Here is a 56,355-nt window from a genome sequence, read left to right as displayed (position 1 = left end):
GATTCCTCTTCAGATGATTTCAGTGTTGCGTTAAGTATTAATGCCTTAATCTTCTCCATCGTATCCCTCCAAAATTTAACTGTCTTATGTAACTACCCCATACAGAATAGTTAAACCTCAGAAGTGCATACTAGCATGTGACTGATTCAGTCAATTTCGCAAAAGGGGGAGCATCATGGGAATCTTAAGTGGAGCACCAAAAAATGAACCATTACATTATGGAGAAATTTATGGGGTATGGTCTGCGCTCTTAAAAGCGAAATCATCAATTGCCGCTAACCAGACGCTTTTAAACCATGCCGGAGACCGAGAACTGAGAGAACTGATTGAGGAAGCGATCAAGATGGGGCAGGATGAGAGCCGTCAGCTTGAAGAGCTGCTTATCGAACATCAGATTCAGGTCCCTCCATCACCGCCGGCCCGCGCGAAGGCAGGCATTGATCAGATTCCGGACGGTGCACGCTTTCAGGACCCTGAAATTGCCGCTTCAATCGCAGCAAGTACAGGGACAGCTATGACAGCTGACAGTCAGATGATTGCTCAATGTGTCCGCGAAGACGTGGGACTCATGTTTGCGCAATTCCACACTCAAAAAGTGGCGTTCGCAGCAAAAACGCTTCGTCTCAGCAAGGAAAAAGGATGGCTGATCCCGCCTCCTCTTTATCAGATCAAAGAAATGGCACATCAGGGATAACAGACGCTTCCGGAAATGATTGCTTTGCCATCATTTCCGGATTTTTTTATATTCCGGTTTAGGCTGTTAACCTAAAGGGAACTGAGTACTTTAAGCCTCAGACTTTTTACAATAAGAAAGGATCTTTATATGAATAAAGTAAACACTGTCAAATTCAAAAATTTTGATGAAGCGGCAGATTCGACTTTAAAAATGATGGCCGGCATACTTGATATTAATACACTGTTTATCGCAAAAAATGACCAGCAGGTTAACGAGATTGTCAAAGTGATTAATAAGGACGAGCAGCTACTACGGACCGGGGAAAAGCTTCCTTTTAAGGATACATATTGCAAAGTGAGTGTAGATCACGGAAATGAATTACTCCTGATTCCTGATATTACTGAAGATGAAAATACAAAGGGGCTTGCTGTTACACAGAACCTTGGCAGCGGGAGCTTTGTCGGTATTCCGATTTATTTTGAAGATGGGAAAAATTACGGAACGATCTGCGGTCTTGATACAAAACCTTTTGATCTGACTGAAGAGCAGATGGGGATACTTGAAACGATGAGTTCCCTTCTTTCCTACGTGCTTGAACTCGACGGTGCACAAAAGCAGATTGACACACTTTCTGTTCCAATTGTGCCGATTACAGCAGGCGTTGCAATCCTTCCTGTTATCGGCAGTATTAATGAGATCAGGGTGCAGCGGATTATTGAATTGACACTTACAAGAAGTCAAGAGCTTGAGCTTGATCATTTAATTATCGATCTGTCAGGTATCATTGAGGTGGACGATTTAGTGATCGGATCATTGCTGAAAATCGTCAAGCTGCTGAATCTGATTGGTGTTCATGCTGTTTTGACCGGCATCCGCCCGGAGACAGCACTGCAGGCGAACCAGTCACAGGTTGATTTTACAAAGTTTGATGTTGAAACAAATCTTGAGCGTGCCTTAACCAAACTTGGGTTTCATCTTGAGAAAAAATAAAAAAGTTCTCACCTTAGCCGGGTGAGAACTTTTTTAATAAATGCTATGTTAAAGCCAAATATTGTTTTAGCACAGCTGGTGATTGCAGCTGCAATCACCAGCCCACTTTAACAGTGCTTTATTAAAAATTAACTGATCATGGCTCAGCCGGCAGCAGCATCAGCTTTCTTCATTTTCTTAAATGAAAAATACATATAGATTCCAATAATCAGATACATCGCCACAAGATTGATGATTAAGCTTATCGTCACATCAAGCGTAGTCAGCTTTAACAGCAATTCAGGGACATGGATGGCTGATAACATGACCAGTAGAACGGCTGTTTTGGCCCAGATTGATACCCACATTAAAATGGCAACCGTGACTGCACCTACAATCATGCTTGGCATTACACCCAATTCAAAACCCGGAAGATCCGTAGTCATATCCCAAAAGACCAGTGCGCCAAATAATGTCATCATGATAAAGACAGGTGGCAAAATAATTAGAAATTCTTTTACACGCGACATTTGACGGGCAGCCATATATTTAAATGCACCAAAAATCATGATGACAAACAAAATACTGACTAAAGCTGATCCGCCTAATATTGCATAACTGTAACTGAGCCTCATATCTTCAACCAGCTGACCAATGATGGTAAAGGAAATGGCACCGAATATAATTACTGGGATATACTTCATCCACGCCTTCTTATCAAACTCCATCTCATTTGAAATCATCTCCATATATTCCTTAGGAGACGCTCCAACCACCTGTTCAATCGGCTTCCCGTTTCTCTCCGCTTCTTCTAAGTGAGCCTCAAGCTCTTCAGCAATTTCTCTGATCTCTTCTTCCTTCTTTCCAGATGAGAACAGGTACAATCTAAGGTCATCAATAAACCTGCGGCTTTCCTTCGATAATTCAGGCACTGCCTTCACTCCCCTCATTGGTTTCCTGCCTGATTGCTTCATTCACACTTCTCTCTAATCTTTTCCATCTCTCAAGAAACGCTTCAAGCTCCTGGCGGCCTTTATCTGTAAGGGAATAGTACTTCCGTTTCGGGCCCGCGGTTGATGCCTTTTTTACAGACGTCACAAGGCCTTCACGCTGCATTCTCATGAGAAGCGGATAAATGGTTCCCTCACTCACTTCACCAAATCCGTACTCACTGAGCCGCTCTGCCATCTCATATCCGTACACTTCTTTACCACGGATAATAGCCAGCAGGCAGCCGTCAAGTATGCCTTTCATCATTTGTGTCTGAGACATCAGCATCCCGCCATTTCTTTATCTTGTATTACAAGGTATATGATTACTATACTTTTTAGTATCTTGTAATGCAAGGTATTTATCAATCATTTTTTTCCAATCCTTTTTTCTTTCATCCAAAACTTATAAATTTACATCTATAGAAACCCCGTGCTAAATTAATCCTTATCAAACAAATAGGAATTGGAGGTTTTCACTTTGGCACAACAGGTTCAGGAAACACTAAAAGGGTGGAAACGCGGGCGTACAACGGTCGTTACAGATCTCGCTCCTATGCAAAAACCGTTTGTCTTACTCGGTATTGCAGCTGCTCTTGCATTATTTGCACTCATCGTTTTTACAACTGATGCGGTTCAGGGCATATTATTCATTGTGGGCCTTGCACTTGGACTTACTTTATTATATGCACGCTTTGGCTTCACATCAGCTTTCAGAAGATTAATGGCTGTTGGAAATGCACAGGGTATACAGGCACATATGGTTATGCTTGCTGTGGCTTCGACTCTCTTTGCCATTATTCTGAGTACCGGCTTCAGCTTTACGGGCGTGACACCTGCCGGCTACGTGTCTCCAGTCGGGGTCAGCGTATTATTCGGGGCATTCATTTTTGGTATCGGGATGCAGCTTGGTAGCGGCTGTGCATCAGGTACGCTGTATTCTGTTGGCGGCGGATCTTCATCAATGATTCTGACACTGCTTGGATTTATCGCAGGGTCTGTGATTGGTGCCTATCACTTCACATTCTGGATGGAAGAAACGTGGGCACTTGAACCGTTTTCTTTAGCTGAATCTACTAATCTTGGATTCTTTGGCGCATGGCTTGTTCAGATGGCGCTGTTTGCAGCCATTTATTATGGACTGAAGTTCATTGCAGTTAAGAAGAATGCACCTGCAATGAAGCCATTGCCAACAACAACCGGATTCAAAAAAGTATTCCGCGGAGCATGGCCTCTATTTACAGCTGCGATTATTTTAGCGCTGCTGAATGCTTTAACGCTGACACTCAGAGGAAATCCATGGGGAATTACTTCTGCATTTGCGCTGTGGGGATCAAAGTTCCTTGAGCTGTTTGGTGTAGATGTCGCTTCATGGGGTTACTGGCAGGGAAATGCTGAACAGCTGCAAAATTCCATTCTTGCTGATTCAACGAGTGTCATGAATTTTGGTATTATCATCGGCGCATTTATTGCAGCCGCTGCGACAGGTGCGTTCAAACCTAAAAAAATCAAGCCTGGTATTGCTGCCGGCTCGATCATCGGCGGACTGCTGATGGGTTATGGTGCCAGACTTGCTTTTGGCTGTAACATCGGCGCATACTTCGGCGGAATCGCATCCTTCAGTCTTCACGGCTGGGTATGGGCTGTTATGGCAATGCTTGGAACAGGACTTGCCCTATTCATCAGACCGATCTTCGGATTAAAGAACCCGAAACCAAAAGATACATTATGTTAAGCAAAATGCTCCCGGCGATCAATGATCACCGGGAGCATTTTCAATATTTCAGGTGCTGCTTAGCTTCAGCATGATTCTGGATACAAGTGCCAGAACCGGCAGTTCAATCAGCGGTCCTATCACCAGTATTAATGGAATCAGTGGTTCATTTGGAAAGGCCGCTACAGCAATTGCAAGTGCAAGCGGTGAATTTCTTGCGAGTGTTGTCATTGTCAGACTGACACGGTCTTCTGCCGGCAGCCTGCAAAACTGTCCCGTCTTTTGGCTGATCAAAAAATTCACAATAAAAAAGACAGCGAGCGGCCAGAGGATCTGCAGGAAGATCCCGGTGTTTGCAAAAAGCATATTCCCCTGTGCCGCAAACATTGCGATGATTGCAAATACCAGAAAAGCAGTCGGCAGATTTTGCAGCAGATCTGATTCGCCCAACGGCTTATCTTTTAACAGTTTTTTTGTCAGCATCGCGAACACGAGCGGAACCAGTAACACCCACACAATCCCTTCAACCAGATACGCAGCTTCTACTGTCTCACCCGATCCAAAAAAGATAAACAAATAGACCGGAAGCAGGACAATCTGCAAAATCAGATTGAGTGGCAGAATTGCTGCTGACAGTGCTGTATTTCCTTTGGCGACGCCAGTAAATATTAAATACCAGTCAGTACATGGTGTCACAAGCAGCATAATCAGTCCGATCGCAAGCGCTGGCTGATCCGGAAGAAAAATAATCGTCAGCAGCCATGCAAAAAATGGTGTCCATACGAAATTGATCAATAGAGAACTGATACTGAATGTTTTATTTTGAAACGATGCCTTTACATCTTTAAACGGAATCTGTAAGAACGTCAGATAAATCATCAAAGCAAGCAGCGGCAGAATCAGATTCTCGGCAAAAGGACCGGCTCTATCCAACTGACTTAAGATAAGTCCTGCCCCGACAGCACCTAAAATGAAAAATTTATACAGTCTTTCAAACCATTGCACAATTGATTACACCTGCCTATTAAATCGAATCAAACCCATCTTTGAACACTCGCCCGAATAGTCTGAACAGCAAGTATATCAGACGGAATGGCAGGATCACTAACTCAGGAACCCAGATCAGAACGTCTGTCAAAACGTCCAAAAAGTTATATCTTCCTTCATCTTTACGTTTCTGCGATCGTGCAGCTTTCTTCTCACGCCATCTTTTCATCAGCTCCACCTCTCCAAGCCTTTTTTCTTTTTACGTTCAGATAACCTGAATCGTTTCAAAAATAATCGGATTTGAGAAAAATTTCTATTTGATAGACTCCGTTAAATCTGGCTGTTGATTTCCGCTGCAGGGGGAACGCTTTCCGCATGAGCCGTCATTTTGGCTCCGGTTCAATCGAGCCTCCTCAGCGCGGGGCGCTTGCGGGGTCTCACCTGTCACGCTTCTCCTGCTGGAGTCGTCCCCCTTCCGCTGCAATCACCAGCTGTGCTAAAACAACATTGGTCTTTAACAAAGCTATTTAATAAAATATGATGGCTTCCACTATGATGAACGGTTGTGACCGGTAAATCACCAATGATGACCCGTATCCCGAGGAATATGACCTGAAAACCTCCTCTCGCCTCTATACAAACAAAAAAACACTGCCCCATCAATTTACTGGACAGTGTTTCAACGGTTTATCTCATGATTGACTTCTTTATTAAACCGCTCAACAAGCTCACTCTGATCGCTTGTCTCATATGCTTTTTCCAGCTCCGGCTTCAGCTTTTCCCACATCAGATTTTTCTCATATACATCCTCATCAAATTCATGGTTCAGCTGCTCGACCGTTAACCCAAGAATATCAGCATAAGCCAGTTGGAGAGGTGATTCATACAGGTTGGTAATATTATTAATGTATTCATCGAGTTCATCCCGGCTGATAATGATCCCATACTTTGTTGAGGCAATGTTTTTCCATGCCAGGTCTTCAGCAAGCCGCTCCCTGGAGATTTCAAGTACTTCTTCCTCTGACAGATCTTCTTCATAATACAGTGCTTCTTCAGCAAGCGTCCTGATAATCCACTTTTCAAGCACAACGCCTGCTTCAAAACTTTTAGCTTCCTGCGTAATATGACTCATAACCTGACGATAATCTTCACGGGCATAAGAGTCCGTCATATTAGATAGTTCTTCCTGACTTTTCATCTCTATATCCGCTACAGCACTTTCTTCCGGGGCACATGCAGTTAGGAAAAATACGAGTCCGATAAATAAAATAATGATCGATTCTTTCATGAATACAATGCACCTCCATTTTAAATTTATTCGACAAATAGAGACTTAAGTCCTTCATAGATTATTAAAAAACATGAAAATATATTCACTTTTCAAAATTTTATTACAGTTTAATTATTGGCTTTGGAATAAGAGATCAGGTATAACGAAAAGAAAGATCATTTTTTAAATGAAAGCTCTGTTGAATTTGGCTGTTGATTTCCGCTCCAGGGGAACGCTTTCCGCATGAGCCGGTTTTTGGCTCCGGTTCAATCGAGCCTCCTCAGCTTCGCCTGCGGGGTCTCACCTGTCACGCTTCTGCTGCTTGAGTCGTCCCCTGCAGCGAGGATCAACAGCTGTGCTAAAACAATAAGCAAATTTAATAAAGCGTAATTGAAAGGGGTATTGGATGAATATACTTTGGGATTATGATGGAACACTTTTTGATACCTACCCTGCCTACGCAAAAAGGATGAGCCTAGTGCTGAATGGCGTATCAGAGGAAGACTGCTACACACAGTTAAAAGTATCTGCAACGCATGCAATCAATCATTTTCGAATGACTGAGGCGCAGATCAATGAATACAACCTGCTCATCAGCAGGATCAGCCCCGAGGAGATGCCGCCGTTTGATCATGTGGAGGATGTACTGAAGCAGGCAGACTATAATGTGATTATGACCCATAAGGATCAGGAAGGTGCACATAAGGTGCTTGATTACTACGGCTTCACAACCTATTTCCGTGAGATTGTGACTGCAGATCATGGCTTCCCGCGTAAACCTGACCCTGCTGCATATGAATATCTTCACAACAAGTACCGGATCGATCTTGCAGTCGGTGACCGAGAGCTTGATATCATTCCGGCAAAACAGCTCGGCATGTATACCTGCTTATTTCAAAATGATAAACCGGCCGATTTTCATCTTAAAAGCTACAGAAATTTCTTTGACGTCGTTATTTTTTAGCGATTAATTGTGAAAATCCATCACTTACCTATTTACAAAACAGAACAAACGTTCCTATAATGATTGAAAAGGGGCGTGACAGACATGAATAAAGACCGCGGCACAATTAAGTGGACTTCGATGATGCTGCCTGAACATGTGAAGATGCTGAAGGATTTCTATGAAGAGATGGAGCATGAGACTAAGCCTGAACTTGATGAGCAGATGTTTGATATGATTTTTCTCGGGATCCAGGAAGCACTTGAATTCAAACAGCAGGTTGACCTCAAAATCTTTGAACACAACAGACGTGATAGTGTGAAGGGCATCATTACTTTGGTTAACTACCAGCAGCGTTACTTATTAATGACAACGAGCGGGCATATGAAAAAGACCATTCCTTTTGATCAGGTAATCGGTCTGGAGGTCTGCTGAAAAAAACCGGTCCGCTTTGGCGGGCCGGTTTTTGATATAAAAAACACTCTTTTAAAAAGTATATTCACTCAGCAAAGACTCAAGCTTCAAAGCATACCCCATCTTACCATCTACTTTCAGCTTTCCAAACATGAAAGCACCTGAAGCGCTCAGGTCCCCTTCTATCATCTTTACGAGATCTTTTTCACTCAGCTTCAGCGTACAACTCGGCTGCGCAGTGCCTGCTTCTTCAATATAAGCTTCCCCATGCTTCAGGACCAGCTGCTTCGCCTCCCCATCTTTCAGCTGAAACTCATAGCGGACGTTTTCATCCTGAATCGGCTCCGGATTTGCATTCATTGCCGTCGTAATTCTTGACCATATCTCTGACATCTTTCCATCCCCTTTTGTGAATTGAATGACTATTCACTCATTTTATCATAAAGTTCCTTTTTAAAAATACTAAACGTCAAAAAGTGTTGATGAATGCGGGGTCGACATACGCGGAAAGCGGCTTCCCGCCTAAAGGCATAAAAAAACCGGGACATATATCCCGGTCTACGCTTCCTACTCTTTCACCCAGTCAAAAAACTCTTCTTCATCCGCTGCGCCAACATAATCCATCGGTGTCTCACCGTATGGATCCGCCATAGCCGGGTCTGCCCCGTAGGTTGTCAGCAATGCTGCTAATTCACGGTCATCATAACTGACAGCAGCCATAAGCGGCGTTGAGTAATCATCACTGTGGTTTGGATCTGCTCCTGCTTCAAGTAAAAGTGAGAGCATCTGAGCATCCCCGTTATAAGCTGCATACAGCAGTGCAGTTGTCCCTTCATCATCTGTTTCTTCAAGGTCAGCACCTGCATTGATCAGTGATGCTGCCTCATCAATATCACCAATTGCTGCAGCATTCATTAAAGGAGTTGCACCAATATCTGTGTCCTCGAACTCCTCATACATTGTATTCTCTGCAGACGTCACATCGTCCGGCAGCAATGAAGCAAACACAACGCCGGCAAGCGTCAGGGTCACAATCACCGCGATATAAGCCCCTGCAAGTCCACCAAATAACAACCCGGCTCCAAGAACGATCCTCCCAGGCTGCTGACTGTACGTATAGCCAGTATCAGGGTTCATAAAACGCTCGACTGATAAGATTCTTTTTGGCAGCAGCGGATGAGTCGACAGGATTTCACTCAGCCAGACTGCACCATTGGATTCCGAATGGATCTGCTCCAGGTAAGCATCCTCATTCACTTCGCGGTACATGACCTTCCCAACGCCTAAAAGCGTCAGTGCTCTCTTTGCCGCTTCAGCATCCCTGATCTGATAAGCTGCCTCTCTATCACACGTATACTCGCATGAACGGCTATAAGCCTGCGATAGAAACGGAATAAACTGAGCAGGTAATGTCAGGATATTTTTCCATACGTGATTGCGTTTGATATGTGCAAGTTCATGGGCAATAATAAAGTCCAGCTCTTCCTGACCGTTTTGTCTTGCCAGTTCAAACACTTCCGAATATACCACAATCATATTACGGCCGAAAAACCTTGTTGCAAAAGCATTCAATGCACCCTCAGACTGAATCACAAAGAAGTCAGGCACTTTCTTCAGCCCCATCTCCCTTGATAAAACAGCCGCGCGCTCATATACGTCTGCAAACTGCCTTTCACTAACTCTTACACCGTTGCCCCGGATTGACCCAAGCATCAGCGCGTTCATAAACAGCACCACCGCAAGTACAGCAAGCGCAATCCCTATTCCTACAATGGAGACTGCTGCTGCAATGTATACCATGACACTGAAAATAATAGACAAGATAAAATAGACAGTCTCTCTTTCTGATTTAATCCTTTGTTGATTCAATGTTCTTCCTCCCGTATATGTATGATATTGACAAGCATTTCTAAATATTAGCTGATCCCCTTTAAAAATACAATACAAAAATAGGGTAACAGGCTGAATCACCCGTCCGGATTCAAATCAATCTTCTATATGTGATAGGATATACTCATCAGGTTTGAAAAGAGGATCGGTATGGAACATATCAGAACAAGAACAAAACGAGTGACTAAAAAAGGGGTTGTCGGGATTCAGAAATACGACATCCGCAAAGAGAATGAAACATATTATGTATTTTTCAGTTCAAAATCCCAAAACAGCCATCATTACAGTGATGAAGAAATCGTGGGGGAATATGATTCGCTTGATGGGGCACAAAGTTATTTGAAGGAGCATATGGGTGCTTTCGATTCAAAGCCGCTCTCATATAAAGTGGGATTCAGTGTAATCAATCTGATTATCTCTTTAATGGCCGGATTTTTCTTATACCGGTTCAGTGAAGATCTGCTCAGCAATATGGGTATAGCTGCCGATACTGCTCAACTCGCCGGCATAATAACAGGTGTTGTCGCGACCTTTATCAGCCTGCTCATTATTAACCGGATTATAAGCCGTCTGAGCTAATGAAATCAGTCCTTCCACTGCTTTTCGTGGTATAATAAAAACAGATCAATGAACTCATTTAAAGGTGGGAACCGCTGAATGAAAGACGTGAAAATCGAATCACCGGAGTTTAAACGGATTATGAAAAATCTGCATTTGGAAAACCTGTCTTTAAATGAAGGACTGCAGGAGAAAGTGCTTGAAACAGTGAACGCAGATAAGCCGATTACACCGGCTGTGATCAAGGATTTGCTGTCGCGTGGATAAGTACATCAGCAGTGAAAATGATGATTTTCTGCTGAAGCATAACCTCCTTGGCGTCACGGATGAAGAATCTCTCATGGAAGCTGAAGCACTTACATTTTCTCTGCGCGCAGCAGAATTTGTGAGAAAGCAATATGAGGTTTCTTCCTTTGATGTACAGAGCTTTAAAGATTTGCACAGGCACTTTTTTCAGGATATTTACCCGTTTGCGGGAAAGTTCCGAACCGTGCAGCTGATGAAAGGCAATACACGTTTTTGTCAGGCACAATACTTAGACAGTTATGCCGACCGGATATTTAAAGCTCTTGCAGCTGAGAAGGAGTGGCATACGCTTGAAGAAGCAGCTGAAAGACTCGCATATTTTAAGTCAGAGCTGAATATGCTTCACCCTTTCCGTGAAGGCAACGGCAGGACAATCCGCTCCTTTCTGCATGAATATGCCCGCTCAAAAAGCATTGAATGGCAGTATGACCAGCTTGACAGAACTGAATATATTCAGGCAATGATACGCGCAGTTACGGATCCTGCCGATCTGCAGAAGCTCTTTATAGAGACCATCAGCTTTATCAGACAATCCTGAAAAAACGTTCAGCCTCATGACTGAACGTTTTTTTAATATGGCAAAACCAGTTCCACTGTTGTACCTGCTCCGAGCACACTTGAGATCTTCATCTCGCCATGATGAAGCTTCATAATATTATGGCACATCGGAATACCGAGTCCGTTGCCTGTTTGCTTAGTTGTAAAGAATGGTGTATCAATTTTTTTCAGTACCTCTTCACTCATGCCTGGCCCATCATCTTTCACAATAATCGCCATCTTCTTTTCTTCATAAAGATATGATATATGAATCCGGCCACCGCGATCCATCGCTTCAACTGCATTCTTTAACACATTCATAACGACCTGTTTGATCTGATTTCCCTCACATAACACTTCTGCAGAAGGATGATGACTATTGCAGCTCAACTCGACATTTTTCATTGTAAATTCCGGCTTGAGGAATTCACATACACTGTGCACGAGTTCCTCAATTTTATAAGGCATCATTTCAGCTTTTTTTGGCTTTGCGAGCATCATTAATTCATTGACAGTATATTCGATCCGGTCAATTTCTGATTTGATAACAGAAATATATGTTTTCTTATTCGGCTCAGTTTCCCCTTCTTCAAGCAGGGCAGTGAAACCTTTCAGAGAAGTAAGCGGGTTACGGATCTCATGGGCAATCCCTGCAGCAAGCTCTCCTAAAACAGATAACTTCTCTGACCTGAGAACGAGTTGTTCAGCTTCTTTCGCCTGCGTAATATCATGACTGACAAAAATGAATGTCGATTGTCCTGCATCATTAACAAATGGGAAAACTTGCGCGTTCACCCATTTGATTTCTCCATCTATGTTTTTTAGCTGCACCTCTCCGGACCAGACCTCACCCTTATACACTGTCTCCCACATCGCATCATAAAATGAATCCGGATGGCACCTGGCATTCAGGACATCCAGACTTTTACCGATTACATCACTTGGCTTATGCTTCATCAGCTTCCCAAACTGTTCGTTTGCATATAGAATATTTCGATCGCGGTCAATGAGCGTGACAATTGAAGACTGATCAAGTACGTGCTTCAGGTAATTCAGTTCGCTGACAGAAAGTTTAAGCTTCTTTTCAGTTTCTTTCAGCTTTTCTTCGACTTCCACACGCTCTGTTACATCCACTTTGTAAGTGAAATATCGATATGGCTTCCCCTCTTTATCCAGAACCGGAACAATCGTTGAGTTTATCCAGTAAGGTGAACCGTCTTTCTTACGGTTCAGGAGTTCTACCTGAAAGATATTCCCCTGCCTGACCTGATTCATCGCTTCTGCTAATTTCTGTGCATCATGGGACTCATGGAGCAGCTTTGAAAAATGAGCGTTAATGATTTCATCAGAAGTATACTGAGTCACACGGCAGAAATTTTTATTTACATATTCAAAATGTCCACTAAGATCTATGAAAGCAACAATCAAATGATGGTCGACAGCAGTTATAATATTTTCGATCGATAAAGAATCTGAGTAGGGCATTAGCTCGTTCCTTTTTTACTAATAATAATACGATCAATGGGTATATTTGAAAAGGGTAAATTGACAATATTTTATAAAAAAATGTTACCATACTCTCTCTATCCCAGTCATACCAACGGAAAACATACATCTATTATATTTCTTTAAATTTGAATAGGATTCCCTACTCTTTTTAACCGCTCAGATAAAATAAAACCAATCGTTGCACCACTGATACTCGACACCAGAAACGCCGGCATAAAAAAGAACGCACCCGCTTCTGTTCCCATTAAAACAGCTGCATATGGAACAGCAATCAATGACGCGAGAATACCGGTTCCGATCATTTCACCGACTGCTGCTGCCCACACCCGGCCGCTCCACATATAGAACAGTCCCGCAAGTGCTGCCCCAATCATACCTCCCGGGAACGCAAGCAGTGAGCCTGTACCTGTCAATATCCGAACCAGACCCGTCACAAAAGCAATCACAATTGCAGGGCCCGGACCAAATAAAACTGCTGCGATGACATTCACGGCGTGCTGAACCGGATAAGCTCTTGCTACACCGGCCGGAAATGACACAAACGCTGATCCGGCAACTGCAATGGCGACTAACATCGCCATGATGGTCAATTTTTTTGTGCTCATAAGCGCTCTCCTTTGTATGAATTCATGATCCGCTTCACTTCCATTTGTACATCGTTTGCTCCAGCAATTGCTGAGATCACTGCGACTCCTTTTGCACCTGCATCCCAGACAGGTCCTGCATTCAGCGCAGTAATTCCGCCGATTCCCACCACCGGCATTTCAGGAAAGCGTTCTCTGACTTTGAGAATTTTTGTGACACCTGAAGGTTCTTTAGCATCCGGTTTACTTTTCGTGCCATAGACCGGCCCCATTCCGAGATAATCAGCACCGCTTCTGATTGCTTTTTCAGCTTCTTCAATTGAATGCACAGACACACCAAGGATCATCCCTTTTCCCATTCTCTCTTTAACAGTTAATGCATCAGCATCCTCCTGACCCACATGAATACCATCAGCGCTGATGGCACAGGCAAGTTCTACATCATCATTCACAATGAATGGAACCTTCCATGTCCCGCATAGTTTCTGACACTGGATGGCAAATTCTGTTAGTGACTGTCCTGTAAGTGCACCCGGGCCTTTTTCTCTTAATTGAAAATGAGTGATCCCCCCTTCAAGCGCCTTTTCAAGTATGTGCAGCGGGTCCTTGCGTCCTGCATCTGCGGTACCAAGAATGAAATAAACGGATGGCTTACTGAACATAGCGGATCGCCTCCTTTTGCGTATGATGTCTGTAAGCGCCGTGATTAGTCGGTCCATGACCGGCACCAATATTTAAAGCGTGTTCAATTGCACTTTGAATGAACTGCTTTGCTGTCAGGAAGGCATCCGGAAATGAACGTCCTTTTGCCAATTCAGCAGTGAGTGCAGCTGAGAATGTACATCCTGTGCCATGTGTATGCTTCGTCTGAATCCGCGGTGACTTTAATACAAGGGTGCCACCGAACTGATCCAGATAAAAGTCTTCTGTAAAGTCAGGGTTTTTTCCATGTCCCCCTTTGATTAATACACCCTTCGCACCGCTTTGAAGAATTTTCTCAGCAGCATTACGCCTTGTGCGGGCATCGTGGATACGAATACCGCTTAATGATTCAGCTTCAGGAATATTTGGTGTTACAACGGCTGCGAGGGGAAGAAGATCCTGAAGAAGCGCATCTTTTGCCTCCTCCTGCAGCAGGCTGGCTCCCCCTTTAGCAATCATGACAGGGTCGACAATCAGATTCCGCCAGTTATAATGTCTGATCCAGGCTGTCACTGTCTGAATTGTTTCAGCGTCAAAGAGCATGCCGGTTTTCAGCGCTGCAATCTGAAAATCCTCACCAACTGCCTGCAGCTGTTTTTCAATATTTTGAACCGGTACAGGTGCGACGTCTGTCACACCAAGTGTGTTCTGGGCTGTCACTGCTGTGACCACAGAGGTCCCGAACACAGAAAGTTCCTGAAAGGTTTTAATATCTGCCTGAATACCTGCTCCGCCTCCAGAATCTGAACCTGCAATCGTCAGTACCTGCTTCATCACGCTCTTCCCCCTATTTGATATTTGCTTTCATTGATTGTAGAGATCGCGTTGATAAAAGCGATCTGAAAGCTTCCCGGCTTCTCGGAAATAGCAGCCGCTCTTTCACCAGCTTCCCCGTAGAATTGAACAGCTTCCGCCACGGCATCTGCTGATTTCTCCACACTCAGGAAAGCACCTGTCACGCTTGACAGTAAACAGCCCATACCAGTGACTGATGCCATGACCGGATGACCGGCATGTATCTGATGTATAATGTCTCCGTCTGTTACGATATCTGTTTCTCCAGTCACAGCCACAATGAAGCCGTACTTCCTGGCCGCGTCCACTGCAAGTGCAGTCAGGTCAGCGTCTCCTTCACCTGCATCAACACCTTTTGCAGACCAACCTTTACGCATCATTGCTGCGAGTTCACCGGCATTACATCTGAGCGCTGTTACGTTTACTTCTTTTAAGATTTTATCTATGACTGACAATCGGTAAGCTGTCGCACCAGCTCCAACCGGGTCAAGCACAACAGGAACACCCTTTTCATTAGCAGATTGTCCGGCAGCAATCATACTTTCAACTGAACGCTGATTAAGAGTACCTATATTGAGTGACAATGCGTCTGCAACAGCAGCCAGCTCCTTCACTTCTTCAATCTCATCACCCATCACTGGAGAGGCCCCGAGTGAAAGCAGTCCATTCGCCTGGAAATTAGCCACCACATAGTTAGTGATACAGTGAATCAGCGGTTTCTTTTCTCTCACCTGTTGAATCATCTTACACACGCTCCTTTGTTTGAATTGTCCAGAATTCCATCGTCCAGGCCTGCTCCCAGAAGTTCCATTCATAATAACTGCTTCTTCTGAAGTGAGTTTTCAACTCTTTAATTCTTTCATCAGGAAGACCTTCAGCCAGCTCATTCATTCTGTTCATCTGCTCTTTTACCAGTTCTCCAAACCATTCAGAACCGTAAGTTCCGATCCATTTCTGATAGATCGGGTGGTCAGGGTTGGCACCTTTTAATCTTTCTCCTATCTCATAATAGAGCCAGTAACAGGGCAGGATTGCTGCAAGTACATCTGCCAGATCCCCTTCAGCTGAACGGTACATGTGAGAAACATAGGCATAAGCAGTCGGCGAAGGTTCAAAGGCTTTCCAGTCTTCATCAGTCACACCAAGCAGCTCCATAAAAGATTCATGCAGTGCCAATTCTGCAGCACACGTCTGCTCTGAATGATGCGCAAAGCTTTTCGTTGTCTCCAGATCCATGGCTTTCACAGCCCCAATCGCCTGTACTTTTGCAAAATGCGTTAAATAATACGCATCCTGCATCACATAAAACTTAAAAACATCCAGTGGCAGTGTTCCATCAGCAATCCCTTTTACAAAAGGGTGCTCAAAGCTTGCTTCCCAAAGCTGATTACATTCTTCTCTTACCTCAGTACAAAATGTCATTCGTGTCACTCCTCAAATTTATATTGACCAATTTAGGTGGCACAGCAGGGACGGAGCTTAGTGAGTCATTTTTATAATGATTCTAAAAGTGGCACAGTTAACTCCGTCCCCCCTGTGCCTCAATAAAAAACGCCGCTTCCCAAAATAGGAAGCGACGTATACAAATAGGTTCATACGTCCACTTCCCTACGCTGGTATGATCCAGATCAGGTTCAAAGGGTCCGGACTTTAAGTCCGTCTCAGCCGGTTCAACCGGCTCCCCCAGTGGGTTAACTGTATTCAATTTTTACTGCAGATTGTCTACTGTTCTGCCATCTGCTTCAACGCCTTTTAAATACTTAATGCGGCGCTGGGCAGATGTTTCACTTACCTGCTCATCTGCGTGGTAAGAAGAACGCACCATCGGCCCTGCTTCACAATGCTTAAAGCCTTTTGAAAGTGCGATTTCCTTCAGCTCAGCGAATTCATCAGGGTGATAGTAACGTACTACATCCAGATGCTTTTTCGTTGGCTGCAGGTACTGACCGAGCGTCAGGATATCTACATTGTGTGCACGCAGATCATCCATTGCTTCAATCAACTCTTCTTTTGTCTCACCAAGACCAACCATGATACTTGATTTGGTCGGGATATTCGGTGCAATTTCCTTTACACGTGCAAGCAGTTCAAGTGAACGGTCATACATTGCACGTGCCCGCACTCTTTTCGTCAGGCGGCGGACCGTTTCAATATTGTGATTGAAAATATCCGGCTCAGCATCCATCAGTGTATGAAGGCTTTCGTAATCACCTTTCATATCTGAAGGCAGCACTTCAACCGTACAGCTCGGCAGGCGGCGGTGAATCGCGCGCACTGTCTCAGCAAACACTGCAGCCCCTCCGTCATTCAAATCATCACGCGCAACCGCTGTGACAACGACGTGCTTTAAGCCCATCATTTCAGTGGATTCTGCCACACGTTCAGGCTCTCCCCAATCAAGCTCATTCGGGAGTCCAGTCTTAACCGCACAGAATCGGCACGCTCTCGTACACGTATCCCCAAGAATCATAAATGTGGCTGTCTTACGTTCACTCCAGCACTCGTGAATGTTCGGGCACTTCGCCTCTTCACAAACTGTGTTCAGCTTTTTCTCACGCATCATTTTCTTCAGCTTTTTATAGGAATCATTCGTATTCAGCTTCACCTTCAGCCATTCTGGTTTACGCACATGTTCTTTTGCATTTGTCATACTTTCTGTCTCCCTTCCCGCTTATAGCTCCATTCTTCACTCTTATACTTCTCCTCAAGCTCTGCTGCTTCTCTTAACATCTCTTCTGGTGGTGTAAAAGGTTCCAGGTCTATATCCAGTCCTTTTAAGAACCCTTCTTTGAATGCATGCTTCACTTCATCAAATGTAACTGGCTGCTCAAGTACATCATTAATAGCAACAGCTCTATTTGTAAATGCACGCCGTGCCCGCTCCTTCACTTTTTCATTAGGATAAATGAATAAATCAAATAATTTCTCAATATCCATAGAAATCGGTATAGAGCCGTGCTGCAGAATCACGCCTTTTTTACGCGTCTGCGCACTGCCGGCTGCTTTTTTACCATCAACCATCAGCTCATACCACGATGGCTCTTCAAAGCAGACTGCTGATCCTGCCTGCTTCTTTTTTTCTTCAGGAATTGAGAATTCAGCCGGTATCCCAAGCGCTCTGTAGCCCTCAAGAATCCCTTTTGATAACACAAGATAAGCCTCTTTAATCGACTTAGGCATTGCAGGATGGTCTTCAGACACAAGCACGCTGTAAGTCAGCTCATCATCGTGAAGAACTGCTCTGCCACCGGTTTGCCTGCGTACAAGTTCAACTCCGTACTTATCAGCATTTTCAAGATCTATACTGCCGCCGACTTTCTGAAAGAATCCGACTGAAATACCCGCCGGCTTCCATCCATAAAACCTTAGCACTGGTGGAATCTTACCTTCACTATGCCAATTCATCAGCACTTCATCCATTGCCATATTAAAAGATGGCGTGCCGTAACCGGAATCAAGAAAATACCATGTCTCTCTCATCGTCTGCCTCCCTTCTTCTTTTACACAAAAAAACACCACTTCCTATTAAAGGAAGTGGCTTTTACATGTAAATAACGTTATGTAAGCATACTTCCCTCCGCTGGCATCATCCAGATCAGGTACAAAGGGTTCGGCAAAAGCCTGTCTCAGCCGGTTGGCTCCCCCAGTAAATTAAATTAATGAAATTGTCAGTTAAAGAGTATCACAGTCGCTTTAATAAAGCAAAGCTGTTTTTGTGTTACAGAAACTGTTTCATACTAATACAGCCCTTTTAGAATTCCATTGTAATCGCATTCAACGCTTTCATTAAAGCAAAAAATATTTTCACATCTGTTACATAAATTTCTGTACTATCACAATAACAGGAGTCATTTCACGACAAAAGATATGCATGTTGGGTCAAAAGACTAAATCGTTGATAATTGGAAATCATTCTGTTCAAATTTTCTCTGCGGGGATGTATGATGGATGGTGAGAAAAGGGGGAATGACATGTGAATCCATGGGATGCAACACACCCTGTGCCAATTGAAAAGGCAAAAGAAAAAATTGAGCGTGCATTTCCTCAACTAAAGCCTGTTCAGGTGGAGCCGTGCGGTACCGGTTTTGATCATACAGTATACGAAGTCAATCAGGAATGGGTATTCAGATTCCCGCGGAGACAGCTGGGCTATGAGGCTATGGAGATTGAAAGAAGAATGCTCATCAGTCTGGAAGCATTGGCGTTTGACGGCGGCTATGACTATCCAAAAGCCGTTTTCTTCAGGGAATCGGAAGGAGAGGATTATCCTTATGTGGGATTTACTCATATAAAGGGCCATGTACTGACTGAAGCGTCTGATACAGATCTTCTTCATCAGGAAGCAGCAAGGATCGGACAGTTTCTTAAAAAATTGCATGCACTGCCTGCAAACTACGTGGATGCAGATCCTGATCATCTGCTGCGGTTATCCACTAAGCTGCGTAAAAAGCATTTTTATAAGATTGCAGAGGAAGCTGGATCAGTAATACCCCAGGCACTCTATGAAAAGCTTGAAAATTATATCATTGACCTGAACGAATGGGAGAATCCTGAGGGCTCAGTGCCTGTCCATGGAGATCTGCACCCCAAGAATATGATTGTTCAACAAGGCGTACTCACAGGATTGATCGACTGGGGTGATGCGCATATTGGTCACCCTGCCATTGATCTGTCTATCGGGTATGCCTGTATGACAGCCGATGTACGCGAAATCCTTTTCGATGCATATGGCGGAGTAGATGAACGGACGCGTGAGCTCGCGCGCTTCAAAGCTGCTTTTGTGATGACTGTTCTTTTGCGCTATTCAAAGGATACGGATGATAAAGACGTGCTGAGGTGGGCGCTTGCCGGATTGGAAAAGTCCCTTGAGTAAAAAGCGTCTCAACAGAAATAAAACGGATAAGCCCTCAGGCTTATCCGTTTTATTTCCCCACTTTACTTTTTCCGGCACTCCAATACGCCCCTTCATCCATATGAACGAAAGGAATATCTGTATCTACAAGACCTGTAATTTTCTCAAGCTGAACGTCTTCTCCATCAAGCCATTTTGCAAAATCAAATTCAACCGGCTCCTGATCTCCGCCGAGTGCGAACCACGTTTTCATTTCTTCAGGCAGGTAACCTGACGTATGAATGGTTCCGGCCCACTGACTGTAAAGATCTGAAAAGACGCCCTTATCTGTATCGTTCATCAGACGGAATGCATCATAAGCCGTCTTCAACCTGGCGCGGTTATTGTTCATCGCATCGAGCCGCTTTTTTGAATCAACAAGATGATTTCTATTTTCTTCTTTCATAATTTCAAAATGATTCGTACACACTTTTGACTCGCGTACAGCCACCCCGCGCGGAGATGTCTCAATTACATATGTACGGTTGCTTCGGTCATGAACGGTATAGCTGAACGAATGCCGGTGCGGAATCTCTTTTAGCATTGCCACTGCCTCATCCACATTGGCGCACGCTTCTAAAATCAAACGTCCGATCGTGCAGCAGATGAACCCGTCACCAGGCTTTTTGCGATGCATGAAGTTATACCCCATCGTCAACCCATGCTCATTCATCCCATCCATCCGTCCTGTAATACGCTGCGTTGGACCTGCAATGGCATAACCCGTATCAGTCGGCTGATAAAAGCTGTAGCGTCCTTCATAGGTTTTTGGCATGTAATCATAGTTTCTGATCAGATAATTATCTCCCGTTAAGATCGAGCATCCGGAACGTTTGTAATCGGTTCTGTAACCGCCAAACTCCATCATTACCCGCTCCATCGGCCACTCAAGTGCATCACGGAGTCCAAGCAACTCTTCCCAGACACCAGGAGCTACTCTTGTAATGGCATCCTTCACCTCATGCTCCTCCACTTTAAATCTCGGAATCCTTACTTTCCACTGTTTTTCACGGTTTTTAACAGTCAGTGAATCTCTCAGCTTCTCACCCTGAAAAAAACCAAAGTCATAGTGCGTTCCCCTGAATTGCAGAATGTCGCTATGCACAGATTTCATTTCATATGTCCCCCAGTATTTAGGTTATAGATACAGTTTAACAGTCTGAGGGAGTTCTGTCCCCTACTCCGCTGTCTCCAGCCGCTCCATAATCTTCCGCTTCTGATAGAGCATCGTACCGGTTTCAGCCAGCTCATCTATCATCGTTCTGTTGATGAGTGCACCAATCAGAATGCCTGCGATCGGCACAATCTGCAGCAGCTTTTTCAATCCGAACTGTTCAGTAAAGGTAAGCGTTACTTCACGCCAGCCCTGGATTTGCGAAATCACATCATTTGATTTTGAGCCCTGATGATAGTTTGACAGCTCTTTTAGAATCGCTTCTTTGCCAACTACATCAGAGGTTGAAAACTGCAGACACTTAATGATGAACACCCGCTCTTTTTTGTCATCAGGATCATAGCCGTGCATCAGTGCAATTTCCTGAAGCGTTGTTAATGAAAGTGTCAAAATAGCAGGAATATCAATCGCGAGTGTGAAGATCCCGCCTACTCCTGTACTGGCTCCCTGTGCAGTGGCAGTATTTTTCATACGTGCGGCAACTTTCAGCGATGCTTTTTTCATATCTTCGAGCGGTACGTGCTGAAAATCTTCTTTCGCATGGACTGTATGACCGGTTGTTTTTTCAAAAAAGCGGTACACTCTTTTTTCACTGGCGAGATATCTGCCGCCTGTCTGAATAAAGCTGCCGATCTCATCAAGCAGCATCCCGATTTTTTTCTGAATAAATTTTGGTGTTAACTTATCAAGTAATTTAAAAGGCAGTCGCATCAGTTTATCCCAAAACCATCCGCCACCTTGATCTTTTTCCCATTTCTGAATGCCTGCTAATTCATTTTCCAATACGATTCTCGATTCCATCGATCACTCCACCATCCTTATGATAACTGTACGTATGTATATCCTTCCCGGTTTCACACCTGTTTAAAAACAACGATTAGGGAAATAGCAGACTATAAGGTTTAACAGAGGAGGGCTGCAAGATGAATGAACTGTATATGTGGATTGGCATAGCCCTTTTAGCGATCGCACTCATTGATTTTATCTGGACGACGCTGTGGGTTGAAGGCGGGGCTGGTCCTGTGACAAACACCTTTTCAAATGGGGTTTGGCGTGTGATGAAAGGAATCAGCATGGGAAACTCCAGCATACTGAGTCTTGCCGGCCCGCTTATCCTTGTCATGACTATTATCATCTGGGTCATCATGTTCTGGGCAGGCTGGACGTTGATCTTTGCAAGTCAATTTGGTTCACTGTTTAATACACAAAATGGACTGCCCGCAGACTTTATGGACCATATTTATTTTACAGGCTATGTTTTCTTCACACTGGGTAATGGCGAGATTGTTCCAAACGGTGATAACTGGAAAATACTGACGACCCTAGCTACAGGGACAGGGATGTTCTCGATTACATTTGCTGTGACCTATCTATTGTCAGTTTTAAGTGCGGTCACACAAAAAAGAGCTTTTGCGCAAAGTGTGAGCGGAGTCGGCAAAAGTGGAACGGATATTGTGACCTCCGCCTGGAATGGCAGAGACCTTCACAATCTTGACCTGCTGCTGAATTCTTTTTCAACCGAGCTCAGCAAATTAACTGCGCAGCATCAGGCATATCCGATTCTCCATCATTATCACAGTATCAATTCAGAGACTGAAGGCGTAGTTGCCGTCAGTACACTGGATGAAGCATTGACGCTGATAGAGAAAGGCGTTCATAAAAAGGCATGGCCCAATGCGCTGCTGTTAAAAGAAACCAGATCTTCTGTTGAAGATTACCTGAATACGCTTAACGGGACATTCATCAGGTCGTCAAAACATGCGCCTCCTGTACCTGACCTTGCGGAACTGAATAAAGAGGGTATCCCAGTGGTAGGAGAAAATGAATTTCAAGCTGCCGTAGAACAATTATCATCACGCAGAAAAAAGCTGCTTGGACTGATCGAAGACAATAAAAGCAACTGGCCTGGCAGCTAAATTAAAACCGTTGGGAATCGTTTATCCCCAACGGTTTTAATGTGCACTTAAAAGTATACGTTTTCGAGCGATCAGCTTATCTATAAATAAACTGCATTTTTCAACGTCTGACTGCTGCGGTGCCAGTTCAACTTTTAATGTCACCGCAAGATCAGTCTTTGCATGCAGCATATCCCTGAAACGGTCGACTGCTCCGCAATAATGCGGATAACACTGATCCCCCGTTCCAGCGACTCCAGTGACCAGACGCCACAAATCAGCACGTTCAAATGCTTTAAATAAAGGAATCATTTCCCTCGGCAAATCACCGCTGCCCCATGTATAAGTTACGACTATACATGCTTCATAGGAGGACAACTTTTGCACATGAACGTCCCCAACCTCAACATAATCTGTCTCATTACCAGCCTCAAGGCTTTTTTCATACAGGATGTTCGCAAGCCGTTCTGTATTACCGGTTCTGCTTGCATACACAATCAGCGTTTTCACAGCTCATCAAATCCATTTGAAGAGGACACCTTTGTATACGTTCTCGACTTCTGCTCAAAGAAATCAGATTTTGTTTCATTCATCATTTCATCACTGAACACCTGAATCCACGGCATCGGATTCTGTATCTCTTCAAAGGAGTTTTCAAGGCCAAGCTGTCTCAGACGTTTGTTCGCCAGATATTCTACATATTGCTCAAATTCATTAAGATCAATCCCATCAATGCCAGCTAAGATCTCACGGGACCACTCTTTTTCCAGTTCAACCGCCCTGCCAATAGACTGATAGATATAATCAATGTTTTCAGCAGTATTCAGTTCAGGATTTTCCGCTAAAAGAATTCTGATAAACTGTGACATGAAATATGCGTGCTGCATCTCATCACGCTGAATATAACTGATCATCGTACTCGTCTTCAGCATCTTCTGATTGCGCGCAAGGTGATAAAAGAATGCAAAGCCCGCATAAAAATAAATGCCTTCGAGATTGATAGAGTTGACCGCAAGCTTAAAGAGGTTTTCTGCAGTTGGCTGCTCTCTAAACTGCTCATAAGCTTCTAAAATGTATTCATTGCGTTTTCTCACAATCGGATCTGATTTTGCCTCGTTAAAACGCTGATTCTGTTCACTCAGCGGCACAAGCGAGCTTAAAATATAGGAATAGGATTCATTGTGTACCGCTTCCTGCTGTGAGATTACCGCAAAAATCGCTTTAAAGCTCGAGTCCGTTACATAATCCATCACCTGGTTCATTGTTGGTGTTTGCAGACTGTCGAGTGAGGCCAGCTGTGTATTAATGCGAAGGAAGATATCCTTCTCCTTTTCACTCAAGTGATCCCACTGTTTAATATCATCCTGCATATTAATCTCCTGTGCTTTCCAGAAGTTTGACAGCAGCGTCTGATAAAGGTCATACATCTGCGGGTGGGCAATATCATTCCAGTTCAGCAGACCTGAATTTTCCCCATTAATAATACCTGTCGATTTATTCGGATGTTCCGGATTCAACAGCTTCATTTTTGTTAATGTCATCATTATTCCTCCTCAGCTGTGGCACGCTTCGCATTCTTCAATTTCTGCCTGTGATGTACTTCTGACGTAATACGTTGTTTTCAGCCCGTTCTTCCAGGCTGCCATATGCATATTCAGGAGTTCCTTTGCTTTGATCGTATGCTTCACATAAAAGTTAAAGCTGATCCCCTGATCCACATGTTTCTGACGCGCAGCATTCTGACGGATACTCCAGAGCTGATCAAGCTCATGACGGCTTTTTCTATAGTATTCATAGGTCTCGTGATCAAGATCCGGAACCGTTACTTTGAATTTGAAGTTCTTCTTTTCCTCTGCGTACTCAACCGCATAGATCGGATCAATGCCATCTGTTGATCCGCCGATTTTAGCGGTCGATGAATTCGGCGCGACAGCCATTAACCAGCCGTTGCGGATTCCTTGTTCGCTGACCTGCTTTTGTAAGGTGAGCCACTTTTCACTTTGATAGCCTTTTCGTTCAAAATATCGTCCGCTCTGCCATTCCGATCCTTCGAACTGACTGTATACGCCCTTTTCCCGAGCAAGACTGCTGGAAGCTTTAATTGTTTCAAAAGCAATTGTTTCATACAATCTGTCTGCATATTGAACAGCTTCATCTGACTCCCAGTGAATATATTCAAGTGCCAGCAGGTGGTGCCAGCCGAATGTGCCAAGGCCGATCGCCCGGTATTTCTTATTCGTCCGCTGTGCCTGACCGACTGTAATCTGATTCAGATCAATCACATTATCCAGCATTCTGACCTGAATCGGAATCAGCCTCTTAAGCACATCACCTTTCACAGCGCGTGCCAGATTAATAGATGAAAGGTTACACACCACAAAATCACCCGGTTTACGGACAATGACTATATTCCCTTCCTCATCCTCGTACTCTTTCGTAATCGTTGTAGCAGACATATTCTGTGCAATTTCCGTACACAGGTTGCTGCAGTATATCGACGTTCTGCCTTCTTCCAGCTTATTCGGGTTCTGACGGTTCACTTCATCGCGATAAAACATATATGGAGTCCCTGTTTCAAGCTGAGATACCATGATCCGCGCCATCATATCCATTGCGCGGTATGTCTTTCTCGGCAAAAGTGGATGCTTGACCGCTTCTTCATATTTCTCAGTGAAATAATGATGATCCGTTTCATCGTAGAAGTCTTCAAGTCCGAGCGGCTGACCTTCAGCGTCTTTCCAGCCCATGATTGTTTTCACTTCATGCGGACAAAACGTATGCCACTCGCCGATACTGCGGCCCGTTTCATCAGTCTCCTCCAGCTTTTTCATAAACAGATCAGGGATTGACACGCCCGTAAAAATATCATGCGCTTTTCTTCGCTCATCTCCGTTATTTGTCTTCAGATCCAGGAAACCGTTCATCATATCTTTATGAAACACATCCAGATAAACGGCAACCGCACCCTGGCGCTGCCCAAGCTGATCAACACTGACAGCTGTATTATTCAAAAGGCGGATCCACGGAATCACCCCGGATGAATTCCCTTTGAACTTCTTAATATCAGAACCAAGCGCCCTTACCTTCCCGTAGTAAACGCCGATTCCGCCTCCGTCCTTACTTAGCCGTGCGATATCCCAGTTGTTTGTATAAATACCATCGAGAGAATCCTCCACTGTATCAATAAAGCATGAGGCGAGCTGCCCTGTCTTTTTACCGGCATTGGATAAGGTAGGCGTTGCAACAGTCATATAAAGATTGCTCATAGCCCAGTAGGCTTCTTTGACAAGCTTCAACCGCTTATCGCGCGATTCATCCTTCATTAGCAGCATGGCAATAATCATCAGCCGCTCCTGGGGCAGTTCATACAGGCTGCGGTCATGATCGCGTGCAAGATAGCGGTCTGCTAACAGAAAGAGTCCGATATAGTTGAACAGGTGATCTTTTTCAGGTGCAATCTCAAGGTTCAGTTCATCGATTTCTGCTTTTGAATATACGTTCAGTTCTTCGGAGTAGATGTCTTTATGTATCAGCGTCTGGATCAGGTGATGGAAACTGCCGTACTTTTGTGCAGGGTTGTATTGTCTGTTCGCAGCTGCCTGTTCGTATAAGCCATCCAGATAGAGTCGTGCTGCAAGGAACGTCCAGTCCGGTGCGTCCATCGCAACACGGTTCAGTGCATAATGCATAGCAAAGTCACGGGCATTATCCTCTCTTTGTGTAAGCTGATGCATGAGTTCAGTTGCATTGAGCTGATGAGTGACTGCTGCGTCTTTAATTGTCTGCAGCGTTTGTTGGAGATTGTGTTTTTTAGTTACGGTCATGATTGATCCCTCCGATTTTAAGTATGTTAATAATCTTTCCAAGAACCGCTGACCCTTTCCGTGGGAGTCTGCGCCTTCCGCTCCAAGGGATCAGCTGAATTCTGCCAGTACACCTGAACAGGTTTACCTAAGTAAGTGAATACGAAAAGACCGCCTATCCAGGATAGGCGGTCAGCAAACGATTCGCATTATAAGAACACAGTCCCTGGTTGGGACCTGTCTGATAAAGCCATCGTTTCTTTCCTCACACCCCGAAGAAATGAAAACAAAAAATAAGACAGGTCTCCTGACTTGTGCGTCACTCTACTTTGAACCCTTCCCGTATCAGCACCCTTTTACAAGAGCTCTCTGATACAGTGGACTGTTCATTTCGTCAGCACATACAGTTGCGGGGGCAGTTACGGTTTCTCACCGGATTCCCTTTTAAGCGATCTCTCGCATCTTATCTTTTGGCAACACTATATGTTGTATGTTTATCAAATTCAATTACTATATATTGTATATGGGTATGATACATGATTCGGATTTTTTGTGCAAGGAGAAAGATGAGAAATTTTTTGAGTTGAGGTGTTTATGAGATTATGCTGGTTGTTCACAAGATTACACCAATGGTTCATGAGATCATAACTTTTCGTGCAGCCCTTCATATTTTACTGATCACGCGGCCTTATTTTTAAACCTCGGAAATTGAAGCCCTATTGCAATCGCACCTGACAATGCAATCAGAATCGGATAGATACAGTATGGAACAATTTCAGCAGGCGAGATCCCTGCAACTCCTGCGACTGCCAGCAGCTGGGCACCATAAGGAATGATCCCCTGCACAGAGCTTGAGAAAATATCGAGCAGGCTGGCTGATCTGCGTTTATCAATATCATACTCATCTGCGATCTGCTTAGCCAGCGGACCTGCAGTAATAATAGAAATTGTGTTATTGGCTGTTGCAAGATTTACAGTACTGACAAGCCCCGCAATACCGGCTTCACCACCTTTTTTCGACTTCACACGAGTTGTTACAGCCTGTAGGAGGAATTCAATTCCGCCATTCGCTCTGATCAGTTCAACGAGGCCTCCAAGTAGAATCGCGATCATCGCAAGCTCCTGCATATTTGAAAAACCTGTTCCAATCAGACCGATCAAGTCCATAAAGCTGTACTGACCGAGCGCTAAGCCGACAACACCTGCAAAGATAATACCACCGAGTAAAACAAGAATTACATTTGCACCGGCAACAGCAAAAATCAGTACGCCGAGATACGGTAACACCTGAATCAGATTGTAAGGATTGTCTCCATCGATGGAAGCGCTGTTACCTGTTGTCAGCACCCCGAAGATAATCGCTGTAATAATGGCTGCTGGCAAAACAATAAAAATATTCGCTTTAAACTTATCCTTCATTTTTGTACCCTGCGTACGGACTGCTGCAATCGTTGTATCGGAAATAATCGATAAGTTATCACCAAACATTGCCCCACTGACGATCGCACCCATAGCGAGTGCCACACCGATATCTGTCTGTTCTGACAGACCAAGCCCGATTGGTGCAAGTGCAACAATTGTTCCAACTGATGTCCCCATTGAAATGGAAATAAAGCACGCGATAACGAATAACCCAACAATCAGCAGATTCTGCGGTAGCAGTGACAGTCCAAGATTCACTGTGGAATCAACTGCCCCGGCACCTTCAGCGACTGAAGCGAATGCCCCGGCTAAAAGGAAGATCACAACCATTAAAATAATATTTGGATGGCCGCCTCCTTTGGCCAGCTGCATCGTTTTCGTCTGAAAATCTGTTTTCCGATTCATCAGCATTGCTACTAAAATTGCTGTGAACAATGCAACTAATACAGGCATGAAATAAAAGTCGCCTGTTAAAATTCCTGATCCGATAAAAAGTAAGATAAATACGCCAAACGGGATCAGCGCGAGCGGATTGCTTTTAATGTTTTCCTCATTCATGATCCATTGCCTCCTGTTTTAAATTCGTATCCTGTAATAATTAATTAGCTTTGTTAAAGACCAATATTGTTTCAGCACAGCTGGTGATTGGAGCGGAAATCAACAGCCAGATTTAACAGAGCGAATTAATTAGTCACTGTATAAAGGAAATATTTTCCGGACACAAAAAAACCTCTCCAATAAGAAAAAGAAGAGGCTTGAATAAGCAAACAACTTTTCTTATCTCTCAGGCAAACGCCTGCTGGAATTGGCACAGTACTCATCATCTGAGTCCGCTGCCGAGGCTTCAAAGGGCCAGTCCCTCCGCCTCTCATCATAAGAAGATGGTTATGAAATTTTAATGATTGTTGAAATATAAGTGATTCAACCGGATAAGTCAATACATTCATTTAAAATAAGAATATTCAATCACACTTCAGGAACTTTCCGCTTCTTTTTTGACTCTTTCAAGAAATTCGAGTACAACTTTGTTATCCTGCTTTTTGCCGGCAAGCTTCAGCATAGCTTTCCCAACAAAATTGGCCCCCTTATTCTGACCCTCATAGATCAGTTTGGTCTGCTGCTCACTTTCTTTTAACAGCTTAAAAGAAAACGTTGTGTCAAAGGCTTTTCCAAGAATGAAGTTCACCTTCTTATATTTCTCATCCTCATGATCTTCATAAGCAAGGGTATGTACTATATAGGTCTCCACGCGTTTTCCTTCGCCGTACGTTTGCTGATGCTTTGCACCTGCAATGGTTTCTTCTCCCTCCACAAGTTCGTGGGAGATCACTTTTGGCATGATTCTTTTGATGTTTCTATCCTTAAATAACTCCCATACCTGCTCAATATTCGCATTAATCATCGTTTCTTCTTTCCATGTGATCATACTCATTCATCCTTTCCTGAATCAATAAATTGGTCAATTTCTTTAATCTTACCTTTCAAGTTTTCTATTTCATTCACTATTTTTCTCCGCTTTTGCCAAAGTAATACTTCAAGATTTTCAAATGATTCATCCCTCATCACTTCAGTCATTTCTTGTATGGTGAAACCAAAATGTCTTAGCTTAGTCAGAAGTATTGCTAAAAAGTAGCTTCCGTCATCATAGTATCGGTAACGGTTAGCAGGATCAGTATAAGCCGGCTCAAGAAGACCCACTTCTGCATAGTAGCGGAGCGTTTCTTTACTCAGACCTGTTATCTCAGCAAATTCACTGACTCTGTACATGATTCATCAGCTCCTTATACATATTTTAAACGATGGGGTGCACTGCATGGTCAACTAACAGTAAAAAAGTCATTTACAGGATCGTTTATCAAATCCGTAAATGACTATTTGAATAACTATTATTTTGCTGCGTAAATATGAATCGCATCACGTAAAAACACCGTTCCGCCTGCAATGTGTCGATCGTAATAAGCAGTAAACCGCTCATCGCTCACGTACATATCACCAAGGCCGGCATGCGCTTCTTTTGAATACTGCGGCCATGTAAAACTGAGCCATTCTTTATGCAAACCGACTGCTTTTTGTGCTTCAGGTGAAGCCGGGTCGCCCGTTTCATAAGCCTTCTTCAGCTCTTCAAGGAACTCTTTTTCTACTTCATTCATCCGTTTGAAGTCAGCTTCAGACAGTCCCATCATTTTTGCATTGCTGTCATCTGCAACCTGATTTCCATACTGCTCACGTACTTCTCTTCCATACTTCTGTTCATTTTCGTCAATCATTTTCTTTTTAAATCCTTCAAACTTCTCCTGATCTGCCATCGGAGTACCTCCTTCTTTACTTGCAATTGTTTTTTGAACATTTGAGATAATCTGTTCAAGACGGTCATGTTTTTCCTGCAGCTTCTGGACATGCTGCTGCAAAGCTGTAATCAGATCAAAGTCCAGGTGATGAATGATGCCGGTGATATCCTCAAGACTCACCTCAAGCTCCCGGTAAAAGAGAATCTGCTGCAGCAGATCCACTTCTTTCTGACCGTATATCCGATAACCTGATGAACTGAGTCTTGCCGGCTTTAACAGACCAATTTCATCATAATACCTCAATGTGCGGCTACTCACACCTGACAGCTTTGCAAGCTGCTGAACTGTATATTCCATCAAATCCCCTCCTGACAAATACAGCATAAGGCTTTACGTAGCGTAAAGGTCAACACTTTAAATGACATTATAAAAATTAATCGAAAATGAGAGTTTTTAAATCCTGTATTTTAGGATAAAGAAGTAAGACATCAATAAAATAGCGGGGTGAGAAGATGAGCGGATCGGATTATACATTAGGCTTAATCGCAGCACCGGGATACCCGAAGGAATTAATTGATTCGCTGAAAGCTGACCTTCCGGAACTGCTCGAATATTATGTTGATGATCAACATAAATGGAGGATTGACTGCTCAATTGATTCCCTGACCGGAGGGACTGATCAGTCTGATGAAGTCATGAAAGCGATTCTGACAAAGAGTGGCGAAAATAAATGGGATTTCACTGTAGCCATTACAGACCTGCCACTGCTTCACAACAAAAAAGCAATTGTTGCAGAAGCGTATGAAGAAGCGGATATTGCATTAATCAGCCTTCCCGGCCTGGGTGCTGTTCCTCTCGCACGCAGAGTTAGGGATTCAATTCTGCAGCTGGTAAATGAAATGTTCTACACGTCTTCTGAAGAAGGCCGTCAAAAAGCTGAACAGCAACTGAAAAAAAAGGATCAGACTGAAGATAAAAACCTGAAAACGAGAAATCCGAAAAGGTTAGTTGGAAGAGAAGGCTTTGATAAAATCTCACGGATTAGAAGAGAAACTCCTGAAAATACTGAGAATATTGATGTAAGATTTAAAGTGAATTCTTATTCAGGCAGCGCTTTGCGTCTTTTGACTGGAATGGTGCGCGCAAATAAACCATGGGTTATGTTTTTGTCCTTTAAAAAAGTCATCATGCTGGCCTTTACAACAGGCGCTTATGCGTTAGTGTTTCCAACACTCTGGATGCTAAGTCATGAATACAGCGTCTGGCGAATGTTTTTACTCTCCATTGTGTCAATTCTGGCGATGGTATTCTGGGTTATTTCTGCACACAAGCTGTGGGAGAGAAGACGTGAGACAGAAAAAGCATCTCATCTCAGAAAACTTTATAATGCCACAACCTTCCTCACACTTTTAGTAGCAGTCTGTCTGTATTACGTATTACTGTTTATATTATTTTCATGTGCAGTAGTGTTATTTATTCCGATGGGTCTGCTGCAGTCAGAAGTGTCTCCGGAGGTTGGATACGTAAATTACTTTTTTATCGCCTGGACAGCAACAAGTATTGCTACAATTATCGGCGCGCTTGGTTCAGCACTTGAGGATGAGGAGGTCGTGTTATCTTCTACGTACGGGTACAGGCAGCGCCAGCGGTATGAGGAGATCAGAAGGATGGAGGAAAAGAGAGAATCATAATATGTATGTCAGAGTCCTTTCGAAGCATTCGCTTCCGGGAGGACTCTTTTATATGGTCAGATAATCAGTTTTTCTCTTTTGATGATGGGTTTAATTGATAAGATCCGGTCATAGTGAAAAGTACGTACAGCCTTTCTTTTCAGGCAGTATGCTGTAAAAGAAGTTTCACCGAGCTTTCTGATCAACACGCGTCTCTCAGAACAGACACCATCATTTTTCATATAGATCATTTTAACAGTAAGGCCGCTCTGCCGGTAAAGGGATAATTTTTCTTTCATGACCACTCCTCCTCTTACTTTTATTATACGAACAAATGTTCTAAAAGTAAATCATAAAACGCTGGTTGAAGAGGGTGAATATAAATAAAATTAGAACACATGATAAATTTATATATTTTTACGAAGGATTAGAGTTAAAGTATTATGGGTAAAAATTATCATATTACTTATTCATTTCCCGTCGGTTTGGTAAGATAGAAAGTAAGAATAATAAAGCAGGTGACATAGTTGATATTATCTGAAAACAATAAAGAACTCGCAAAATTTATAGAAAAAGCGCTTGATTATACAAGAGCAGGATTGATTATAACGGACTCCTCTCTTCCTGATAACCCGATTATTTATACGAATAAAGGATTTCTTGATATGACAGGTTACTGTGAAGAAGAAGTGCTCGGTCGTAACTGCCGCTTTCTGCAGGGAAAAAAAACAGATCCCGCAACAGTCAATCAGTTGAGAGATAGCATAAGAGCGGCTGAATCAGTGAATGTGCAGATTTTAAATTATACAAAAGACAATGAAATTTTCTGGAATGAGTTATTTATAGATCCATTATATTTAGATGATAAAGTGTATTTTGTTGGTGTTCAGAAAGATATTACTGAAAATATGAAGCAAAAAGACCAGCTTGATACATACTTTGAGGAAATGGAACAAATGTCTACACCCATCGTCCCGGTTAATGATTCTGCCTCAGTTTTGCCGATCATTGGACAATTGAATGAGCACCGTTATGAGATGGTGATCAATAATGTCATGAATTATCTCCAGAAGACTGACGATCATTATCTGATCATTGATCTATCCGGCCTGGTGGAGATGAATGAAATTGCAGTCAGCCACCTGTTCGATCTTCAAAAACTAATCACACTTACAGGTACGAACGCCATTTTCACCGGCATCCAGCCGTCACTTGCACAGAAATTGACGTCATTACAGACAGATATAAAATCCCTGACCACTTTCAGTCATGTAAAAGCTGCGCTGCAATTTATTAATAAGCATGTACAATAAAAAAAGCCTATCTGAATTTTCTCAGATAGACCTTTTTTTATTGGATTTTATTTAAAGAGTTCTATCAGCCGGTCCCAGAAGCTCTTCTCTTTAACGGCTTCACCCTCTGCTTCTTCTGTATCATCTTTTTTCAGACTATCCGTTTTAATCACAAACTGTACAGCTTCTACCTTATCATTTTGTTCGGAGACAAATGACACTGGTTCAAAGTCTGATTTATCAAATTCGCTGATCATGGCATCAATTTCTTCCTGCAGCTGGTCAGGCAGTTCGCTTGTTGCTGAAGCAAGCTCAGATGTGCCATCGTAAAGCGCACCTGCTCCACTTTCAAGTTCAGCTGTGCCGCCTGTCAGACCGCCGATACCGCTGTGAAGTTCACCATATGAGCCTTCAAGAGATGCAACTCCGCCAGTATACTCAGTTAATCCGGCATGAAATTCGCTGTAGTTAGCCGCAAGTGTCCGCAGACCCTGCTGCAGCTGCCCGAGTGACTCATCCATATTGGTTGCTGCGAGCCCGCTTTCAAGCTGATTCGCAACTGTATGAAGCGTGCTGCTCATTTCGCTGATTGCTCCCGTACTTGAGCCAAGAGCACCTGGCACAGCAGCAAATGCTTCCTGTGTCTGTCTGTAGGTTTCTTTCACTGCAAGTGAAGACTTGTAGCTTTCAACAAGCTTATTAACTGTCGCTTCATCCGCTTCACTTTCATAAAGTGCTGCGATCTCAGCTTCTGTGATCTGATGTTCAGGTACTGCTGCGATCGCCTGATCAAGCGCGTGGTAAACCTGTTCATAGTTGGTACTTAATGTTGTAAGGCCATTCCCTACTTCTTCAAGACCTCCGGCAATCTGTCTAAAAGCGCCAGGAAGCTCACTGAACTGGCTTGTATCCACTTCACCGATTCCCGCACCGACAGATTCGCTCATCTGATTCAGCGCCTGCTGAATGGATGATGAACCTTCGATCAGACCGCCTGCGTTACCTGAGAGTTGACTGAGCCCATTTTGGAACTGTGCTGAGCCGTCGTAGAGACTGGCAGTTCCATTGTTCAATTCAGCAATTCCTGTCTGCAGTGCGCCTACACCATTGTTTACTTCAGCAGTTGCATCAGACAGTGACGTCATTTCTTCTTTTACTTCACCTGTATCTGGCGCTTCAATTGAAACAGATGATGGGACAGCTGCCATTTCAATCGCTTCCATTTCAAGGTCAGTCACATCTGCATTCACAGTAAAGCTTTCTTCTTTTTCAGGCATGACGGTGAATGTCACCTGTCTGTTTTTACCGGCAGATGCGATGGTTCCATCCGGCGCTTCAATATTTTTAAAACGGTCAGCATCAAAAGTCATCGTGATCTGAACCATATAATTGTTGAAGAATCTTTCTTCGCCTTCAGTATTTCTCGAAGTATCAACCTGGATTTCAAGCTGTCCATTTTCACCAATCAGTGATTTGACATCAGTGTTTTCACCGTTTAAAGAATAACTGATATCAAAATCCCACGGCAGTGCTCTATCGTCCATATTGCCTTGATAGTAAAACTCTTCTTCCTGCGCAGTAAATGTGATCTGTTCCCCGTCCTGTTCAAGCGGCGTCAGGTCAGTCAGGTTCTGCACGCTTGTGTAGTCACCGAAATCAGTCATTTCACCAAAATCATTCACTGTGAACTGATTTACCACATAAAGATTTTCCTGCTCCCCGGCTGCATCAAGCGTTGCATAGACGACTTCTGTTTTCTGATCAAACGTGCCTTCACCTTCAGCAGACGGCGTATCAGTGGAAGTGTCCGTTTCCGCTGAGACCAGAAGTGTGGGCATAGCAAGCAGGATCGCTGCAGAGGCGGCACTTGTACGTTTAAATGTCATATTCATTTCCCCTTAAAAAAATTTGCTTTCCACGTTGTTTTTTCAATGACTTTATCAAAGATGACAAGCAGCGCAGGCAGTACGAATACCACCATGATAAAAGCAAGCAGCGCCCCGCGCCCAAGTAATAGGCCAATTGAAGAAACAACCGGGTTTGTTGAGGTGATCCATAAGATAAATCCGACACTTGAAAGAATAGAAGCTGATACAAAGATCGCAAACAGCTTTTCATCTATCGTCTTTTTAATGGCATCAAGTGCAGACATTTCCTGTCTGAGCTTGTAGTAGTTTTCCGTGAATAATATCCCGTAATCTACTGTTGCAGCGAGCTGAATCGTACTGATCAGCAGATAACCGATATAGACAAGCGGTGCATCCGTAAAGTACGGAATCGCCAGGTTAATCCAGACTGATGCCTGAATTGTAATAAGTAAAACGACCGGAATTGACAGTGAACGGAATGTCAGCAGTAATACGAGGGCGACTGTTACAACAGTCATCACATTCACAAACGTATTATCTTTTTGTACAATCTCTCTCATGTCATAGAGCGTGACACTCTCACCAAGAAGATGAGCATCATCATAGTAACTGTCAGCTGTCTCCTTCACTTCTTCAATCAGAGAGAACGCTGCTTCCCCTTCTGTCTCTGTTTCAGCGAAAATGGTGATTCTCGCATAATGCTCTGAGTAGAATTGGTCTGTCACTGTTTCATCAAGATATTCAGGCGGAATCGCCGCGCCTGCAACGTTTATATAGGACATAACGCTTGATACGTTGTCTAGTGTTTCAAGCTCCCGCACAAGTTCTTCTTCGGTTCCCCGGTCTTCAGCAGGGACCAGCAGAACCATCGGCGTTTCCTTGCCAAAAATTTCTTCAGTTGCCACCGCATCCTGTCCTGCGCGTGTGTTTTCAGGATGCTCACCAGCTCCATAGATAAATGTCGTATTGCTCTGTGCTAAAAAGGCCGGCACAATCAACAGTAATACAAGAATCAGACTCGGTACTCTCAGTTTAATCACACGCTTGCCGACACCTTTAAAATCAGGAATGAACTGACGATGTTTTGTCTTATCAATCCATTTATAAAACATGAGTGTTAATGCAGGTAAAAAGACAATCACACTGATAAAGCTGAGCAGAATCCCTTTTACAAGATTAAGTCCAAGGTCTGAACCAATGCCAAACTCCATAAATGTCAGTGCCATAAAACCGAAGAATGTCGTTGAAGCACTGGCAATGATTGCCGGGAAAGAGCGCTTCATCGCAAGCTTCATTGCAGTTGTTGGATCATCGACCTTTTTACGGTAATCTGAGAAGCTGTGAAGTAAAAAGATCGCATAATCGAGCGAAACCGCCAGCTGCAAAATCGGTGCAACGGACTGTGTAATAAATGACACTTCTCCGAGGAAAATATTCGTCCCCAGATTAATCAGAATCGACACGCCAATCGCCGTTAAAAAGAACACCGGCTCAATCCATGAGTTTGTCGATAAAATTAAAATAATGATAATAATCGGAACCAGCAGCAGGGCTGCATACATGGACTCATCTCCGGCCATTTGCTGTGATACAGCAGTTGTGACCGCTTCACCTGTCAAAGCATTTTCATCGCCAATCAGGTCATAAATCTCATTCGTTACTGCAACTTCCTGCTCTTCTTCAATCGTAATCGATATGAGCGCTGCATCATCCTGGTAATAAGATGACAACATCTCCTGATCGGCCATCTCCAGCGGAACCGTCAGATCCATCACATCATCTAGCCATGTGACGCTGCTGATACCATCAATTGCTTCAAGCTGTTCTTTATAATCAAGCGCTTCAGCAATTGTGACATCCTGAACCATCACCTTCGCGTTTGGTACAGGCTCATCAAATTCTTCCTGCATCACATCCACCGCTTCGATGGACGGCGCATCATCCGGCAGGTAATCTGCCATATTGTAATTAACTGAAACCGCAAATTGCGCGGCAACGCTAATAATCGTTATGATCATAAATGTAAGTACGATACTTTTCTTATGTTTAATAACCCGTGACGTCCAGTCGATAAAGCGTCATCCTCTCTTGCATAGCACTTTCATACACTCTAATATTATATTGACACAGTGTTGGATATTCAACAGACAGTCTGTTTCGTTCTGTCAGTTATCCAACACGACGTCTATTATATGTTGGATTTTCACAAACATTTAACATAAGGAGTTTAGATGATATGAGTGAAAAACTGGATCAGCGGAAGAAATACACACGCATGGTGCTGAAGGAAAGTCTGATCAGCCTGCTTAGTCATAAGCCTATTTCTTCAGTAACCGTAAAAGAAATTTGTGAACTGGCAGATATTAACCGTTCGACCTTTTATACACATTATCAGGATCATTTTGATCTGCTCGGTCAGATTGAAGATGAAATCGTGGAGGATATGAATCGCTACCTTCAGCGATATAGGACTGAGCTGAATGAAGAAGCACTTAAAATTACTGAAAAAATTCTGGAATATATGATTGAACATAATGCGGTGATCCGGGCATTGCTCAGCAATCATGGTTCAACTGCGTTTGAGAAAAAAGTGATGGAACTCACGCGCCGTTATATGATGAACAACCTGATGAATGATAACGGCGTCCGTCAGGCAGAGTCGACTTACTTAAGTACATTCGTCGTCAGCGGCGCGATCCATGTGATCAAAGAATGGATCTCAAACGACATGGACCAGCCGCCAGAGAAACTCGCTGTGCTGATTAACAGCTTTGTGAATGAGGGGCTGTCTTATTTGGAGAAGGGGTGACTGATGGCGGTGGTTTGTGTGTCGGGCCGGTGTGGTTCACCGGCGTTCGACGTTCACGGGGTCGGGTTCGCTCTTTAGTGGTGCGGGTTCGGCGTTTGAGCCTGGATGTTCGACACTCACACTGTACTGTTCGACACTTATCAGCTGATGTTCGACGCTTCGGGACTTTGTACCCGTCCGCCGGCGCCACCTCTACCCCAAAAAAACGCAAAGCACCCAACAGCGCTTTGCGGCCTAATCAATTCCCCGTCACCTTCTCAGATGGTGCAGATTCCTTCTTTTTAAGATTAACAGCCGTGACATAATACTGGTCACCGGCGGCAGAATCTGGATCATAGTAGCTCTTCCGTTCATGCGCTGACACACTTGCTACGTGGACAAAGCGTGGATCCTGCTCAGACTTTTTGTAGACGCGGTAGCCGATTACGGTGTCATTACGTACTGCATGCCATGTGACGGAGCCTGCTTCATAAGCTACATTATCAGGAGCTGATGTCACTTTTAGCGGATCTGACGGTTCATCTTCAGAGACAAGTTCTGTATAGACAACCAGTCTGTCCGGATACAAGTGCTGCTCACGATCAAACGTTCCTGTACACGTGATGATGTTCAGGTTTCTTTTATCAGATGGGCCGAAGATTTCTGCAATTGGTGACTCATTTGTTGCGTAACTTTCTTTTCTTTTTACCTCAAAAGTCAATTCAGTGCCGTTTTCATCTGTTACAATAATTTGTTCGCCAACTTCAACGTCTTTCAAATAAAAGAAAATCGCGGGACCTTCTTTACTGTCCACATGACCGGCTATGACTGAATTCCCGACTGCGCCAGGCTGCACGCCGCGATCGTACCAACCGGTTACCTCCGTCGATTCAGGCACTTCCATTTCCCCATTATCCAAAAGCCCTACCGGAATAACCCCGGTATCAATATCAAGACTTGGAATCTGGATTCGCGCAGGTTTAATTCCCTCTTCTTGAATCTTTAGCTGTTCTTCAAGCTCTGCCTGACGTTTTTTTAAAGAGTCAAGAAGAACAAACTCGTCTCCTTTGTGAGCGACTGCTTTTGTTAACTTTGCTGTTTCTTCTTCAATTTCCTGTTTCAGATCCTGTGTTTCATTTTCAGGGGCGGATTGTTCTTTCGGCTGGTTCATAGCGATCGCCTGATAACTGATCACGCTCAGAAGTACTACCGCCGTTAAAAAAACAAAAAACTTTTTCTTCATGGCCTGATCCCTCCATTTATGTGAATAAAGAAGAGTGGCCTGAACCACTCTTCTGCTTATTCAATGACTATGTTATTGCTGGTCAGCTGTTTTCTTTTTAATTGCGAATCCTGCTGCTGCAAGAACCGCTGTTGCAAGTGCAACCCATACAGCTACTGGTGTCTGCTGTTCAGCTGCTCCGCCAAGACCTGTATTTGGCATATCTGCAGGCATATCAGCTGCAAATTGATCAGGCATTTGCTTCACGATTGCGTCACCAAGTGCCTGGCCTACACCAAACATGAACGCATAACCTTCACGGAATGTATCAGTGCTCGTCTGATAATCTTCAGCTACATAAGCGTCAAATGCTGCGACAACCTGATCTTCGTGTGTCTTAAGTGAAGAGATTGCTGCATCTTCAGGGAGGTTTCCTTCAGTTGCTGTTGCAAGGAACATACCGAATTCCTGAGTGAACATAGACAGACTTTCTTTAGCTGCTGCAATTCCTTCTTCATCTCCAGCTACTGTTGCGCTCACAAGGTCAGCTTGTGCATTAATGTGTTCGCTTGTCCATACTTCCTTGAACTGTGCTGCACCTTCGTCACCATAGATTGAACCGATTGCTGCAGTAAATTCATCAGTATTCATATCCTCTGCCCAAGTAGCAAAATCATACTCAGGTGCGCCTGTTACACCGTTTTGCATGCTCATTGTTGCAAGTGCAAAGTGTTCAGCTGCAAGGTTATTCAGCGTAGATCTCAAATCAGCTGCAGGTGAATCTGCTGTAGATCCTTCAAAGTTATCCGGCATTTGCGTTACGATTGCGACTGATAATGCTTTACTAATGTCAAACATTCTGTCATAACCTTCCATGAAGTGAGTGAAATATGCTTCGTAGTCACCCTCAACATAGCTGTCAAATGCACTGATAACATCCATTTCATGTGCAGTTAAAACTTCCACTGCTGCTTCTTCAGGAAGATTACCTTCAGTTGCTGTTGCTAGGAAAGCACCAAACTCATTTGTGAATTCTTCAACCTCTGCTTCTGCTGCAGCTCTCATATCAGCATCATCAGATTTTGCTGCTTCCACAAAGTCTGGTGAGTAGTCATTGTGATTAACGAATATTTCTTCAAACTGTTGTGCACCCTCTGCACCGTAGATTGATTCAATTGCCGGTGTCATATCGAGTGCATTTTGATTAAGTGCTGCATAAGCCTGCTCTTCATCAGGTGCATCGTTATAATCTTTCACCATTGCGTTCACTGCCAGTACATAGTGCTCTGACAGCAGCTGATCAAGTGTTGAACGAAGATCTGAGGCCGGTGTGACCGCTGTCGCCTCCCCTGTTGCTGCAAGTCCTGTTGTTGGTGCGATTAATGAAAGTCCTAAAACTGGTGCTGCAATTCTCTTAAGTAGTTTTTTCTTTTGCATAAATAACTCTCCTCTTCATTGTGATTTATTTGATTTCAAACAGCTAACGAAGAGAGTTTAGTATTGGATCATTTTTTTAAAAAAAAGTTTTTTTATTTTTTAATACTACTGTTTCTTTATATGGAAGGCTGCGATTCCATACAATGATTTTTCACACCGGTATTCCTGTCAGGACAGGCACCACGCCCTTTTGCATCATCCATAAAAAAAGAAGCCCTTTTCGAGGCTTCTTAAATTTCCTTCATATAAAATACCTTTTTAACTTCGCCATCACTTTCCTCACATCAGCTGACCCGTCGTGGAAACCTACATGGCCATCAGGACGAATGAAAAGGGTACTCCCTTTACTCATCCCCAGGTTTTTGTCGAGATCACGGTGCACGTCATAGATAATTGGAAGTTCGTCCCGCTCTGTAATGACTGTACCGCCACGGGCCACGAGATACACTTTCAGCATATCCGGAAAAGCCTGATTCGCCTGTTCAGCAAAGTTATAAGCAAAATCAATCAGATCCTGCTCGTAACAGTCGATATAGATCAGACAGACATATCCGAGCCGCTGAATGAGCGGATAAAGCCTTTCATCTGTGGTGCCTTCATTGAATAATATCTGATCCGGCACACGTTCACCAGCCTGTATCGCTTTGCGGGACAGAGATTTATCTCTAAATGAACGGTTAATCGGCGTTTTATCATAATCGCTGTGCACATGCGAAAGCTCATTTGCAAATATGGACTGGACCCAGCCCTGTGTAAGCGCTGCTTTTCCTGACCAGTTTCTCGCCTGGCCGAGCAGTCCTTTCATATGAATCATTTTAAGCTCCAGTGTGGTATTTCGTATAACTTCTTTTGCCACAGGTGCACGTTCTTCATGGTACGTATCCAGAAATGAATTTCCTGCGTAGCCTTTTAAAACGGTATCGATCTTCCAGCAGAGATTTCCGACATCCTCAAGGCCGATATTCATGCCCTGACCGCCTAACGGGTTATTGACATGTGCTGCATCGCCGACAAAAAAAACGTTTCCTACGCGATAATTCGGAACCTGCCTGTGAGCTGTGCCAAAATAAGCAAGCCACTTGGGGTGCTGCACGCGGTAGGATCTATCAAGAATTGTATCGAGCGTTTCCTGCAATTCATAGAGCTTCATCTCTTTTCTACGCGGTCCGCCCTGTCTTGTCCGATCAAATCCGACAACGCGGTAGGTGCCATCTTTATAAGGAAAGAACGCGGCAGCTCCTCTGTCATTCAGATGGAGATTAATATGAATCTCCTTCATCTCAGGAACTTCAACATCTCCCGTGAAGAACGTAATCCCCTCATCTTCACCGATGAATGGCACATCGAGTTCTTTTCTGATTTTACTGTGGGCACCGTCACAGGCAAGAAGGTATTTTGCAAAATAAGTCTTTGTGATGCCGTGATGTACGGCTGTTACATAGACTCCGTTATCTTTTTGCGTCACATCAAGCACTTCATGCTCTCTGAAAATTTGTCCGCCTCTTTCATTCAGATGATTCTCAAGAATTTCTTCAATCTCATCCTGAGGGATAATAAGTAAGTATGGATATCTGCTTTTAATATGGTACATCTCAACGTATGAAGGATGCTTTCCTGCGAGATGAATCTTTGCACCCGGTCCGGGGTATCCTCTTTTCAGAAAGGGTTTGTTCACTCCGAGAAATTCGAATAATTCAAGAGATCTTGCCTGTATACCTAATGCTTTTGATAACACTGAACGCCCCGGTTTTTTTTCTAGGCAGATATAGTCTACTCCGCGTTTTGTCATGACATTTGCAGCCATGAGTCCTGCGGGTCCTGCTCCGATAATCAATACATCCGTTTCGATCACAGCCATGAGACTAACTCCTTTCGTTCAACCTGTGCTGATCTTTCTCTAAAGTTAGCACATCATCAGTATGCTTCACCATTTTAAATACGGAATGGCTCCTATCATACCGATACCCTTATTCAGCGTCATCATGCATCAGGAATCTTCATTATATGGATTGATATGCACAAGCACCTGCTTCACATCTTCATGACGCTCAAGCAATCTGCGCTTTACATTCTTACCGATCCGGTGCCCTTCTTCTACTGTAATATACGGATCCACACTCACTTTAATATCAACCACAATATAATGACCATGTGTTCTTGCAAGCAGTTCATCTACTCTTTCAACACCTGGAATCATCATGACCGTTTCGATAAATGGGTTTGATTTTTCTGCATCAAGTACCTGCTCCATCATGACAGAACCTGCTTCTTTTGCGAGAGAGAAACCGATTTTCACTACAATCAGTGACACTACTAAACCAGCCACAGGATCGGCATAAAGTAAAAAGCTCAGGTCAAACCGCTCACCGATGATCGCACCAAGCACACCGAAGAATGCAGCGATTGAAGACAATGCATCTGACCGGTGATGCCAGGCTTCTGCCATCAAAGCAGAGCTGTCGATTCTTTTTGCAATACGCTTTTTATAATGAAACAGGATTTCTTTTATCAAAATGGAGAATACAATGACAGCAAGTGCAATGCTGCCTGGCGCCTGAGGGATTTCACCAAAAAAGACGCCTGCTGAAGTTGAAGCGATCTCCACGCCAACGACGACAAGCAGAATCGCGACAATAATCGTTGCAATGTTCTCAGCTTTCCCGTGACCATACGGATGGTCTTCATCAGGCGGCTTCTTCGCCGTGCGCAGCCCCGCAAGCACTGCCACTGATCCCGCCACGTCTGACGCTGAATGGGCAGCATCAGCGACAAGGGCCCGGCTGCCTGAAATGTAGCCAAAAACCCCTTTTAATATCGTTAACAGCGTATTTGCCACGATGCCAACCCATGTGGCAAACTCAGCTTCTTTAAATCGATTGTTCATTCTTCAACACCACCTGTGCAATTTTGTTGCAGCTTCATTATCCTACCAGACTGCCCACGAGTGGGTCTATACAAACCTTTTTATAGTATGTCACGAGTTTTAGAATTGATAAATGAAGTAATAGACGGGGAAATATGTTGGATCTGGGCAAACTTAAAGATGAATAAAAAAATAGCCACACTTTTCACCTTTACGCGAAAAGCATGGCTATACTTCAATTATCTCTCCAAAGCAGCCCTGGTAGAAGCTGCTTTCGCTTTTGCAGTTAATTCCTTTTCCTTCTTTGTAGAATTCAAATACGTATACAGAACCCCAACAAAGAAAGCCCCTCCGACAATATTGCCGAGTGTAACAATCAGCACATTTTCAACTGCTGCCTGCATTGTAACGAGTGCTGTATACGGAGCAGTCAGTGCAAATGAAAATCAGCGGTAAACGTAACGTCATGAAACTATTTTCTACTCACCCTGACCTTGATGAACGGATTGCGCGTTTGGAACAGCGGTGACTGCTGGACTGAAAACTGCCTATACGGCAGTTTTTTTGTGTAGGCAAGGTACAGCTGGTATTCCTTCAGGACGAATTTTTATTTCGTCAATCTTAAGTCTCTTGATAAGAACCACCTCACAATCTGCCAATCCATCCCTCACTCCGCTTCCATCTATGGTAAAATATAGATACGAAAATTAAAAAGGAGGACATCTTCTCATGCAGAAAAAGAACAAACAGGCACTTTTCTGGGCAATCGTTGCAGTTGTGCTTTTTGCTATCGGATTTTTTGTACTATAACGAGACGACGGAATGTAAAAGGAGCGTGATGTTGATTTGAACAACAGCAAATTGATCTTAGGGGTTATTCTACTTATCCTTTCGATTTATATCATCATTACAGATGACCATCAATGGCTGCCTTTCACCCTCCTGCTACTGGGTTTGATTGTTTTTATTAATGGTCTGATTGAGCTCAGACAAAATAAAAAGAGCAGAGTTGGATATACATATATTGTAATTTTTCTATTCGTTATTTATGTAGCGATTGATGGGATTTTGCTTCGATTCAGCAGTTAAGGTGAGAGCGTGCTGCAGGTGCAGCACGCTTTTTGCATGCAATCCTTCTACTCCTCGCCCCTGCTGCATATACTCTTCAGGTAATCTGAATTCACAGGAGGGACAGCTATGTCTCAACCGAATACCCCGTTCAGACGTTATTACCTTCCTTTCAGAGGAATGTTTGATCCATGTCCGCCGATCGGTCCGAAAGTCTATGTTGTACCACCTAATGTACTCACCGGATTCCAGCCGCCTGATTACCCTCAGTTCCCACCTTTAGAAGCGCTGAGAAAGGGCACATTGTGGGAACCGTTTTTCGATTATTATGAGAGCCCCTACCGTAAATAAAGGAGGTTCACCCAATGGAAAAACAGCTACCAAAAGAATATTACGCGAAGCTTGAAGCGATTCAAGCCATTGATTTTGTTATTTACGATCTGGTGTTGTATCTCAATACGCATCCCGATGATGCCCAGGCAATTCAGCAGTACAATTACTATGCAGCCTACAGCAGCAGACTGAAAACCGATTTTGAAGCGTGTTATGGACCACTGCGATTCGGTATGCCTGTGCAAAACCACCAGGAATGGGAGTGGGCTGAAGCACCATGGCCGTGGCAGGTCTAAGCACTTTATCCAGCTTCAGCAGGCAGGTCCTCGAGTCATAAGACATCTTGAGAAAATGGGAAAGGGCACCCATTTCTCTCAAGCCGCCTTATGCTTGTCGGACCTGAACGCCTGCTTCCGCTTTTACTCTATCCAGCTTCTGGCGCTAGCTGCTCGAGTCATAAGCCACTGAACGATAAAGGGAAAGATCGCCCTTTTTCGTTCCGCGTCTTATGCTTGTCGCAACTGACCAAGCGCCTTCCGCTTTAATTTAAGGAGGAATGCGATTTGTGGAGCTATGAAAAAAAGCTGATGTACCCCGTAAAAGTCAGCACGTGTAATCCTACGCTTGCAAAGTATCTGATGGAGCAATACGGCGGCGCAGACGGAGAACTCGCTGCTGCACTGCGCTATCTGAACCAGCGTTATACAATTCCTGATAAAGTGATTGGTGTGTTAAATGATATTGGTACTGAAGAATTTGCACACCTTGAGATGATTGCCACTATGATTTACAAGCTCACAAAAGACGCCACACCCGATCAGCTCCGGGCAGCCGGTCTTGCTGAACACTACGTGAGCCATGACAGTGCCCTCTTTTACAATAATGCTGCAGGTGTCCCATTCACCGCGAGCTATATTCAGGCAAAAGGTGATCCGATTGCTGATCTTTATGAAGATATCGCAGCGGAAGAAAAAGCGCGGGCAACTTATCAGTGGATTATTGATCAATCAGATGATCCGGATTTGAATGATGGGCTCAGGTTCTTAAGGGAGCGTGAAATCATTCACGCCCAGCGGTTCAAGGAAGCTGTGATGTTGATTACAGAAGACCGTGAACAGAAGAAAGTATTTTAGATTTCATCATCAAAAAACCGTACTCTCAGTGAGAATACGGTTTTTTAAATGTGACAGCAGGTCAGGGAAGCAACGGGCTTGTCCCAAGCTTACCTTTATTCTTTAAATAGACTTGTGCTTCCCTGGCTTGTTCAAGCGGAAAACGTCTATCAATCACACTGGCCTGATCTTCTCTCATCCAGATCTCTGTATTATTGATGGCACAGGCTTTCACCTTCACAAGGACTTTATTTGCTCATCACCTCTCATGTTTGTCTAATTTAACTTTACATTTCCCTTTTGCTTTCTGTCCGCAAACCTCGAGTGTATGTATACGTTTTGCTGTTTCAAATTCGAATGACCCTGATTCACTTTGTTCAAAGACCTCGCGGAAAAATTCTTCTTTCTTTTTTCCTCTGAAGATCAGTTCGAGTGAGCCCTCTTTCATTTCCACGTCATAATGAACCGTATACATTTCATTTTTCTTCAGAAAAAATCCGTAGATTTCAGTGCCGCGCAGCAACTTATAGTTTACTGTAAGGCTGCGTCCCGTCTGCTTATAGGCCTTCGCTACAGTTTTTAACTGCAGCACATTTGTCTTAATTAAGATCAAAATCAATGCAATAATCAAAACAGGTGCAATCAAATCCTCCATTATTTACTCATTCCTTTAAAAGTTGATCATTCATATACTACCATTTCCATCCATTCTTGATGTGAATGCAAGCTGAAAGATTATCTTTGCCTGCTGTGATACGATATCTGTGGATAAATTTTGACACAGACAGGGGTATCTGACATGAAAGAAACAGCCAAACGGGGATATACCCTCTTTATTCTTTTATATGTTATCATGCATTTTATTGTTTCATTGACCCAGGCAGATTCGCTCTCAACACCGCTTTCGTTATTCGGTCTTGCGGCATTTGCAACCGGTTATTTCTTTCTGCCGGTCAAACAGGCATCAATCTCACTTTTTCTTTTAGTGATTGCCATTACGATTCATCTGACTTCCGGTACGTCTCTGATAGAATCAAGCGTTTCAGGCTTTACAGTGATGAGTGGACTGATTGCGCTTTTACTCATTGTACCCGTGATCAGCTGGGTGCTTGAGGAGAAACCGTATATAGAGTCAGTTATTCATTTTGCTCAGAGGCTGCTGAATACAAGCAGGAAATTTTATTTTGGCATGATGATGATTACACAGGTGATTTCATACTTCTTATTATTTGGCGCGATTCCAATGGTCTATGGGATGGTTAACAATTTCCTGAGTGAGCAGCGGGGTGAAGCATGGGAAAATTATAAGGGCACTGCCCTGTTACGCGCTTTTGCATTAACCACCATGTGGGTTGTCAGTATCCCAAGCTTTATATTTGCAGTCGATACACTTGACGCCTCTTTTGGGCTGTCAATCCTGCAGGGGTTTGTGATCTCATTTGCAGGTGTGCTGCTCGCGGTAGGCTTATCCTATTTCCGAGAACGAAAATACGGCGTAGACCTGACAGCAGGTATTCAAGAACAGCTTGCTAAAATTGCAGGAGATCAGAAGCCGGGTGGAAATAAAGAAGTGATTGAATTTGTTTTTCTTTTCATCACACTGTTCGGCTCAATTTTTCTGATTAACTCACTCTGGGAGGCCAGTCTTCTCCTCATTATCCCGATCGTCATTATCGTCTGGGTAGTCCTGAACTTTATCATTCGTAAAAAGCCTTATCGCATGGTTAGACATGGACAGCACTATGCAAAGACTGGCATTCCAAATAAAGCACAGCAATTTTCAATTCTTCTCGCTGCAGGATTTTTGATTGATGCAATCAATCAGTCGGGATACGGGGAATATATTGTAGATGGTCTTTTTTTAGTATCGGATGCTATTCCATTCCTGAACTTCCTGTGGGTGCTGCCGTTTGTTGTCATTATTCTTGGCTTTATTGGCCTTGGTCCGCTGACAGTTATTGTACTGGTATCAGGAATTTTGCAGGGGGTTGAAGTGCCTTATCCGCCCGAAATTGTCTTACTTGGCATCACTTCAGGAAGCGTCATATCAATCATGATCTCTCCACTGATTTTGCCTGCAATTGTACTGAGTGCAGTGAATGGGATCAGTATTGTGAAAAACAGCTTTCTATTTAACTACAAATTTGCCATTGCGTTTTACCTGATGGTACAGGTATATTTGCAGGGTTATGTCTTGCTTATTTTATAGGAGGTTACGATGAACGAACAATCAAAGAAATATTGGGAAGTATTTTGGCAGAATCAGGGTAAAGCCAAACCTTCATCCGTGACAGCATGGCAGTTCGGTGCAGTACCCGATCAATTGGCTCAATTAGTAATCGACGGTGTTAAAACAGCTACCTGCTCAGGACTCATTTTTTACGAACTTGAGAATGAGCCGCTTCCTGCAGTAGATGATTATAGCATCGTTTTAAGCAGTAAAGACGAGCCGTTAGCAATCATCCGGACAGCTCAGGTTGATATTATGCCAATGAATGAAGTGCCTGAAGAGTTTGCGATTGCTGAAGGTGAAGGCGACAGAACCTATCGTTATTGGAAAGAAGCTCATGAGCGCTTTTTCAAGAAGGAATTGAGTGAGGTTGGACTTGAGTATACAGAAGATATGATGCTTGTATGTGAGCGTTTTGAGCTGGTGGATGTGAAAAACTGACTTTGAATAAATAAACCGGATTTCTCTCCTTTGGTGAGTGAATTCGGTTTATTTTAATTCATCTGCCACAGTTACATAGACCTCTTTAAATAAGTCATTAAGTACAGTCAATCCCCCCTCTCCTCTTGAGTTCATCTCCTCGCGCTAAGTAGAAATTTGTCGCGTCACCTTGACACTCAACCATGCATATTTCTCACATTATCATACCTTATTAGTATAGAGAGTGATGCGTTCTCAAATCGGCTTGATATCCTGATTTGAACCATTAAGATACATAACCTGAGCGAAGAAGAATTTCGCCCTGTTATAAATCACTCTATAGTGAAGGAGGTGATTGTTTGTGTCCCGCAGAAGAAAATACAGATGGCTTAAGTTTTGTGTACTCCCAGGCTATCGGTGGTGCGGACCAGGCTGCAGTGGGCCGGGCGCTCCAATTAATGCAACGGACGCTGCATGCAAAGCCCATGACGAATGTTACAGAGACACTGGAAATTATTGTGATTGCGACCGGGCATTTATTGAGAAACTCTCCTCCATCCAGACACCTTACACAAAAGTAGGCCGCCACGCATGGCTGATTCTCCAGTATATGAAACTGCAAAAATTTTTCATTTGCTAGATACCTTCTGTCCCTGTGAAAGATATATCTCTCATACACGGATGAAAGAATTCTAATGAGAGTTTTTTGAAGCAGGCACCCTTTTAAAAATGATTGATTAATCCTGCCTCGTCATTGAATTCATTTGCCCCCCCTGATCATGTCCCCCTCAAACTTTTAATCATGTTTTTTAAAATAAATCTTTAATACAGGACTTTTGATTCAAAAAGATTTAAACTATAACTATTAGTAGTTTCTTGAATGGAAAGATAGATTTATTTCGAATGATAAAAGTGCTGATTTTAGATTTTGGTGAACGTTTAAAAACTATTTTTTAGGCAATAAGACTTATATCACAATATAAAGAACATGAGGGGTATGTATGGGTAAATTAAGTATGCTATCAGAAAACAATGTCATGGGAGCGTTCAAGAAAAATCTGGCGATGATTCAGTTTGACCTTGACCGTAAAGTAACGTATGTAAATGATCTTTTCGCAGGAGCCGTTGGTTATCTGCCTGATGAATTAATTGGCCGTCATCATCAGGTATTTTGTTATGACGAATTTTCAAATTCGCCTGATTATGAGCGCTTTTGGGGAGATTTATCCGCTGGGATTCAGTTTCAGGATAAAATCAAGCGCAAAAAGCGGGATGGTTCAGTCATCTGGCTTGAAGCAACTTATATGCCAATCTTTGAAGACCGGACTGTCATTGGGGTTGTAAAAGTGGCAACTGATATTACAAACAGACAGCTTGGCGTATCTGAGCTTGTGTCTTCCCTGTCAGACGTTTCCGGTGATATGACTGAGAAAGCTGAATATGGCGTGAAGCGCAGTGAAGAATTACGTGAAAGCATTGATCATACACTTGCTTACTCTAAGCAAAATCTTGAAACACTGACAGAGTTGATGGAGCAGGCGGAAAACATTCAGCAGCTGACATTTGCGATTAAAGAAATCGCCTCTCAGACAAATCTGCTGGCACTGAATGCAGCGATTGAAGCTGCACGAGCAGGCGAGCATGGACGCGGCTTTGATGTTGTCGCCAAAGAAGTGAAAAAACTCGCTGCGAAAGTAGAAGAATCAATATTAACTGTAAGAGACTCAGCAGAAGGAATCAGTTCAGGAGTGAAAGAAATCAGTGCCGGGACTGAAAAAGTGGAGAAAGTCATTCAGGAAGGCTCTGAACAGATCCGAGAAACAACCAGCGATTTTCATCAGTTGACTGAAACAGCTGCAAAAATTGATGAATATGCTAACAGGTTAAAAATGAGTGTTTAATCTAAATGAGTACTGAATATGTTACGATTCAGTACTCTTTTTCTATGTATCCTGTCACAGTTATCTTTTGATGACAACAAGTGCCCCAATACCACTCACCACCATATAAACCACCACAGACATCCAAAGGTACATAAGAGAAACCTGTTCATACCCCATGTAAGTCAGTACCGCCAGAGCAACAAACAGAATGCCTATGAACACATTCGCAATGACTGCATAATACTTGCGCATGTTCAGCCTGATACGCTCATCCACTTCCGGCGTCTGATCTTTTTTGGATTTTACATAAACAAGATTAATAATAAATATGATTACAAATGCAGTGAAGGCACCAAGAATGGCTGACCAGTCCGCAACACTGAAGATGAATGTTCCAAGAATCATCCCGGCTAATCCACCCAATGCAGCAATTGTAAAATTCCACTTTTGCAACTTCTTCTTTTTCATTCTGACTCCTCCTCTTCTAAAATAAATACTTCTTCTATCGGCAGATCAAAATACTGCACAATCTTTAATGCCAGTTCCAGACTGGGATTATATTTATTTTTCTCAATGGCTGTAAAAGTCTGTCTTGTAACCTGTAAGTCTTCAGCCATTTTAATTTGCTTAATCCCTTTTTCTTTACGGATCTGTTGGATGTTATTTTTGACAGGCACCTCTGATCACGACCTCCCGGGATAAAAATGTAAATATATCTTTACATTTATCATAAAAGATCAAAACCAAAAAGTAAAGATATCTTTACCTTTTAAATATAAAGTTTTTCGATAAAAAAGAATCATTCCTATTTACAAATCGTAATCGTTACGATATATTATTCATTATACTTTATGAAGGAGGAGAACAATGAATAAAAATTGGTTTACTACATTAAGTTTATTAAGCGTGCTGGCTCTTGCTGCATGCGGAAATGACAACAGTAATGAGGATCAAAGTGCGTCAACGGATTCATCTGATCCCTTAACACTTTACACAACTGTATATCCGTTACAATTTTTTGCAGAGCGTATAGCGGGTGATGCGGCAGAAGTTCAATCCATCCTACCACCTGGATCTGATTCCCATACATACGAAACAACCTCAAAGGATATGATTGCGATCGCTGAAGCAGATGCATTTATTATGAATGGTGCTGGTCTTGAAGGATATGCTGATAGTATTGTGGAAGCAGTTGAGTCTGAAGATGTGACCATTGTAGAGGCGACTGAAGGAATTGAATTAAGTGAAGGCTCTCATGATCACGATCACGGTGATGATCATGACCACAGCCATGACCACGGGGACTATGACCCACACGTATGGCTGGATCCAGTCCGCTCAATTGAGGTTGCTGAAAATATTAAAAATGTACTGACTGAAATGAAGCCGGAAGAAAAAGATCTGTTTAATGACAACTTCGAAGCACTTAAAACTGACCTTGAAGCGCTGGATCAGGAATTCTCTTCTGAGCTTAGTGCTGCTCCCGGCAATCACTTTATTGTGTCTCACGCAGCTTATGGCTATTGGGAAGAAGCTTACGGGGTCCATCAAATTGCTGTGACAGGACTCAGTCCTACCCAGGAACCATCCCAGCGTGAGCTTCAGTCAATCGTTGAGACAGCTGAAGAGTATGGACTGCAGCATATATTTTTCGAACAGAACATCTCGTCAAAAATTACTGAGGTCGTTAAAGATGAAATCGGTGCTGAAACACTCAGACTGCATAATCTTTCTGTCTTAACAGAAGATGATATTGAAAATAATGAAGATTATTTCACTCTGATGAGACATAATCTTGAACAGCTGACGATCGCCCTCTCAGTTGCTCCGGCAGTGGGACATGAAGCGCATGATCACGACCATGGTCACAGCCTCGAGTTGGATGAGGAAGCACAAGAGATTTACAACGGTTACTTTGAAGATGATCAGATTGAAGATCGCCCGCTTTCTGACTGGGAAGGTGACTGGCAATCAGTATATCCGTACCTTCAGGATGGGACACTGGATGAAGTCTTCGAACACAAAGCTGAAGAAGGCGACAAAACTGCGGAAGAATATAAAGAGTATTACACAGAAGGTTATGCAACTGGTGTAGATCGTATCGTGATTAAAGATGATACATTTACTTTTTATGAGAACGGTGAAGAGTCTTCAGGGCTATTCACATATGATGGCTATGAAGTACTGACATATGAAGCAGGAAACCGCGGCGTACGTTATGTCTTTAAGCTCGAAGAAGAAAAATCCGGCACCATGCCAGTCTATATTCAGTTCAGTGACCATGGCATCTCACCTACAGATGCCCACCACTATCACCTTTACTGGGGTGATGACCGCTCGGCACTGCTTGAAGAAGTTGTGAACTGGCCTACGTATTACCCAACTGAGATGGACGGTGAAGAGATTGCGCATGAGATGATGGCGCATTAAGGAGCAGACCCGGGTTAACCGGGTCTGTTTTTTATGGGGATAACGGAGATTAATGTTGGGTTGCATATGGGGGCGCTGCTGACCACGGTGGTTGAGCGGGGTTTTTCCTTCAGATAGAAAAACAGCACAGCGATTATATGATGTGCCATTTTTCTGTATCTACATGCCATTCTGCAAAATATAATTGATGAATCACCTGCTTACTCCTCATACGAATCCTCTGTTACGATTATCTGATCAATCGGCACAGACTCACCGTTCACCTGCACATCAAGCACTTCATGCTCAGGCTCTGTCGTCAGGAAGTACACGTACTGCTGTTCAGCCTCGCTTGCTGATTCTGTCTCTTCAAACTGAATGAAAAGCGTATTATCTTCTGTTTCAAGTCCGGCTTCTACTGAACCAGCAGATCTGAAAGCAATGTAATACGCGTAAGCCTCCTCCTGCACAAACTGTATTCTTTCATCAGACTGTACAGCCTCCTGAATATGATCAGGTACGGATTCTACCTCGCTGATACTGAGTGTGGACTCCTGCTGGCAGGCGGATAAAAAGAGAATAACAAAAAGAGCAGCTGATCCGACAATTTTCAAATGTCTACCTCCTCAAAGTTCAATCCTATGTAATGAATAGCATCAGGCTAATCAAACAGACCATCAAACCATGTAATCCCTTCATCTTCTTTCACTGTTGTATGATAGCTCAGTGCAATCGTCTCCTCATTCCCGCCCCATATGACAATCAGTTCAATCTCTTCAGTGATCCGGTCATCCTGATCTGTTTTAGCAATGATCAATTCTTTTAATTTACTGCTTTCAAGCACCTGTACAGTTTCTGCATGCGGCTGAAAATTAATGTGCTCCCGGATATCAGTATCAACGATAGAGATCTCAGCCTCTCCTTCAGTTTCTTCCCCAATGTATGTCATCAGCAGCTGATCCTGAGGATGATCACCTTCATGATCAGCAACGTATTCGAGTTCAGCTCTCCAGCTGTCACCTTCTCCCTGAAAAATAAAGAGGGTATAGTAATCCGGATCACCGAATGTACAGCCGGTTAATAACAGACATCCACATAACAGCGCTACAATTCTTTTCATACCAGAATTCACATCACTTTCATTCACATTAAAATCAGAGCAAAAACCATACCACCACTCCGCTTCTGCCTATTACTGATCAAGTAACCTATTTACTTTCATCTGACTTATTATTTAATTCATTTAGAAGTTTTATCATCTCTTCATTTTGACGATTATTTTCCTTTAGATATCTTTCAATTGTGATTGAACTGATGAACAGAATCAGTACAATCGCTATCATTGCAAATAAAACCATTATTTTCTCCTTCATGATCACTTCTATAAAACTTTATAAAAATCCAATTATTACATGTCTATTCTGACATTCGGGCAACGCTTTCTGATTTCCTCCACAAAATCATCTAATGCTTCAGGTGAAACTTTCACACTGCCAAAAGTCCCGGTCCGGTAAAAAATTTGAATACTATCCGAAGACATTGTCAGACGATACCCTGTCATTAAATCATGTGTGTGGGCGACCCTGGTAATATCTTCATAACGGATTCTGCTGCGGAACGGACCGCCTTTCACCAGCAGATCGTCTTCAAAGAAAATATATTTAATAGAAAATAATGTCCATAACAGGAAGCAGACAGTGCCTGCAAATATTGAAGTCAATACGATGACACCGATCAGATCAATCTGATCATCAATGAATATTGGAAACATTGTCGCTATACCTGTGATGACAACTGCTATCAACATGAGTACTTTATAAGATTGATCAATTTTCGATCGAAAAGTCATGGTGTCTCCTCCCAAATACATAACAATTTTTCAATAAAGTATTTGTTATATATTTACTACGTACCAAGAGTCAGTAAGTTTCATCCACTCTTTTATATTCTTTTCATATCCAGTATATTTCCTCCACCACACCTTCCCCCTGCTGTCCCCACTCGTTATAATAGACCTAGACTACAGGAAGGCGTGGTGCAGCATGAAATCTTTTTTAATCTGGATGGGTCTCCTTCTTGCGGTTTGGGGTACCTTAATCACACCGTTATTCAGCAACCTTGACGTGAACCTTTGGCGTCTTGCAGGAGTTGCATGCTATTTCACTTTATTTTTCCTGACACCTCTTTTACATAAGAACACAAAAGTTCTGACAGCACTGTTTTGCTTAAGAGCTGTCCTGATCTATATCACTTTTTTTCCGGCAGAACCATATCAGTTTACTCTCACCCTATCATTTGCCTACATATTGCTGATAGCAGAGTCAGCTGAAAAACTGCCTTTCAGACAAATGATTGTTTCGTACTTTGTTTCACTGACCATTCTGGCTTCCTATTTATTTATCGGACAGTTATCAAGTGATGAAATAGCGTTTATCATTCTTATGATCATCGTGATTTTCCCTGGTTTTGTCTATTATAAGTTGAGTGCAGACCGCTATCAGACGCTCTCAGCAGATTATGAGGACTTGCATCAGGAATACCGCATGGTGAAAAGACGTATCGTTCAGGATGAGGAAGCAGCCAGGCAGGAAGAGCGTCATCTGATCGGCAAAGAAATTCATGATTCAGTCGGACATAAGCTCACCTCTCTGATTATGCAGCTTGAAGCATACAGAATACAGTCAGGCTCCGGCAATGATCCGCATGTTAATCAACTGAAAACACTGGCTGGGGAAAGTCTTGAGGAGACGAGGCGTGCAGTGAAAGTATTCAGGCAGACTGAGATCGGCGGTCTTCAGGGTGTGATGAGACTGATCAGGAAGCTTGAAATCGAGAACTTTATCCGTATTCAGTTCTCTGTTCACCCCGGTGCTTTTGCCGCTCCGCTGACCGGTGAACAATCCTTCGCGATTTACCGTGCTGTTCAGGAAGGCCTGACCAATATTATGAAGCACGGGCATTCAAGGGAAGCACAGATCACGTTTGAAGCCCCGGGTAAAAGTATTTTCAGATTTGAAATGATTAATCCCGTGAATGAATATCGTCCATTTACAGAAGATTTCGGCCTCACCTCAATGCGTGAGCGCCTTGAACATTCGGGAGGCGGCCTTGAAGCAAAGATGAATGATCAGGAATTCATTTTGTGCGGCTGGGTTCCATTGAAAGGAAGTGAAAGCTGATGATCAGGGTACTACTTGCTGAAGACCAGGTGATGGTCAGACAGGGATTAAAAGTGATGATCGAGTCTAATCCCGACATTACCGTCACCGGAGAAGCAGGCGACGGTAAAGCTGCCGTTGACTTATGTGAAAAACAGACCTTTGATATTGCTGTACTTGATATCCGTATGCCTGTGATGGATGGAATCGAAGCGGCCCGCCAAATAAAAGCGCGCTGGCCTCAGATAAAATTACTTATCCTGACAACTTTTGATGATGATCAGTA

Annotated in this window: 63 protein-coding genes, 1 pseudogene and 4 riboswitches (2 of these 68 only partly in view); of the genes and pseudogenes, 25 read left to right on the top strand and 39 right to left on the bottom strand. The window is 43.3% G+C overall.

What is annotated here, in order from left to right; translation table 11 throughout:
- Positions 1-59, bottom strand: partial view of a flavodoxin family protein gene (locus KP77_RS06295; RefSeq protein ID WP_041121822.1) — the start only. Its footprint begins 565 nt before the window's first position; only the first 59 of its 624 coding nucleotides appear in the window; its start codon is at positions 57-59; its stop codon lies off the left edge, out of view.
- 116 nt (positions 60-175) lie between these two features.
- Here KP77_RS06295 and KP77_RS06290 point away from each other — a divergent pair, with 116 nt between their 5' ends.
- A complete protein-coding gene (locus tag KP77_RS06290; protein WP_041121821.1) occupies positions 176-694 on the top strand; it encodes a DUF3231 family protein in 519 nt (172 codons plus the stop codon).
- Between the two features lie 129 nt (positions 695-823).
- Positions 824-1,666: an STAS domain-containing protein gene (locus tag KP77_RS06285; protein ID WP_041121820.1), complete on the top strand. Its 843-nt coding sequence runs from the start codon at positions 824-826 to the stop codon at positions 1,664-1,666.
- 143 nt (positions 1,667-1,809) lie between these two features.
- On the opposite strand, the gene KP77_RS06280 is transcribed toward KP77_RS06285, so the two are convergent.
- Both KP77_RS06280 and KP77_RS06275 read right to left on the bottom strand, forming a co-directional pair.
- Positions 1,810-2,595 (bottom strand): HAAS domain-containing protein, encoded by a 786-nt coding sequence (locus KP77_RS06280; protein ID WP_041121819.1) that lies wholly within the window; start codon positions 2,593-2,595, stop codon positions 1,810-1,812.
- Complete coding sequence (locus KP77_RS06275) at positions 2,570-2,917, bottom strand: PadR family transcriptional regulator (protein WP_041121906.1); 348 nt, start codon at positions 2,915-2,917, stop codon at positions 2,570-2,572. The genes KP77_RS06280 and KP77_RS06275 overlap by 26 nt, the downstream gene beginning before the upstream one ends.
- A 198-nt stretch (positions 2,918-3,115) precedes the next feature.
- Between KP77_RS06275 and KP77_RS06270 the strand changes: the two genes are divergently transcribed.
- Complete coding sequence (locus KP77_RS06270) at positions 3,116-4,369, top strand: YeeE/YedE family protein (protein ID WP_041121818.1); 1,254 nt, start codon at positions 3,116-3,118, stop codon at positions 4,367-4,369.
- A 48-nt stretch (positions 4,370-4,417) separates the two neighbouring features.
- Here the strand turns inward: KP77_RS06270 and KP77_RS06265 are convergent, their stop codons facing one another.
- The 3 genes from KP77_RS06265 to KP77_RS06255 form a co-directional block, all read right to left on the bottom strand.
- Positions 4,418-5,353, bottom strand: a complete 936-nt coding sequence (locus KP77_RS06265) for an arsenic resistance protein (protein WP_041121817.1) — start codon at positions 5,351-5,353, stop codon at positions 4,418-4,420.
- A 19-nt stretch (positions 5,354-5,372) separates the two neighbouring features.
- Positions 5,373-5,564, bottom strand: a complete 192-nt coding sequence (locus KP77_RS06260) for a hypothetical protein (protein WP_041121816.1) — start codon at positions 5,562-5,564, stop codon at positions 5,373-5,375.
- A gap of 450 nt (positions 5,565-6,014) precedes the next feature.
- Positions 6,015-6,623: a hypothetical protein gene (locus tag KP77_RS06255; protein WP_041121815.1), complete on the bottom strand. Its 609-nt coding sequence runs from the start codon at positions 6,621-6,623 to the stop codon at positions 6,015-6,017.
- A 388-nt stretch (positions 6,624-7,011) separates the two neighbouring features.
- Between KP77_RS06255 and KP77_RS06250 the strand changes: the two genes are divergently transcribed.
- Positions 7,012-7,569 carry an HAD-IA family hydrolase gene (locus KP77_RS06250; RefSeq protein WP_041121814.1) on the top strand — a complete coding sequence of 186 codons (558 nt, stop codon included), beginning with the start codon at positions 7,012-7,014 and terminating at the stop codon, positions 7,567-7,569.
- Positions 7,570-7,653: 84 nt separating this feature from the next.
- Positions 7,654-7,983, top strand: a complete 330-nt coding sequence (locus tag KP77_RS06245) for a YolD-like family protein (RefSeq protein ID WP_041121813.1) — start codon at positions 7,654-7,656, stop codon at positions 7,981-7,983.
- A 51-nt stretch (positions 7,984-8,034) separates the two neighbouring features.
- Here the strand turns inward: KP77_RS06245 and KP77_RS06240 are convergent, their stop codons facing one another.
- Both KP77_RS06240 and KP77_RS06235 read right to left on the bottom strand, forming a co-directional pair.
- On the bottom strand, positions 8,035-8,355 hold the full coding sequence (locus KP77_RS06240; protein ID WP_041121812.1) for an SCP2 sterol-binding domain-containing protein: 321 nt from the start codon (positions 8,353-8,355) through the stop codon (positions 8,035-8,037).
- Positions 8,356-8,529: 174 nt separating this feature from the next.
- Positions 8,530-9,831, bottom strand: coding sequence for a M48 family metallopeptidase (locus tag KP77_RS06235; protein WP_041121811.1), 1,302 nt, complete (start codon positions 9,829-9,831; stop codon positions 8,530-8,532).
- 171 nt (positions 9,832-10,002) lie between these two features.
- Between KP77_RS06235 and KP77_RS06230 the strand changes: the two genes are divergently transcribed.
- The 3 genes from KP77_RS06230 to KP77_RS06220 all read left to right on the top strand — a co-directional run bounded on the left by KP77_RS06230 (position 10,003) and on the right by KP77_RS06220 (position 11,254).
- Positions 10,003-10,431, top strand: a complete 429-nt coding sequence (locus tag KP77_RS06230; protein ID WP_041121810.1) for a hypothetical protein — start codon at positions 10,003-10,005, stop codon at positions 10,429-10,431.
- A gap of 78 nt (positions 10,432-10,509) precedes the next feature.
- On the top strand, positions 10,510-10,677 hold the full coding sequence (locus KP77_RS06225) for a hypothetical protein (protein WP_041121809.1): 168 nt from the start codon (positions 10,510-10,512) through the stop codon (positions 10,675-10,677).
- Positions 10,670-11,254, top strand: coding sequence for a Fic/DOC family protein (locus tag KP77_RS06220; RefSeq protein ID WP_041121808.1), 585 nt, complete (start codon positions 10,670-10,672; stop codon positions 11,252-11,254). The genes KP77_RS06225 and KP77_RS06220 overlap by 8 nt, the downstream gene beginning before the upstream one ends.
- A 32-nt stretch (positions 11,255-11,286) precedes the next feature.
- On the opposite strand, the gene KP77_RS06215 is transcribed toward KP77_RS06220, so the two are convergent.
- The 8 genes from KP77_RS06215 to KP77_RS06180 all read right to left on the bottom strand — a co-directional run bounded on the left by KP77_RS06215 (position 11,287) and on the right by KP77_RS06180 (position 18,323).
- Positions 11,287-12,738: a PAS domain-containing sensor histidine kinase gene (locus tag KP77_RS06215; RefSeq protein WP_041121807.1), complete on the bottom strand. Its 1,452-nt coding sequence runs from the start codon at positions 12,736-12,738 to the stop codon at positions 11,287-11,289.
- 143 nt (positions 12,739-12,881) lie between these two features.
- Positions 12,882-13,367 carry an energy coupling factor transporter S component ThiW gene (gene thiW / locus KP77_RS06210; protein WP_041121806.1) on the bottom strand — a complete coding sequence of 162 codons (486 nt, stop codon included), beginning with the start codon at positions 13,365-13,367 and terminating at the stop codon, positions 12,882-12,884.
- The gene (gene thiE, locus KP77_RS06205) at positions 13,364-14,008 is read right to left on the bottom strand and encodes a thiamine phosphate synthase (RefSeq protein ID WP_041121805.1); all 645 of its coding nucleotides are present in this window, start codon (positions 14,006-14,008) and stop codon (positions 13,364-13,366) included. Before thiE ends, thiW begins: the two co-directional genes overlap by 4 nt.
- Positions 13,998-14,822, bottom strand: a complete 825-nt coding sequence (gene thiD / locus KP77_RS06200) for a bifunctional hydroxymethylpyrimidine kinase/phosphomethylpyrimidine kinase (RefSeq protein WP_041121804.1) — start codon at positions 14,820-14,822, stop codon at positions 13,998-14,000. The genes thiE and thiD overlap by 11 nt, the downstream gene beginning before the upstream one ends.
- A complete protein-coding gene (thiM, locus tag KP77_RS06195) occupies positions 14,822-15,586 on the bottom strand; it encodes a hydroxyethylthiazole kinase (RefSeq protein ID WP_041121803.1) in 765 nt (254 codons plus the stop codon). The genes thiD and thiM overlap by 1 nt, the downstream gene beginning before the upstream one ends.
- A gap of 1 nt (position 15,587) precedes the next feature.
- The gene (gene tenA, locus KP77_RS06190; protein ID WP_041121802.1) at positions 15,588-16,265 is read right to left on the bottom strand and encodes a thiaminase II; all 678 of its coding nucleotides are present in this window, start codon (positions 16,263-16,265) and stop codon (positions 15,588-15,590) included.
- A 166-nt stretch (positions 16,266-16,431) separates the two neighbouring features.
- Positions 16,432-16,538, bottom strand: a riboswitch (TPP riboswitch).
- A 13-nt stretch (positions 16,539-16,551) separates the two neighbouring features.
- The gene (lipA, locus tag KP77_RS06185) at positions 16,552-17,493 is read right to left on the bottom strand and encodes a lipoyl synthase (RefSeq protein ID WP_039807743.1); all 942 of its coding nucleotides are present in this window, start codon (positions 17,491-17,493) and stop codon (positions 16,552-16,554) included.
- Positions 17,490-18,323, bottom strand: coding sequence for a lipoate--protein ligase family protein (locus KP77_RS06180; protein ID WP_041121801.1), 834 nt, complete (start codon positions 18,321-18,323; stop codon positions 17,490-17,492). The genes lipA and KP77_RS06180 overlap by 4 nt, the downstream gene beginning before the upstream one ends.
- Before the next feature lie 75 nt (positions 18,324-18,398).
- A riboswitch (TPP riboswitch) is annotated at positions 18,399-18,498 on the bottom strand.
- Positions 18,499-18,816: 318 nt separating this feature from the next.
- Here KP77_RS06180 and KP77_RS06175 point away from each other — a divergent pair.
- On the top strand, positions 18,817-19,716 hold the full coding sequence (locus KP77_RS06175; protein ID WP_041121800.1) for a phosphotransferase: 900 nt from the start codon (positions 18,817-18,819) through the stop codon (positions 19,714-19,716).
- A 49-nt stretch (positions 19,717-19,765) separates the two neighbouring features.
- On the opposite strand, the gene KP77_RS06170 is transcribed toward KP77_RS06175, so the two are convergent.
- Together KP77_RS06170 and KP77_RS06165 are read right to left on the bottom strand one after the other, a co-directional pair.
- Positions 19,766-20,848 carry a C45 family autoproteolytic acyltransferase/hydolase gene (locus tag KP77_RS06170; RefSeq protein WP_041121799.1) on the bottom strand — a complete coding sequence of 361 codons (1,083 nt, stop codon included), beginning with the start codon at positions 20,846-20,848 and terminating at the stop codon, positions 19,766-19,768.
- Positions 20,849-20,911: 63 nt separating this feature from the next.
- A complete protein-coding gene (locus KP77_RS06165) occupies positions 20,912-21,709 on the bottom strand; it encodes an EcsC family protein (protein WP_041121798.1) in 798 nt (265 codons plus the stop codon).
- Positions 21,710-21,831: 122 nt separating this feature from the next.
- On the opposite strand from KP77_RS06165, the gene KP77_RS06160 reads away from it, so the two are divergent.
- Complete coding sequence (locus KP77_RS06160) at positions 21,832-22,824, top strand: potassium channel family protein (RefSeq protein ID WP_041121797.1); 993 nt, start codon at positions 21,832-21,834, stop codon at positions 22,822-22,824.
- Positions 22,825-22,860: 36 nt separating this feature from the next.
- Here KP77_RS06160 and KP77_RS06155 read toward each other — a convergent pair whose 3' ends face one another.
- From KP77_RS06155 to KP77_RS06125, 7 genes are all read right to left on the bottom strand, one after another.
- Positions 22,861-23,313 (bottom strand): flavodoxin domain-containing protein, encoded by a 453-nt coding sequence (locus KP77_RS06155; RefSeq protein ID WP_041121796.1) that lies wholly within the window; start codon positions 23,311-23,313, stop codon positions 22,861-22,863.
- Positions 23,310-24,347: a ribonucleotide-diphosphate reductase subunit beta gene (locus KP77_RS06150; RefSeq protein ID WP_407637913.1), complete on the bottom strand. Its 1,038-nt coding sequence runs from the start codon at positions 24,345-24,347 to the stop codon at positions 23,310-23,312. Before KP77_RS06150 ends, KP77_RS06155 begins: the two co-directional genes overlap by 4 nt.
- A 9-nt stretch (positions 24,348-24,356) precedes the next feature.
- Positions 24,357-26,627 carry a ribonucleoside-diphosphate reductase subunit alpha gene (locus tag KP77_RS06145; protein WP_041121794.1) on the bottom strand — a complete coding sequence of 757 codons (2,271 nt, stop codon included), beginning with the start codon at positions 26,625-26,627 and terminating at the stop codon, positions 24,357-24,359.
- Positions 26,628-26,886: 259 nt separating this feature from the next.
- A riboswitch (cobalamin riboswitch) is annotated at positions 26,887-27,087 on the bottom strand.
- A gap of 197 nt (positions 27,088-27,284) precedes the next feature.
- Positions 27,285-28,586, bottom strand: a complete 1,302-nt coding sequence (locus KP77_RS06140; protein ID WP_041121793.1) for a Na+/H+ antiporter NhaC family protein — start codon at positions 28,584-28,586, stop codon at positions 27,285-27,287.
- A gap of 216 nt (positions 28,587-28,802) precedes the next feature.
- A riboswitch (SAM riboswitch) is annotated at positions 28,803-28,908 on the bottom strand.
- 93 nt (positions 28,909-29,001) lie between these two features.
- On the bottom strand, positions 29,002-29,454 hold the full coding sequence (locus KP77_RS06135; protein ID WP_041121792.1) for an SRPBCC family protein: 453 nt from the start codon (positions 29,452-29,454) through the stop codon (positions 29,002-29,004).
- A 2-nt stretch (positions 29,455-29,456) separates the two neighbouring features.
- Positions 29,457-29,795: a MerR family transcriptional regulator gene (locus tag KP77_RS06130; protein WP_041121791.1), complete on the bottom strand. Its 339-nt coding sequence runs from the start codon at positions 29,793-29,795 to the stop codon at positions 29,457-29,459.
- A gap of 119 nt (positions 29,796-29,914) precedes the next feature.
- Positions 29,915-30,673 carry a MerR family transcriptional regulator gene (locus KP77_RS06125; protein ID WP_041121790.1) on the bottom strand — a complete coding sequence of 253 codons (759 nt, stop codon included), beginning with the start codon at positions 30,671-30,673 and terminating at the stop codon, positions 29,915-29,917.
- Between the two features lie 155 nt (positions 30,674-30,828).
- Between KP77_RS06125 and KP77_RS06120 the strand changes: the two genes are divergently transcribed.
- Positions 30,829-32,007, top strand: a complete 1,179-nt coding sequence (locus KP77_RS06120; protein ID WP_041121789.1) for an MFS transporter — start codon at positions 30,829-30,831, stop codon at positions 32,005-32,007.
- Between the two features lie 56 nt (positions 32,008-32,063).
- Here the strand turns inward: KP77_RS06120 and KP77_RS06115 are convergent, their stop codons facing one another.
- A complete protein-coding gene (locus tag KP77_RS06115) occupies positions 32,064-32,285 on the bottom strand; it encodes a WYL domain-containing protein (protein ID WP_041121788.1) in 222 nt (73 codons plus the stop codon).
- Between the two features lie 228 nt (positions 32,286-32,513).
- On the opposite strand from KP77_RS06115, the gene KP77_RS06110 reads away from it, so the two are divergent.
- Entirely contained in the window at positions 32,514-33,299 is a 786-nt protein-coding gene (locus KP77_RS06110) for a PAS domain-containing protein (protein ID WP_052473993.1), read from the top strand.
- Between the two features lie 47 nt (positions 33,300-33,346).
- Here KP77_RS06110 and KP77_RS06105 read toward each other — a convergent pair whose 3' ends face one another.
- Both KP77_RS06105 and KP77_RS06100 read right to left on the bottom strand, forming a co-directional pair.
- The gene (locus tag KP77_RS06105; protein WP_041121787.1) at positions 33,347-35,164 is read right to left on the bottom strand and encodes a hypothetical protein; all 1,818 of its coding nucleotides are present in this window, start codon (positions 35,162-35,164) and stop codon (positions 33,347-33,349) included.
- A 2-nt stretch (positions 35,165-35,166) separates the two neighbouring features.
- Complete coding sequence (locus KP77_RS06100; protein WP_052473992.1) at positions 35,167-37,164, bottom strand: efflux RND transporter permease subunit; 1,998 nt, start codon at positions 37,162-37,164, stop codon at positions 35,167-35,169.
- A 218-nt stretch (positions 37,165-37,382) separates the two neighbouring features.
- On the opposite strand from KP77_RS06100, the gene KP77_RS06095 reads away from it, so the two are divergent.
- The gene (locus tag KP77_RS06095; protein WP_041121785.1) at positions 37,383-37,955 is read left to right on the top strand and encodes a TetR/AcrR family transcriptional regulator; all 573 of its coding nucleotides are present in this window, start codon (positions 37,383-37,385) and stop codon (positions 37,953-37,955) included.
- A 238-nt stretch (positions 37,956-38,193) separates the two neighbouring features.
- On the opposite strand, the gene KP77_RS06090 is transcribed toward KP77_RS06095, so the two are convergent.
- The 5 genes from KP77_RS06090 to KP77_RS18115 all read right to left on the bottom strand — a co-directional run bounded on the left by KP77_RS06090 (position 38,194) and on the right by KP77_RS18115 (position 43,860).
- Positions 38,194-39,177: a class F sortase gene (locus KP77_RS06090; protein WP_041121784.1), complete on the bottom strand. Its 984-nt coding sequence runs from the start codon at positions 39,175-39,177 to the stop codon at positions 38,194-38,196.
- Positions 39,178-39,249: 72 nt separating this feature from the next.
- Positions 39,250-40,593 carry a hypothetical protein gene (locus tag KP77_RS06085; RefSeq protein ID WP_041121783.1) on the bottom strand — a complete coding sequence of 448 codons (1,344 nt, stop codon included), beginning with the start codon at positions 40,591-40,593 and terminating at the stop codon, positions 39,250-39,252.
- A 241-nt stretch (positions 40,594-40,834) separates the two neighbouring features.
- On the bottom strand, positions 40,835-42,451 hold the full coding sequence (locus KP77_RS06080) for an FAD-dependent monooxygenase (RefSeq protein ID WP_041121782.1): 1,617 nt from the start codon (positions 42,449-42,451) through the stop codon (positions 40,835-40,837).
- Between the two features lie 129 nt (positions 42,452-42,580).
- A complete protein-coding gene (locus KP77_RS06075; RefSeq protein ID WP_041121781.1) occupies positions 42,581-43,477 on the bottom strand; it encodes a cation diffusion facilitator family transporter in 897 nt (298 codons plus the stop codon).
- Between the two features lie 218 nt (positions 43,478-43,695).
- Entirely contained in the window at positions 43,696-43,860 is a 165-nt protein-coding gene (locus tag KP77_RS18115) for a hypothetical protein (protein WP_160289509.1), read from the bottom strand.
- Between the two features lie 442 nt (positions 43,861-44,302).
- Here KP77_RS18115 and KP77_RS06070 point away from each other — a divergent pair, with 442 nt between their 5' ends.
- From KP77_RS06070 to KP77_RS06055, 4 genes are all read left to right on the top strand, one after another.
- A complete protein-coding gene (locus tag KP77_RS06070; protein WP_041121780.1) occupies positions 44,303-44,545 on the top strand; it encodes a DUF3953 domain-containing protein in 243 nt (80 codons plus the stop codon).
- Between the two features lie 108 nt (positions 44,546-44,653).
- The gene (locus KP77_RS06065) at positions 44,654-44,875 is read left to right on the top strand and encodes a hypothetical protein (RefSeq protein WP_041121779.1); all 222 of its coding nucleotides are present in this window, start codon (positions 44,654-44,656) and stop codon (positions 44,873-44,875) included.
- A gap of 14 nt (positions 44,876-44,889) precedes the next feature.
- On the top strand, positions 44,890-45,153 hold the full coding sequence (locus KP77_RS06060) for a spore coat protein CotJB (RefSeq protein WP_041121778.1): 264 nt from the start codon (positions 44,890-44,892) through the stop codon (positions 45,151-45,153).
- A 267-nt stretch (positions 45,154-45,420) separates the two neighbouring features.
- A complete protein-coding gene (locus tag KP77_RS06055; RefSeq protein WP_041121777.1) occupies positions 45,421-45,990 on the top strand; it encodes a manganese catalase family protein in 570 nt (189 codons plus the stop codon).
- Between the two features lie 238 nt (positions 45,991-46,228).
- Here KP77_RS06055 and KP77_RS06050 read toward each other — a convergent pair whose 3' ends face one another.
- Entirely contained in the window at positions 46,229-46,624 is a 396-nt protein-coding gene (locus KP77_RS06050; RefSeq protein ID WP_041121776.1) for a hypothetical protein, read from the bottom strand.
- A 144-nt stretch (positions 46,625-46,768) separates the two neighbouring features.
- Here KP77_RS06050 and KP77_RS06045 point away from each other — a divergent pair, with 144 nt between their 5' ends.
- From KP77_RS06045 to KP77_RS18635, 5 genes and pseudogenes are all read left to right on the top strand, one after another.
- Positions 46,769-48,178, top strand: coding sequence for a hypothetical protein (locus tag KP77_RS06045; RefSeq protein WP_041121775.1), 1,410 nt, complete (start codon positions 46,769-46,771; stop codon positions 48,176-48,178).
- A 9-nt stretch (positions 48,179-48,187) separates the two neighbouring features.
- Positions 48,188-48,640 (top strand): ASCH domain-containing protein, encoded by a 453-nt coding sequence (locus KP77_RS06040; RefSeq protein WP_041121774.1) that lies wholly within the window; start codon positions 48,188-48,190, stop codon positions 48,638-48,640.
- Between the two features lie 340 nt (positions 48,641-48,980).
- Positions 48,981-49,259 carry a phospholipase gene (locus KP77_RS06035; RefSeq protein WP_084218610.1) on the top strand — a complete coding sequence of 93 codons (279 nt, stop codon included), beginning with the start codon at positions 48,981-48,983 and terminating at the stop codon, positions 49,257-49,259.
- A 361-nt stretch (positions 49,260-49,620) separates the two neighbouring features.
- Positions 49,621-49,980: pseudogene (locus KP77_RS18640) on the top strand (PAS domain-containing protein); the annotation flags it as partial.
- 60 nt (positions 49,981-50,040) lie between these two features.
- On the top strand, positions 50,041-50,520 hold the full coding sequence (locus tag KP77_RS18635; RefSeq protein ID WP_407637916.1) for a methyl-accepting chemotaxis protein: 480 nt from the start codon (positions 50,041-50,043) through the stop codon (positions 50,518-50,520).
- Between the two features lie 60 nt (positions 50,521-50,580).
- Here KP77_RS18635 and KP77_RS06025 read toward each other — a convergent pair whose 3' ends face one another.
- Together KP77_RS06025 and KP77_RS06020 are read right to left on the bottom strand one after the other, a co-directional pair.
- The gene (locus KP77_RS06025; RefSeq protein WP_041121771.1) at positions 50,581-50,970 is read right to left on the bottom strand and encodes a hypothetical protein; all 390 of its coding nucleotides are present in this window, start codon (positions 50,968-50,970) and stop codon (positions 50,581-50,583) included.
- Positions 50,967-51,179 carry a helix-turn-helix transcriptional regulator gene (locus KP77_RS06020; RefSeq protein ID WP_041121770.1) on the bottom strand — a complete coding sequence of 71 codons (213 nt, stop codon included), beginning with the start codon at positions 51,177-51,179 and terminating at the stop codon, positions 50,967-50,969. The genes KP77_RS06025 and KP77_RS06020 overlap by 4 nt, the downstream gene beginning before the upstream one ends.
- 190 nt (positions 51,180-51,369) lie before the next feature.
- On the opposite strand from KP77_RS06020, the gene KP77_RS06015 reads away from it, so the two are divergent.
- Positions 51,370-52,932: a metal ABC transporter solute-binding protein, Zn/Mn family gene (locus tag KP77_RS06015; RefSeq protein ID WP_041121769.1), complete on the top strand. Its 1,563-nt coding sequence runs from the start codon at positions 51,370-51,372 to the stop codon at positions 52,930-52,932.
- 200 nt (positions 52,933-53,132) lie between these two features.
- Here KP77_RS06015 and KP77_RS06010 read toward each other — a convergent pair whose 3' ends face one another.
- From KP77_RS06010 to KP77_RS06000, 3 genes are all read right to left on the bottom strand, one after another.
- Positions 53,133-53,525, bottom strand: coding sequence for a hypothetical protein (locus tag KP77_RS06010; protein ID WP_041121768.1), 393 nt, complete (start codon positions 53,523-53,525; stop codon positions 53,133-53,135).
- A gap of 47 nt (positions 53,526-53,572) precedes the next feature.
- Positions 53,573-54,031: a hypothetical protein gene (locus KP77_RS06005; protein ID WP_152614679.1), complete on the bottom strand. Its 459-nt coding sequence runs from the start codon at positions 54,029-54,031 to the stop codon at positions 53,573-53,575.
- A gap of 288 nt (positions 54,032-54,319) precedes the next feature.
- The gene (locus KP77_RS06000) at positions 54,320-54,760 is read right to left on the bottom strand and encodes a PH domain-containing protein (RefSeq protein WP_041121766.1); all 441 of its coding nucleotides are present in this window, start codon (positions 54,758-54,760) and stop codon (positions 54,320-54,322) included.
- Positions 54,761-54,953: 193 nt separating this feature from the next.
- Here KP77_RS06000 and KP77_RS05995 point away from each other — a divergent pair, with 193 nt between their 5' ends.
- Positions 54,954-56,090 (top strand): sensor histidine kinase, encoded by a 1,137-nt coding sequence (locus KP77_RS05995; protein WP_041121765.1) that lies wholly within the window; start codon positions 54,954-54,956, stop codon positions 56,088-56,090.
- Positions 56,090-56,355, top strand: partial view of a response regulator transcription factor gene (locus KP77_RS05990; RefSeq protein ID WP_041121764.1) — the beginning only. 370 nt of this gene lie beyond the right edge of the window; 266 of the gene's 636 nt are visible here — the first part of the coding sequence; it begins with the start codon at positions 56,090-56,092; its stop codon lies beyond the right edge, outside the window. Before KP77_RS05995 ends, KP77_RS05990 begins: the two co-directional genes overlap by 1 nt.

It is taken from the genome of Jeotgalibacillus alimentarius (genome assembly GCF_000829445.1).
Taxonomy (GTDB): Bacteria; Bacillota; Bacilli; order Bacillales; family Jeotgalibacillaceae; genus Jeotgalibacillus; species Jeotgalibacillus alimentarius.
Note: the sequence above shows the minus strand (reverse complement) of the source record. Positions and strands in the feature narration are given on the sequence as shown.

What these genes read in the sequence shown, in the direction of transcription:
- KP77_RS06290 (WP_041121821.1), top strand. Translation starts at nt 176, where the DNA reads ATGGGAATCTTAAGTGGAGCACCAAAAAATGAACCATTACATTATGGA.
- KP77_RS06285 (WP_041121820.1), top strand. Translation starts at nt 824, where the DNA reads ATGAATAAAGTAAACACTGTCAAATTCAAAAATTTTGATGAAGCGGCA.
- KP77_RS06280 (WP_041121819.1), bottom strand. Translation starts at nt 2,595, where the DNA reads ATGAGGGGAGTGAAGGCAGTGCCTGAATTATCGAAGGAAAGCCGCAGG.
- KP77_RS06275 (WP_041121906.1), bottom strand. Translation starts at nt 2,917, where the DNA reads ATGTCTCAGACACAAATGATGAAAGGCATACTTGACGGCTGCCTGCTG.
- KP77_RS06260 (WP_041121816.1), bottom strand. Translation starts at nt 5,564, where the DNA reads ATGAAAAGATGGCGTGAGAAGAAAGCTGCACGATCGCAGAAACGTAAA.
- KP77_RS06255 (WP_041121815.1), bottom strand. Translation starts at nt 6,623, where the DNA reads ATGAAAGAATCGATCATTATTTTATTTATCGGACTCGTATTTTTCCTA.
- KP77_RS06250 (WP_041121814.1), top strand. Translation starts at nt 7,012, where the DNA reads ATGAATATACTTTGGGATTATGATGGAACACTTTTTGATACCTACCCT.
- KP77_RS06245 (WP_041121813.1), top strand. Translation starts at nt 7,654, where the DNA reads ATGAATAAAGACCGCGGCACAATTAAGTGGACTTCGATGATGCTGCCT.
- KP77_RS06240 (WP_041121812.1), bottom strand. Translation starts at nt 8,355, where the DNA reads ATGTCAGAGATATGGTCAAGAATTACGACGGCAATGAATGCAAATCCG.
- KP77_RS06230 (WP_041121810.1), top strand. Translation starts at nt 10,003, where the DNA reads ATGGAACATATCAGAACAAGAACAAAACGAGTGACTAAAAAAGGGGTT.
- KP77_RS06225 (WP_041121809.1), top strand. Translation starts at nt 10,510, where the DNA reads ATGAAAGACGTGAAAATCGAATCACCGGAGTTTAAACGGATTATGAAA.
- KP77_RS06215 (WP_041121807.1), bottom strand. Translation starts at nt 12,738, where the DNA reads ATGCCCTACTCAGATTCTTTATCGATCGAAAATATTATAACTGCTGTC.
- thiW (WP_041121806.1), bottom strand. Translation starts at nt 13,367, where the DNA reads ATGAGCACAAAAAAATTGACCATCATGGCGATGTTAGTCGCCATTGCA.
- thiE (WP_041121805.1), bottom strand. Translation starts at nt 14,008, where the DNA reads ATGTTCAGTAAGCCATCCGTTTATTTCATTCTTGGTACCGCAGATGCA.
- thiD (WP_041121804.1), bottom strand. Translation starts at nt 14,822, where the DNA reads ATGAAGCAGGTACTGACGATTGCAGGTTCAGATTCTGGAGGCGGAGCA.
- thiM (WP_041121803.1), bottom strand. Translation starts at nt 15,586, where the DNA reads ATGATTCAACAGGTGAGAGAAAAGAAACCGCTGATTCACTGTATCACT.
- tenA (WP_041121802.1), bottom strand. Translation starts at nt 16,265, where the DNA reads ATGACATTTTGTACTGAGGTAAGAGAAGAATGTAATCAGCTTTGGGAA.
- lipA (WP_039807743.1), bottom strand. Translation starts at nt 17,493, where the DNA reads ATGACAAATGCAAAAGAACATGTGCGTAAACCAGAATGGCTGAAGGTG.
- KP77_RS06180 (WP_041121801.1), bottom strand. Translation starts at nt 18,323, where the DNA reads ATGAGAGAGACATGGTATTTTCTTGATTCCGGTTACGGCACGCCATCT.
- KP77_RS06170 (WP_041121799.1), bottom strand. Translation starts at nt 20,848, where the DNA reads ATGAAATCTGTGCATAGCGACATTCTGCAATTCAGGGGAACGCACTAT.
- KP77_RS06165 (WP_041121798.1), bottom strand. Translation starts at nt 21,709, where the DNA reads ATGGAATCGAGAATCGTATTGGAAAATGAATTAGCAGGCATTCAGAAA.
- KP77_RS06160 (WP_041121797.1), top strand. Translation starts at nt 21,832, where the DNA reads ATGAATGAACTGTATATGTGGATTGGCATAGCCCTTTTAGCGATCGCA.
- KP77_RS06150 (WP_407637913.1), bottom strand. Translation starts at nt 24,347, where the DNA reads ATGATGACATTAACAAAAATGAAGCTGTTGAATCCGGAACATCCGAAT.
- KP77_RS06145 (WP_041121794.1), bottom strand. Translation starts at nt 26,627, where the DNA reads ATGACCGTAACTAAAAAACACAATCTCCAACAAACGCTGCAGACAATT.
- KP77_RS06140 (WP_041121793.1), bottom strand. Translation starts at nt 28,586, where the DNA reads ATGAATGAGGAAAACATTAAAAGCAATCCGCTCGCGCTGATCCCGTTT.
- KP77_RS06135 (WP_041121792.1), bottom strand. Translation starts at nt 29,454, where the DNA reads ATGATCACATGGAAAGAAGAAACGATGATTAATGCGAATATTGAGCAG.
- KP77_RS06130 (WP_041121791.1), bottom strand. Translation starts at nt 29,795, where the DNA reads ATGTACAGAGTCAGTGAATTTGCTGAGATAACAGGTCTGAGTAAAGAA.
- KP77_RS06125 (WP_041121790.1), bottom strand. Translation starts at nt 30,673, where the DNA reads ATGGAATATACAGTTCAGCAGCTTGCAAAGCTGTCAGGTGTGAGTAGC.
- KP77_RS06120 (WP_041121789.1), top strand. Translation starts at nt 30,829, where the DNA reads ATGAGCGGATCGGATTATACATTAGGCTTAATCGCAGCACCGGGATAC.
- KP77_RS06115 (WP_041121788.1), bottom strand. Translation starts at nt 32,285, where the DNA reads ATGAAAGAAAAATTATCCCTTTACCGGCAGAGCGGCCTTACTGTTAAA.
- KP77_RS06105 (WP_041121787.1), bottom strand. Translation starts at nt 35,164, where the DNA reads ATGACATTTAAACGTACAAGTGCCGCCTCTGCAGCGATCCTGCTTGCT.
- KP77_RS06100 (WP_052473992.1), bottom strand. Translation starts at nt 37,164, where the DNA reads ATGATCATAACGATTATTAGCGTTGCCGCGCAATTTGCGGTTTCAGTT.
- KP77_RS06095 (WP_041121785.1), top strand. Translation starts at nt 37,383, where the DNA reads ATGAGTGAAAAACTGGATCAGCGGAAGAAATACACACGCATGGTGCTG.
- KP77_RS06090 (WP_041121784.1), bottom strand. Translation starts at nt 39,177, where the DNA reads ATGAAGAAAAAGTTTTTTGTTTTTTTAACGGCGGTAGTACTTCTGAGC.
- KP77_RS06085 (WP_041121783.1), bottom strand. Translation starts at nt 40,593, where the DNA reads ATGCAAAAGAAAAAACTACTTAAGAGAATTGCAGCACCAGTTTTAGGA.
- KP77_RS06080 (WP_041121782.1), bottom strand. Translation starts at nt 42,451, where the DNA reads ATGGCTGTGATCGAAACGGATGTATTGATTATCGGAGCAGGACCCGCA.
- KP77_RS06075 (WP_041121781.1), bottom strand. Translation starts at nt 43,477, where the DNA reads ATGAACAATCGATTTAAAGAAGCTGAGTTTGCCACATGGGTTGGCATC.
- KP77_RS18115 (WP_160289509.1), bottom strand. Translation starts at nt 43,860, where the DNA reads ATGCAGGCAGCAGTTGAAAATGTGCTGATTGTTACACTCGGCAATATT.
- KP77_RS06065 (WP_041121779.1), top strand. Translation starts at nt 44,654, where the DNA reads ATGTCTCAACCGAATACCCCGTTCAGACGTTATTACCTTCCTTTCAGA.
- KP77_RS06060 (WP_041121778.1), top strand. Translation starts at nt 44,890, where the DNA reads ATGGAAAAACAGCTACCAAAAGAATATTACGCGAAGCTTGAAGCGATT.
- KP77_RS06050 (WP_041121776.1), bottom strand. Translation starts at nt 46,624, where the DNA reads ATGGAGGATTTGATTGCACCTGTTTTGATTATTGCATTGATTTTGATC.
- KP77_RS06045 (WP_041121775.1), top strand. Translation starts at nt 46,769, where the DNA reads ATGAAAGAAACAGCCAAACGGGGATATACCCTCTTTATTCTTTTATAT.
- KP77_RS06040 (WP_041121774.1), top strand. Translation starts at nt 48,188, where the DNA reads ATGAACGAACAATCAAAGAAATATTGGGAAGTATTTTGGCAGAATCAG.
- KP77_RS18635 (WP_407637916.1), top strand. Translation starts at nt 50,041, where the DNA reads ATGACTGAGAAAGCTGAATATGGCGTGAAGCGCAGTGAAGAATTACGT.
- KP77_RS06025 (WP_041121771.1), bottom strand. Translation starts at nt 50,970, where the DNA reads ATGAAAAAGAAGAAGTTGCAAAAGTGGAATTTTACAATTGCTGCATTG.
- KP77_RS06015 (WP_041121769.1), top strand. Translation starts at nt 51,370, where the DNA reads ATGAATAAAAATTGGTTTACTACATTAAGTTTATTAAGCGTGCTGGCT.
- KP77_RS06005 (WP_152614679.1), bottom strand. Translation starts at nt 54,031, where the DNA reads ATGAAAAGAATTGTAGCGCTGTTATGTGGATGTCTGTTATTAACCGGC.
- KP77_RS06000 (WP_041121766.1), bottom strand. Translation starts at nt 54,760, where the DNA reads ATGACTTTTCGATCGAAAATTGATCAATCTTATAAAGTACTCATGTTG.
- KP77_RS05995 (WP_041121765.1), top strand. Translation starts at nt 54,954, where the DNA reads ATGAAATCTTTTTTAATCTGGATGGGTCTCCTTCTTGCGGTTTGGGGT.